The organism is Acidobacteriota bacterium (assembly GCA_016208495.1).
In the GTDB taxonomy this organism is placed as follows: Bacteria; Acidobacteriota; Blastocatellia; order Chloracidobacteriales; family Chloracidobacteriaceae; genus JACQXX01.
Map to the genome: position 1 here is coordinate 1 of JACQXX010000059.1, position 51614 is coordinate 51614.

The 51614-nt window shown below is 51.8% G+C and carries 41 protein-coding genes; 18 read left to right on the top strand and 23 right to left on the bottom strand.

Going from position 1 to position 51614, the window contains the following annotated elements; translation table 11 throughout:
• Positions 1–226 precede the first annotated feature (226 nt).
• From HY774_10725 to HY774_10745, 5 genes are all read right to left on the bottom strand, one after another.
• On the bottom strand, positions 227–724 hold the full coding sequence (locus tag HY774_10725; GenBank protein ID MBI4748953.1) for a dual specificity protein phosphatase family protein: 498 nt from the start codon (positions 722–724) through the stop codon (positions 227–229).
• 53 nt (positions 725–777) lie between these two features.
• Positions 778–1929, bottom strand: coding sequence for a diguanylate cyclase (locus HY774_10730; protein MBI4748954.1), 1152 nt, complete (start codon positions 1927–1929; stop codon positions 778–780).
• Between the two features lie 23 nt (positions 1930–1952).
• Complete coding sequence (locus tag HY774_10735; protein ID MBI4748955.1) at positions 1953–5405, bottom strand: tetratricopeptide repeat protein; 3453 nt, start codon at positions 5403–5405, stop codon at positions 1953–1955.
• 404 nt (positions 5406–5809) lie between these two features.
• Positions 5810–8221, bottom strand: a complete 2412-nt coding sequence (locus tag HY774_10740) for a VWA domain-containing protein (GenBank protein ID MBI4748956.1) — start codon at positions 8219–8221, stop codon at positions 5810–5812.
• 417 nt (positions 8222–8638) lie between these two features.
• Complete coding sequence (locus HY774_10745) at positions 8639–8797, bottom strand: hypothetical protein (GenBank protein MBI4748957.1); 159 nt, start codon at positions 8795–8797, stop codon at positions 8639–8641.
• A gap of 58 nt (positions 8798–8855) precedes the next feature.
• Here HY774_10745 and HY774_10750 point away from each other — a divergent pair, with 58 nt between their 5' ends.
• Positions 8856–9479, top strand: coding sequence for a molybdenum cofactor guanylyltransferase (locus tag HY774_10750; protein MBI4748958.1), 624 nt, complete (start codon positions 8856–8858; stop codon positions 9477–9479).
• On the opposite strand, the gene HY774_10755 is transcribed toward HY774_10750, so the two are convergent.
• The 5 genes from HY774_10755 to smc all read right to left on the bottom strand — a co-directional run bounded on the left by HY774_10755 (position 9470) and on the right by smc (position 16080).
• Complete coding sequence (locus tag HY774_10755) at positions 9470–9910, bottom strand: ACT domain-containing protein (protein MBI4748959.1); 441 nt, start codon at positions 9908–9910, stop codon at positions 9470–9472. The two genes, HY774_10750 and HY774_10755, sit on opposite strands and share 10 nt — an antisense overlap.
• 123 nt (positions 9911–10033) lie before the next feature.
• On the bottom strand, positions 10034–10795 hold the full coding sequence (locus HY774_10760; GenBank protein MBI4748960.1) for a glycosyltransferase family 2 protein: 762 nt from the start codon (positions 10793–10795) through the stop codon (positions 10034–10036).
• 114 nt (positions 10796–10909) lie between these two features.
• Complete coding sequence (hemF, locus tag HY774_10765) at positions 10910–11815, bottom strand: oxygen-dependent coproporphyrinogen oxidase (protein MBI4748961.1); 906 nt, start codon at positions 11813–11815, stop codon at positions 10910–10912.
• 148 nt (positions 11816–11963) lie between these two features.
• Complete coding sequence (locus HY774_10770; protein ID MBI4748962.1) at positions 11964–12374, bottom strand: OsmC family protein; 411 nt, start codon at positions 12372–12374, stop codon at positions 11964–11966.
• Between the two features lie 100 nt (positions 12375–12474).
• Entirely contained in the window at positions 12475–16080 is a 3606-nt protein-coding gene (gene smc / locus HY774_10775) for a chromosome segregation protein SMC (GenBank protein ID MBI4748963.1), read from the bottom strand.
• Positions 16081–16277: 197 nt separating this feature from the next.
• Here smc and HY774_10780 point away from each other — a divergent pair, with 197 nt between their 5' ends.
• The 14 genes from HY774_10780 (at position 16278) to HY774_10845 (ending at position 35399) form a co-directional block, all read left to right on the top strand.
• Entirely contained in the window at positions 16278–16568 is a 291-nt protein-coding gene (locus tag HY774_10780; protein MBI4748964.1) for a hypothetical protein, read from the top strand.
• A 170-nt stretch (positions 16569–16738) separates the two neighbouring features.
• Positions 16739–18133 carry a VWA domain-containing protein gene (locus HY774_10785; protein MBI4748965.1) on the top strand — a complete coding sequence of 465 codons (1395 nt, stop codon included), beginning with the start codon at positions 16739–16741 and terminating at the stop codon, positions 18131–18133.
• The gene (locus tag HY774_10790) at positions 18115–19098 is read left to right on the top strand and encodes a hypothetical protein (GenBank protein MBI4748966.1); all 984 of its coding nucleotides are present in this window, start codon (positions 18115–18117) and stop codon (positions 19096–19098) included. Before HY774_10785 ends, HY774_10790 begins: the two co-directional genes overlap by 19 nt.
• Before the next feature lie 512 nt (positions 19099–19610).
• Complete coding sequence (locus HY774_10795) at positions 19611–19850, top strand: type II toxin-antitoxin system HicB family antitoxin (GenBank protein ID MBI4748967.1); 240 nt, start codon at positions 19611–19613, stop codon at positions 19848–19850.
• A gap of 139 nt (positions 19851–19989) precedes the next feature.
• Positions 19990–20556: a Uma2 family endonuclease gene (locus HY774_10800; protein MBI4748968.1), complete on the top strand. Its 567-nt coding sequence runs from the start codon at positions 19990–19992 to the stop codon at positions 20554–20556.
• 119 nt (positions 20557–20675) lie between these two features.
• Positions 20676–23582: a M36 family metallopeptidase gene (locus tag HY774_10805; protein ID MBI4748969.1), complete on the top strand. Its 2907-nt coding sequence runs from the start codon at positions 20676–20678 to the stop codon at positions 23580–23582.
• Between the two features lie 435 nt (positions 23583–24017).
• Positions 24018–25067: a tRNA preQ1(34) S-adenosylmethionine ribosyltransferase-isomerase QueA gene (queA, locus tag HY774_10810; protein MBI4748970.1), complete on the top strand. Its 1050-nt coding sequence runs from the start codon at positions 24018–24020 to the stop codon at positions 25065–25067.
• Positions 25068–25390: 323 nt separating this feature from the next.
• Complete coding sequence (locus HY774_10815) at positions 25391–26953, top strand: AMP-binding protein (GenBank protein ID MBI4748971.1); 1563 nt, start codon at positions 25391–25393, stop codon at positions 26951–26953.
• 255 nt (positions 26954–27208) lie between these two features.
• A complete protein-coding gene (locus HY774_10820; GenBank protein MBI4748972.1) occupies positions 27209–28261 on the top strand; it encodes an HD domain-containing protein in 1053 nt (350 codons plus the stop codon).
• Positions 28258–29184: a hypothetical protein gene (locus HY774_10825; protein ID MBI4748973.1), complete on the top strand. Its 927-nt coding sequence runs from the start codon at positions 28258–28260 to the stop codon at positions 29182–29184. The genes HY774_10820 and HY774_10825 overlap by 4 nt, the downstream gene beginning before the upstream one ends.
• A 36-nt stretch (positions 29185–29220) precedes the next feature.
• Complete coding sequence (queD, locus tag HY774_10830; protein ID MBI4748974.1) at positions 29221–29601, top strand: 6-carboxytetrahydropterin synthase QueD; 381 nt, start codon at positions 29221–29223, stop codon at positions 29599–29601.
• 61 nt (positions 29602–29662) lie between these two features.
• Complete coding sequence (locus HY774_10835) at positions 29663–29764, top strand: four helix bundle protein (protein MBI4748975.1); 102 nt, start codon at positions 29663–29665, stop codon at positions 29762–29764.
• A gap of 230 nt (positions 29765–29994) precedes the next feature.
• Positions 29995–33753, top strand: a complete 3759-nt coding sequence (locus tag HY774_10840) for an FAD-dependent oxidoreductase (protein MBI4748976.1) — start codon at positions 29995–29997, stop codon at positions 33751–33753.
• A 218-nt stretch (positions 33754–33971) separates the two neighbouring features.
• On the top strand, positions 33972–35399 hold the full coding sequence (locus tag HY774_10845; protein ID MBI4748977.1) for a glycosyltransferase: 1428 nt from the start codon (positions 33972–33974) through the stop codon (positions 35397–35399).
• A 122-nt stretch (positions 35400–35521) separates the two neighbouring features.
• Here the strand turns inward: HY774_10845 and HY774_10850 are convergent, their stop codons facing one another.
• The 8 genes from HY774_10850 to HY774_10885 form a co-directional block, all read right to left on the bottom strand.
• A complete protein-coding gene (locus tag HY774_10850; protein MBI4748978.1) occupies positions 35522–35980 on the bottom strand; it encodes a hypothetical protein in 459 nt (152 codons plus the stop codon).
• Positions 35981–36006: 26 nt separating this feature from the next.
• On the bottom strand, positions 36007–36234 hold the full coding sequence (locus HY774_10855) for a hypothetical protein (protein MBI4748979.1): 228 nt from the start codon (positions 36232–36234) through the stop codon (positions 36007–36009).
• A 33-nt stretch (positions 36235–36267) separates the two neighbouring features.
• A complete protein-coding gene (locus HY774_10860; protein MBI4748980.1) occupies positions 36268–36561 on the bottom strand; it encodes a hypothetical protein in 294 nt (97 codons plus the stop codon).
• Positions 36562–36622: 61 nt separating this feature from the next.
• Positions 36623–36919: an RNA-binding S4 domain-containing protein gene (locus HY774_10865; protein MBI4748981.1), complete on the bottom strand. Its 297-nt coding sequence runs from the start codon at positions 36917–36919 to the stop codon at positions 36623–36625.
• Positions 36920–37005: 86 nt separating this feature from the next.
• A complete protein-coding gene (locus HY774_10870; protein ID MBI4748982.1) occupies positions 37006–38145 on the bottom strand; it encodes a peptidyl-prolyl cis-trans isomerase in 1140 nt (379 codons plus the stop codon).
• A 12-nt stretch (positions 38146–38157) separates the two neighbouring features.
• The gene (gene mfd / locus HY774_10875) at positions 38158–41841 is read right to left on the bottom strand and encodes a transcription-repair coupling factor (protein ID MBI4748983.1); all 3684 of its coding nucleotides are present in this window, start codon (positions 41839–41841) and stop codon (positions 38158–38160) included.
• Positions 41842–41962: 121 nt separating this feature from the next.
• Positions 41963–42481 (bottom strand): D-glycero-beta-D-manno-heptose 1-phosphate adenylyltransferase, encoded by a 519-nt coding sequence (gene rfaE2, locus HY774_10880; protein MBI4748984.1) that lies wholly within the window; start codon positions 42479–42481, stop codon positions 41963–41965.
• A gap of 259 nt (positions 42482–42740) precedes the next feature.
• Positions 42741–43169, bottom strand: coding sequence for a VOC family protein (locus HY774_10885; protein ID MBI4748985.1), 429 nt, complete (start codon positions 43167–43169; stop codon positions 42741–42743).
• A gap of 564 nt (positions 43170–43733) precedes the next feature.
• Between HY774_10885 and HY774_10890 the strand changes: the two genes are divergently transcribed.
• The gene (locus HY774_10890) at positions 43734–45167 is read left to right on the top strand and encodes a circularly permuted type 2 ATP-grasp protein (protein MBI4748986.1); all 1434 of its coding nucleotides are present in this window, start codon (positions 43734–43736) and stop codon (positions 45165–45167) included.
• Positions 45168–45371: 204 nt separating this feature from the next.
• Here HY774_10890 and HY774_10895 read toward each other — a convergent pair whose 3' ends face one another.
• Positions 45372–45659 carry a hypothetical protein gene (locus HY774_10895; protein ID MBI4748987.1) on the bottom strand — a complete coding sequence of 96 codons (288 nt, stop codon included), beginning with the start codon at positions 45657–45659 and terminating at the stop codon, positions 45372–45374.
• 148 nt (positions 45660–45807) lie between these two features.
• Here HY774_10895 and HY774_10900 point away from each other — a divergent pair, with 148 nt between their 5' ends.
• Together HY774_10900 and HY774_10905 are read left to right on the top strand one after the other, a co-directional pair.
• Positions 45808–46776, top strand: coding sequence for an alpha-E domain-containing protein (locus HY774_10900; GenBank protein ID MBI4748988.1), 969 nt, complete (start codon positions 45808–45810; stop codon positions 46774–46776).
• Between the two features lie 13 nt (positions 46777–46789).
• Positions 46790–47527 carry a peptidase gene (locus HY774_10905; GenBank protein MBI4748989.1) on the top strand — a complete coding sequence of 246 codons (738 nt, stop codon included), beginning with the start codon at positions 46790–46792 and terminating at the stop codon, positions 47525–47527.
• Positions 47528–47673: 146 nt separating this feature from the next.
• On the opposite strand, the gene HY774_10910 is transcribed toward HY774_10905, so the two are convergent.
• The 4 genes from HY774_10910 to HY774_10925 all read right to left on the bottom strand — a co-directional run bounded on the left by HY774_10910 (position 47674) and on the right by HY774_10925 (position 51377).
• Complete coding sequence (locus tag HY774_10910) at positions 47674–48381, bottom strand: hypothetical protein (GenBank protein MBI4748990.1); 708 nt, start codon at positions 48379–48381, stop codon at positions 47674–47676.
• Between the two features lie 152 nt (positions 48382–48533).
• A complete protein-coding gene (locus HY774_10915; GenBank protein ID MBI4748991.1) occupies positions 48534–49250 on the bottom strand; it encodes a hypothetical protein in 717 nt (238 codons plus the stop codon).
• Between the two features lie 29 nt (positions 49251–49279).
• On the bottom strand, positions 49280–50188 hold the full coding sequence (locus HY774_10920; GenBank protein ID MBI4748992.1) for a hypothetical protein: 909 nt from the start codon (positions 50186–50188) through the stop codon (positions 49280–49282).
• A 376-nt stretch (positions 50189–50564) separates the two neighbouring features.
• Positions 50565–51377 (bottom strand): DUF4097 family beta strand repeat protein, encoded by an 813-nt coding sequence (locus HY774_10925; GenBank protein ID MBI4748993.1) that lies wholly within the window; start codon positions 51375–51377, stop codon positions 50565–50567.
• Between the last annotated feature and the right edge of the window lie 237 nt (positions 51378–51614).

Consider the following 51614-nt stretch of genomic DNA (forward strand, 5'->3'; position numbering starts at 1 on the left):
GTCAGTAGTCAGTAGTCAGTAGTCAGTAGTCAGTAGTCAGTAGTCAGTAGTCAGTAGTCAGTAGTCAGTAGTCAGTAGTCAGTAGTCAGTAGTCGAGCGTTAGGATTTCGAATCACCTGTCAAATGTATTTTTTCTATTTGAGCCATTTATGAACAATTCTTTTTAAAACTTATGAACCCAACGATCCGGGTTTTATCTACTGACTACTGACTTATCAACTACTGACTAGGAACCAAATGCTTTCAGAAAAGCCTGAAATCGCTCAACCCACTGGACTTGCTCGCGAGTATCGGGAACGGAACAGCCCCGCGCTGATTGAATTAGGGCAAAACTTTCGTCAACCGACTTTCCATCCCGCACCAGAACGCAGGCCGCAATCAACGATGCACGTCCAATCCCGCCACGACAATGGATCACCATCCGCTGCCCGGCGGCCAAACTGGCAGCGAGCTTCTCGACCAGAAGCCGCACCTCACGAACTGAAGCTGGAGTTGAAAAATCAGGAATCGGAAACGAAATGTACTGTATGCCCTTTTGGATACACAAGCGCTCTTCTTCCCGAAGATCAAGTTCCTTCATTTCGGGTTCAGTTAAGAGTGACACCAGAATATTGACACCCTCTCGTTTGAGGGCCTCAATTTCGGATTCAAGCCATTCTCCGCCTCGTGGGCGAGGCATCGTTGCAAGCCGTGGAGACACCTCTCCCAGCCAAAAGAGTCGCATAAATATTTTCATCTGGAGTGCGGCCCACTTGACGCCGCTTTTTTCGAACGGGGTTAGTCCAAGGGAGAAGGCGAAATCATCACCCGGTTTCCACCAGCATCCTGAGCCAGTTCAAGTGCCAGATTCACGGCACTCAGCAAGGAATCAAGCGAAGATTTCAAGGGGAAGGAAGTGACGACGCCAAGGCTGACAGTGAGCCATTCGTCAGATTCATGACCAGGCATTGAAAGCCAGAGGGATTCTGCCTGGGAACGTAGATGTTCAGCAATTTCGGCAACTTCGTCTGAAGCTACGCCAGGCAGCACAATGAAAAATTCAGCCGAACCACAGTAACCAATCAATTTTGGCTCCGTCCGACATTCGGTTTCAATCATTTCAGCCACGGGACTCAGGATAACCCGGCTGAGTTCAGGAGTTACCGGGGTTGCGTGTTTTATAAACGGATCAACCACAAGCTTGATCAACGAGATCTCACGCTGAGCAAAGCGGTTGTTCCAGTGGGCCAGGAGTGTTTTATTCAACTCCTGGGCCGTCATCAGGTCGGCAACCTTACCAGCCAATGTTTCCTGAATCTCCGCCGGGGTTAGCCCTCCGGATTCTGATTCGTCAAACGAGACTGCCCAGACTGGCTGGGGTTCAGGGGTGGGACTGGTTTCCTGCAATGGACTGATTGGATGAGAAGGTTCCCAATTCATGGATGGGAAAGGGGTTGTAGCTTTCATTTCAGATGAAATAGCTGGCCGTAGCGCGCCAATATTCACCTCACTGGTTCTGTCTAATGTTCCCGTTGCAACGGACTCAGACGATGGAGCAATTTCTTCTTCCCATTGTGAAGATTGCGATGCCGTGGTCAGTGGGGCAGTTATTGCCCGAACTGCCTCCGAAATATCTCCTTCTTCAGTCTGAATTCGGTGGACATATTCGCCATACACTCCTTCAGCAGGCACAATTGGTTTGAGTTTGGCAGTTTTACCACGTCGGAGAATTGACTCAATTGCCGATAATCCCTCTTCAAGCGGAGCTTCAACTGGTTGTTGTACCGGCTCGATTTTGAGTGTATGCGAAAACCGAGGAAACTCAGGAATAGGGGATGGAGGCTGGGGGATAGGGGATAGAGGATAGAGGCTGGGGGCTGGTTCGACCGCTTCAAAATCGGGTTCCGGGTTCCGGGTTCCGGGTTCCGGGTTCCGGGTTCCGGGTTCCACAGCCTCACTTTCCAATGTTGGAGTCACTTCCAGCTCTGGCACTGAATCAATATCAAATTCCAGCCGTTCTGGTTCAGGCTCTTTGATTGCCTGGGTTTGGAGTTTTCAACCTCAGGTTCTTCAGGTTCTGATTCGAACTGAGTTTCTTCTTGAGAAAGTTTAGTTTCCGCAACCAGTTCATCTATCAGGGGTTCAAGTGAAGAAACAGACAAATCATCAGGCTCAACCGCTAACTCGATTTCCGTGTCCAGAACTTCTCCAAATTGATTTTCAAGCACAGCCGCAAGTTCGATTTCCCTGGAAATCAGGTTGTCATCTGGTTCGGAAGCTTCTTCTTGAATTAACTCATACTGAAGTGCCTGTGATTCAACATCTTTCAATTCCAATGAATAATCAGTCTCTGGTTCCTGGAGTAGATCTTCATCTATCAGGTCAGCCACCAGGGGTTCGAGCGAAGGCGCCGCCAAATCATCAGCTTCATGAACTGGCTCAATTTCGGTGTCCAACACTTCTCCAAACTGATTTTCGATCAGGCTGCTGGCTTCAAATTCCCTGGAAATCAGATCTTCATTCAATTGGCCAGAATCTTCCTGATGCATCAACTCATACTGAAGCGCCTGTGATTCAACGTCTTCGGATACTGGCTCAATCACATCGGCAGTCACAGGTTCAGCGTCTTCCTCAACTAAAGTTGGAATTTCCAACTCATCCGTCAGTTCTGCAATTCCTGAGCCCTGGATTTCAAAGGTGGTCACTTCCCCAACCACGGCAAAGTCGTACCCGTCGTCTGACACAGACTCACTCACCTCGATTGCTTCTGCAATCGCGGATTCAACTGTCGCCTCACCTAAAGTTGGAGGTTCCGGCTCAATCTCAACTTCCACAGACTCTAAACCCGGAACCCTGAACCCTGAACCCTGACTTTCAAATGTGGTCACTTCCCCAACCACAGCAAAGCCAGCATCTTCCAAAGCAGGCGCTTCTGTTTCAGGGACTTCCTCAAATTGGGCTGACACAATTTCTCCAGTTGGACCTGGAGGTTCCGGCTCAACCTCAGCTTCCACAAACCCGGAACCCGGAACCCGGAACCCGGAACCCGGACTTTCAAATCCTGAAACCGGCGTTTCAAAGCCTAAACCCGGATTTACCAGCGGTCCGGTAAATAATTCTCCGCCGGAAGCAGAAATGGCAAATAACCTGGCGGTTGAGAATTTACGAACTGGTTCTTCATCCAAAGGAGTTTCAGGTTCCGGAAGTGTATCTTCAACAACAGGTTCCGCCACCCCTGAACCCTGAACCCTGAACCCTGAACCCTGGCTTTCAAACCCTGAACCCTGGCTTTCAAACCCTGAACCCTGGTTGGTCTCCCAGGGTGGAGGTTCGGTCACGGCTGCTTCGGAAATCGCGGGAATTTCCGACATTTCTGGAATGGCTGGGGATTCAGCCTGCTGGTACATCTGATAGGCTTGGGCCAGAAAATCCTGGGCGTATCGTTGGGCTTCAAGTGAATCCCACGACTCAAAAGCAGGTTCTGGAATTACCGCTGGCGATTCTGGTAATTCCGCTACCTCTGGGGTCGAAGAAGTCAGTTGTGGCTCTGGAGTGCGCGGAATTTCAAAAACCATGGCATTTGAGGAAGGCTCTGGTTGAATTTTCGCCGTCTGACTGGATGGTTTGGCACTCACAGGCTCCATTGTGCCGGGAACTTCAAAGAACGTCGTGGTAGTTGAATCAACAATTTTGGCGCCGCCCTGTGAAAACTCGACGGGTGACTGCAGAAAATCCGTCACATTGAGTTCGATCACATCATCGTCCGCCGGAGGTGAAACCATCTCCACGGTTTCCTCCATTGCGGAATCAGTTGACAGCATTTCCCCGCTTTCAAGCGACCTGAGGAAGGAAACGTCAAACCGGCCAGTCAACAGTTTGGTTTGGACGACCGGATTGAGATAGGGATTGAGGAAATAGGCTTCCTGACGGATTTCTTCAGCCGCTGCATAATTTTCACGAGTTTCGTACAGTCGGGCAATTTCCAGGCATTCAAGCGCCGCTTTTTCCGCCAAACCACTTTCAACATATCGCTGTTTTAACTGCTGGCGGGCTTCGATGAAATCTGGCTGCTGGGCAACCAGGTCTTCAATCAATTTGATGCGGGCCTGTGCCAGTTCTGGATTTTTCGCCAGCATCTCTTCAAGCAGCTCGGTGCTGTAATCAGCCGATGATTCAACCTTTTCAGTCAGATCAACATCGTCATCAAGCTCAACCGTTTGAAGGGTATCGGAGGAAAGTTCCCCAGTAACGGGCCCGATTTGGGCCAGTTGAATCCGGTAGGTTTTCTTCCCTGGCGTCAGCCCGATGAGCCGTTCAAGTGCCATTCGGGCCTGCTTGTTCAATCCATGTTCCAAGGCAACTTCAACCACGGTATTGAGCGTGGTGGTCAGGTTCCGTTTTTCACCAACCCGCTCGTAAATATCAGCCAATGTCGTGAGCGCCATCAGGTTGCGTGGATCCTGGCTGACAATATTTTTCAAAATCGCCGTGGCGCGTTTTTTGTGGCGCCGGGCAACGATGAGATCCAGGCACTTGCCGATGAGCACCACCGCCCGGTTGTATTCGCCGCTGTTGACATAACCGCGGGCAACTTCAAGCAGGTATTCATACCGTTGCGGGTCCAGATCAAGCAGCCGAAGAAAGGCTTCTTCAGCTTCCGGATACATCCGGGCCTGAAGGCAGGTCCGTCCCAGCAACACGATCAAATCAACGTCATTGGGTGTGTTTTCAAGCAACTCCTGGAGCATGGCAACCGCCCCCTGGCGATCACCGTGTTGCAGGGAAAAATCGGTCAGTGCTCTGAGTGCAGGTTTGGAACCGGGTTTGACGACCAGTGCTTTTTGAAATGCCTGTAACCCTTCGGCCAACTGGGCCTTATGGTAAAACTCACGTCCCACCGTCACATAGATGTCGTGGGCTTCGTCAATCGAATCAATGCCAAAGAGCGCTTCGGCCAGTTCCATTTTTAAATATGGGTTGTCGGGATTGAGTTTGACCGCTTCGCGGAGCACTTTCACCGCGTTGACGTAATGTCCGCCGTGTTTACAGGCGTGAGAGGCGTTGACATAAATCTGGAGTGCATCCGAGGTCAGGCCCTGTTTGTTGAGCAGGTCAGCCAATACCAGAGCGACGCTATAATCAGTCGGATCAAGACGGTTGGCCTTGCGATAGAGCGCGGTGGATTGAGGAAGGTTTCCTTTTTTCCGATAGTAATCAGCCACCTTCAGATATTTGGCTGCCGCATCCTTGTTGCGTTTCACCTGGGCATAAAGACCAGCCAGTGTGACACACACACTCAGGTCAGCGGGATCGGCTTCCAGAATTCGTTCATATTCCTTGATGGCTGCTTCGATTTTTCCCTGCTGGGTGTATTTCTCAGCCGCTTTGAGTGACTTTTCCTTATTGAAAGAAAAGAACAAAGACATAGCTGTGCTCCTCGGATCTGAAGATGACAAGGTGACCTTTTGACAGGATGACAAGGTGACCTTTTGACAAGGTGACTTTTTGACAGGATGACAAGGTGACCTTTTGACAGGATGACAAGGTGACCTTTTGACAAGGTGACAAGGTGACCTTTTGACAGGGTGACTTTTTGACAAAGTGACCTTTTGATAGGTGACTTTTTGACAAGATACTCAGGAAATGGAGGTTTTGTCACCCTGTCACTTTGTCCCCCTGTCACCCTGTCACCTTGTCACCTTGTCACCTTGTCACTTTGTCCCCCTGTCACCTTGTCACCCTGTCACCCTGTCACTTTGTCACCTTGTCACCTTGTCACCTTGTCACCTTGTCACCTTGTCACCCTGTCCCCCTGTCACTTTGTCAGAAATTAGCCGCCAATAACTTCAAGAGTGACCTCAGAGCCAACCACGTTATGGGCAAAGTCTTCAGCGGTCACGATGATGGTATAGAGCCCGGAAGGTACTCCCTCAGGAATGTGAATCACCCCAATGTTGGTCTTGCGTTTTGGATCCCAAATGACTCTGACGGGAAGGGTTCCAGCCAGTCGGGCTGAGATTCGGCGGGTATCCTGATCGGCAGCCACCCGGATTTCGATTGAGTCGCCCGCCTGAGCCAGCGTTTTGGCCAGTTCGGGCTTGAGTTGCGGAGGCCGGCTGTCAATCACAAACCGTTTTTCTTCCTGAAAAACATTCCCTTTGTCATCGGTCAAAATCAACCGACAGGCGTAACTCCCATCCTGCATTTCTTTCGGCGCTAAAAATCGGGTTTCCCAGATATCTTCAGAGGTAAGGTAGGTCAGCGTTTTGGTCAAGCCAAAGGGGAACACTGCCACCACCGACTTGATTGAAGCATCAGTTCGAACCCTGAGTATCGGGTCACCCGGTTTGATGACGCGCGGTCTGAGCAATGACCGTGGAGCAGCCAGAAAGGCGGTGTAGGGAGTGACAAACTTGTATTTTTTGGAAAGGGCGATGATTTCGGCAATCAGGGCTTCGTCTTCGCCATTGAGCGCAATCAACCGGAGCAGGGCGTCTACGCGTTGGCGTGCCCACATTCGTGGCAGGTGACTGTGGGTGTTATCCAGTTCCGGCAAAGCAGCACTGGCGGCGAGCTTGATCGGGCGGCCATGCTGATCGCCAGCCAGTGAAAACGTGATGGATTGCGCCGGACGACGATAGCGTCCGACAAATGAAAACCGTGACCCGTCGTAACTGGTGGTGTCCACATCGGGATAGACCGAATAGACATTGGCCCCGTCACTGGTGGTCAGGGCCAGCGCTTCAATCGGCTTTTGGCCAACCTTGGCAAAAAAGGCCGTCAATCGGAATTCCAGTTCGTCGGTTTCGCGTCCCCAGTCAAAATAGCCACGGCTTGTCCGCGCCAGTTCTTTCAAGAATTGCTGATTGGTGTCAGAACCAATTCCAAAAGCATACACGCGGGCAATCCGTTTGGTGCCGCTTCCGTTGGCCGTGGAGAAATCCTGAACCATCCGACGTGAGACCGTGGTGGTCAGCGTTGGGTTCCCGTCGGTAATCAAAATCAAATCGCGCTCGTCACCGGGCAACTGTTTGGCCAGTTCCAATCCCTTTTTGAGCGCACCAACAAAATCCGTTCCACCTGACAAATAGCTTTGCTTGATAAAAGTGAGCGCCCGCTCGATGTTTTCAGGTGTCGCCGTCAGCGGTGTAGTTGAGAACGCCTGCACGTCGTCATTAAAGAGCAGCACGTTAAAACTATCCTGGGCAGCCAGTGTCCGTAAAAACAGCTCGGTGGCTTGAAACGCCCGGTCCAGTTTCTCCCACTGCATCGAGAGCGACGTGTCAAGCAAGATCACGACTGAGCGTTTTTCAGTGGTGGCTTTGATGAATTCACCCGGTTTGGCGCCACGTTCATTAAACACCGCTGCAATTTCAAAATACCCGTCGTTGTCCGGTTTGGTCCGGTTTGGGTCACGCAATTCCAGCGGCGAGATGATTTCCGGAGCGCGATAAGTCAGCAGGCTCAATTCGGTTTTGGTATTTTGCAGTGTGTAGTCAAAGGCAAAATCCTGACCAAACGAAACATTCGTGCCAGTAAAAGCCCCCACAATGTGGTCAGGTTGCTGAACCGAAAAGGCCAGTGGGTACTGGGTACTTCGCACATTGAGTTGGGACATCGGAATCCGACTCATCACATCTAGCGACAGGCTGAAAATCCCCGCCATTTGCTGGCCATATTCCGAGGGTTTGAGCGGTAGCGAGAAAAATGTCTGACCGCCTTCGACCGGCAGAAGCTGGGTATATTCCATTTCGACTCGTTTGGTTCCATAAGCCGGAATCGGCGTCAGCCGTACGGTAAAGGCGGTGCTGCCGCCTTCTTCGTCTTCCTGTGTGACCAGGCCGGGGTCAATATACTGGGCTTTGAGTTCTTCATAGATCTCAGTTGCCCGTTTGACTTCCAGAATCACGCCAGGAATGCGAATATCTCCGTCCCATACCGCGAAATCCGAAATCGCCCCCGTGGTTGGCAACTGAAAAATGTATTTGGATTCAAGGACTTGACTGGTGTGGTTGGCATAGATCTGGACGATCTTGACCCGCACATACTGATGGTCAATCCGAATATCGGTTGACATCTCAGCCAGTGAAAGCTGTTTTACATCTGGGGTTGAGGAATTTCCTGGGATGACCACTCCGGCCTGGGCGAAAACTGATTGGGAACAGCCGAGTACGCCGATCACAACCAGCACCACCGACCACACCGCTCTTCGAAAAGTCACAGCAAATGAACTACAAAACATAATGTGTCCTGGGTTCCTGACTGTCTTGTGCTGATGAGTTCTGTATTTGAAGGTGAATAAACTGGAAAAAAATTACAAGAAACTGACGTGTTGGCCTGCACAGATTACCACTGATGGGGAAAATAGCGAAGTAGCAATTCAAGTCAGTAGTCAGTAGTCAGTAGTCAGTAGTTGATAAGTCAGTAGTCAGTAGACAAAACCCAGATCGTTGAATTCGTCGAATTCTTGAAAAGAATTGTTCCTAAATGATTCAAATAGAACAAAATACACTTGACACGAATTCCAAAATCCCAAAATCCCAACACTCGACTACTGACTACTGATGCCAGTTAAGAGTTGAAGCCGTTTGGGTTCTCAGCCCACGAAGTGGGCGCCGGCTTGTAGCCCAGGGCGAGTCTTCGAGCCCTGGGAACCTGGTCACTCCCCACCCTTTCCCTGCCCGGCCAGCCGCCGTAGGCGGCGGCTGGCCGGGCGGGGGATTTTGGATTGGAGATGACCCGCATCCGGTGGTGGCGCGTCCAAAGCGACGCTGACCACCGGCTCACCTGACTCCATCCCAACGGGGATGAAAACCAAAAAACACTTCAACCCTTAACTGGCATTACTGACGACTGACTACTGACTACTAACGACTATGCCTTCAACTCTTTTTCCTGATGTAAGTGGATTTATTCTGGCTGGCGGTGAAAGCCGGCGAATGGGCGTTAACAAAGCCCGCCTTCTGGTCGAAGGAGTGCCGATGATTGAGCGCGTGTTGAATATTCTTTCTGCAGTGACAAATGACGTTTCGATTGTGACCAACACGCCGGAAGCATATCTGAGACTTGGGGTTCCGCTGTTGGGTGACTTACGTCGGGATGCCAGTCGTGGCGCTGGGCCACTGGCTGGAATCGAAGCCGCTTTGCACGCGGCAACTCGGTCATTTTCAATCATTGTGGCGTGTGATCTTCCCTTTTTGACGGCTGAGTTTCTATCTTTACTCCTCAACCATCGCCAGGAAGCCCAGATTGTCGTTCCAGAAACGACTGGAACTCAAAATCCACAGCTTCACAGCATGTGCGCTGTGTATCAGGCATCTGTTTTCCCAGTTGTGACCAGGTTACTTGATAATGGGGAGCGGCGAATGGAAACCCTGCTTGAACACACCACAGTCCGTCGTATCCGGGCCTCCGAATATGCGCATCTGCCTCGGTCCAATCGGTTGTTGATGAATGTCAACACACCCGATGAATTCCAGGCAGTTCACCATCACGACTGAGCAGCCGTTTGAGCCAGTTGGTTGAGGATTTCAACAGCCTTCTCACGTCTATCCCATTGAACCAAAAGATGATCGTGAAAAAAAGCTGAAATGACGTTGGTGCTGATTCCGGCAGTGGCCAGTGGTTGTGAAATCGCGGCCAGAAAGCCCACGGCTTCGAGTGAAGAATGAACCGTGAGGGTAACTTTGGCCCATTCGCCACGAAATTGGATTTGATGGGCCAACGCAACTTCTTTTTCCAGAATGAGAGTAACACCTTCAGCTTCACGAAAAAACCCTAAAGTCTGTGGAATCAAAGGAATGGCAGCAGATTCAGGAAGCGTGCAGAAAATAAAACACTGATCAGCCACGCTGGGTTGCATGGATCGAATCAGTTGAGTGAGGTTGGTTTCACCCAAATTGTTTATAGTGTGGTTTGTTGGATAACTCACGAGTCGCTTTTCCATTCATATCATGTTGTAATGAGCACTTCGCACTAAAAACCAGTCAAGTAATTGAATCAAAGGAACTTAGCAAACTACTGACTACTAACTACTGACTACTGACTGGTATCGCTACTCACTCAACCGCTTCCCATTTGGATCAAAAATCCGCCACTTGCCCAGTCCCCATTTTTGAAGCTTGAACGCCATTGAAACGCCTAGCACGCCCAGCCCATATTTACAACTTCGGATGAAATTGATTGATGATGAGTCAGCTTCATAGCGCGTCGGACAGCTAATTTCGCCGATTTGGAAATCAAAATAGACAATCTGAGCCAGCATTTCATTGTCGAAGATGAAATCGTTGTCGTTTTCGCCCAGCGGTAATTTTTCGAGCAACTTCCGTGAAAATGCCCGGTACCCGGTGTGATATTCAGAGAGACGTTCACTCAGCAAAATGTTCTGAAATGCTGTTAAACATCGGTTAAAGAAGTATTTATAAGCTGGCATGTTTCCCAGTAGCGCTCCCTTCCCGATGATGCGTGACCCAAGCACGCAATCATAGTGACCGCACGCAATCAGGTAGGCCATCGCCGGGAGCAACTTAGGCGTGTATTGATAGTCCGGGTGCAACATGATGACAATATCGGCGCCAGCCTTGAGGGCTTCGCGATAACAGGTTTTTTGATTGCCGCCGTATCCAAGATTTGTGGTGTGAACAATGGTTTTAATTCCAAGGCTGCGAGCAACTTCAGCCGTATCATCGTGACTGGCGTCATCAACGAGAATCAGTTCGTCAACTACATTCCGGTCAACTTCATTGTAAGTTCTGAGCAGCGTTTTGGCCGCATTATAGGCTGGTAAGACGACAACGACTTTGAGTCCATTTATCATATCTGGGGTTCAGGGTTGCAGGGTTCAGGGTTGCGGGGTTGCGGGGTTCTTCTTCGAAAGTATTGATTTCTAACCACTAACCACTAGCCACTAACCACTTTCTTCATTCTTCATTCAGTCGAGCCAGTTGTGCGGTTTATAGAATTCGAGGGCAGCGGCTTCAGGGGTTCCAGGTTCAGGCCGGTAATCATACACCCATTTGGCAAGCGGTGGGAGTGACATCAAAATGGATTCGGTACGGCCTTTGGTTTCAAGACCAAACAAGGTGCCGCGATCATAGACCAGATTGAATTCCACATACCGACCGCGACGAATCAACTGATGAGTGCGTTCGCGTTCGGCATAGGGTTCAGGCTGGCGGCGTTCAACAATCGGTAAATAGGCGGGGAGAAACGCTTTACCAGCATCCTGAACAAAAGCGAAGATCGCCTCAAGGCTGCTTTCCTCACCTTTCAGATGATCGAAAAACAAACCGCCGACGCCACGGGTCTCAGTGCGATGCGGCAGGTAAAAATAGTCATCACACCACTTTTTAAAGCGCGGATAATAGTCGGGATGATGCTGGTCGCAGGCGGCCTTCAAAACGGTGTGAAAGTGGACGGCATCTTCGCGGTACGGATAGTACGGCGTTAAATCAGCCCCACCTCCAAACCAGGCCACGCTTCCCTGCTCGAAATAGCGGAAATTGGCATGCACGGTCGGCACCATCGGGTTGCGTGGGTGTAAGACCAGCGACACGCCGGTAGCTGAAAATGACCGGTCTCCGCCGCTGTCTACCTGTCGGGCCAGTTTTTCGGGCATCTCGCCAAACACATAGGAAAAATTCACGCCGCCCTTTTCAAAAACACTGCCTTCCTGAAGCACGCGGGTTCGTCCGCCGCCACCGCCGGGACGATCCCACAAATCCTGTTGAAAGGCGCTGCCGTCAATCGCCTCAAGGGCAGTACAAATTTCATCTTGCAAGGCCGCAAAAAACTCGCGTGCCCGGTCAAGCATTGGCGGCTGAGTCATATCCGACATGGCATCGTCTCCGTCAAAGATGAGGGTTCAGGGATTTCCAATTTTGGTCTGTACGCCGATGTGCAATGAAGTCCTTGTAGGAGAAAACAGTCAGGTACTTCAATCAAATAGATTTAATGAACTACTGACTACTAACTACTAACTGGCATTATTCATAGACAAAAGTGGCGGGCTTTTCGATATCCGGATGGAGGCTGTGATGGACCGGGCAGGTCAGCGCCGCCCGTTCGAGTTTGGCTTTTTGCGCATCTGTCAGTCCTTTGGGCATGGTGATTCGCACAGGCAGTCGTCCAATTCGACGCGGAGGCGTGGTGGACATGTGTTTTTCAATGTGAAAGCCAAGCCCGGTGCAGTCAATGCCATCACGCTCGGCAACCATCGCCACAATCGTCACCATACAGGCTCCGAGCGCTGCCGAAGCCAGATCAGTGGGCGAAAACGAACTGCCATCGCCGTTATTGTCAACCGGCGGCGCCGTGCGAATGACCGTTCCTGACGGTCCATGCGTAAGTTCAAACTTCAAATTGCCAATGTAAGCACCTGTAATTTCAACGGCCATGGGAAAGTCTCCGGGTTCAGGGTTCAGGGTTCAGGGTTCAGGGTTCAGGGTTCAGGGTTCAGGGTTCAGGGTTCAGGGTTCAGGGTTCAGGGTTCAGGGTTCAGGGTTCAGGGTTCAGAATACAGAACGGACTTGGTTTATAACGGAAAATTGCCAGCACCAGTGCCAGTGCGACCATTGCTTTTTCACCACCTGACAGAAGCAACACCGATTGCAGCCGCTTTCCAGGTGGTTGGGCAATCAGGTCAATCCCGCTTTCAAGCACGTCTTCCTGGTCAATTAAAATCATTTCGCCGCGTCCACCACCAAATAGCTCCTGAAACACTCTGGCAAAGTGATCATTGATCTGGTTGAAGGCTTCGAGAAAGCGCTGGCGGGTGCGTTTGCGGATTTCCTTGAGGGCTTCTTCGGTGGTGGCGATGGCGTCAATGACGTCGGCCCGCTGGGCAATCAGAAATTCATGCCGTTTGGTGGCTTCTTCAAGTTCTTCAAGGGCCAGCATGTTGACTGGGCCCAGGGTTTCGATTTTTTCACGCAGGTCATCGAGGTCAGTCGAAAGTTCTTCGAGCGTGCGGGCGTCCGGAACGGTTTCTGCCGCCAACAGTTCTTCGAGGTGTTCGCTCAATTCACTGCGGCAGGTTTTGATCACATGCTCATATTCAGAAATGATCCGGGCCTGCTCGATTTCGTGACTGGAGCGCGCTTCACGAACCGCTTTTTCATTGCCACGCAACTGATTGAGCTTTTCTTCAAGTTCGTCAGCGCGACTGCGCAACGTTTCAAGCCGCATGACAGCTTTGGTCACCTTTTCAGCGGCGGTCAGTTGGCCCTTGGTTGACGTCACAATCTGGGCTTCGCAATCGGTCAATTGCTGCTTGTGAGTTTCAAGCCGGCCCCTGGCTTCGACCTGCTCAAGTTCAAGCTGTCCCTGACGGTGTTCGACATCGCGAATTTCATTTTCCAACCGACGCAGTTCAGACGAAGCCGACCGACGACGTTCCAACCGGGCCGCCACTTCAGCGCGAATGAGCGAGAGTTCTTCTGAAATCAGCTCGACACTGGGCCGGAGAGCCGTCAGTTTCTCCTGGGCCACGGCAAATTCTGATTCCAGGGATTTATGTCGCACTTCAGCCTGTTCGAGTTCGGTTTTGGTCTGGGCCAGTCGTTCCGCAAGCTGGGCCCGTTCTCTGGCAAGCTGTGTTTTTTCAGATTCGACCACATGGCAATGCTGGTCAGCCCGTTCCACATCCCGTTGACGTTGTTTGAGTTCGACGCTGGCAGCGGCAGCACGGTTTTCAAGTTCGCGCAATTCGCCGTCGGTTTCACGTTGCTGGGCTTTGTGTTCGGTCAGGCGGGCCTGGGCTTTTTCCAGGACGAGTGTTTGCTGGTGTACGGCTTCGTCAAGTTCGCCAATTTTGGCGGTCAGTTCCTTGATTTCACGTTTGAGGGCCAGCACGCTGGTCGGAGGCTTTTCCGAACCTCGCGTAACCAGCAGCGAACACCCCAGCACCTGCGCGCCATCCGGCGTCAAAAAGAGCCGGGTCGGATCCTGAGCGGACCAATCCAGGGCTTCATCAAGGGATGAAGCAATGTGGGCTTCGGCCAGTTGCGGCAACGCCCGTGAAAAAACGGTATTGAATTGCGGTGAAAGCCCCAACACGGACAAAAATGAAAGGCCGGTGCCAGTGTCAGGCTCACCTTCGGCAAGACGTTTCTTTCGGCTGGTCGCGGCTGGCGGATCGCCTTCCCCGCCTTGAAATCCGGTCACCAGAAAGGTCGCCCGTCCGCCTTTGTTGGCTTCAAGCCAGGTGGCGGCATTGACAGCCATCTCCATCGTCGGCACCAAAATGGATTGCACCCGGTCACCCAGCACGGTTTCCACCAGGCTTTCATAGGTGCTGGGAACATTCAGAAAATCAGCCAGCGTGCCCACCACGTGCAGACCAGGAATTTTTTTGGCTTCGTGGAGCAGCGTTTTGACCGTGCTTGAATAGTAGGCGTGGTGGTCATCCAGATTTTTGAGCGACCCCAGGCGGTCTTCGACACGGGTGCGCTCGCGCTGGGCCGTTGTCAAAGCAATTTGAGCCTGCTTGACAGCATCGTTGCCGCGATTGACTTCCGCGTTGAGTGTCGCCAGGGTTTCGCGAAACCCCTGAATCTGGGTGGTCAAGGCTTCACGAGTTTCAGTCGCCGATTCCAGTTCCTGAACTGCCTGCAGATGGCGTTCAATCGCCCGTTGTCCTTCAGACTCAAGATTTTGCGCCTGCCGAACCAGTCGGGCTTCCAGGTCATGGTGTTGTTGTTCCTGGTTGCGCAGCCGCTCGATCCGGGTGATGTGGGCAATCAATTGTGATCTGACCTGTTCCTGCTGGCGCTCTGATTCCTGGAGCTTGTGCGATTCGGCTTTATAGCGAGCTTCAATTCCAGAAAGCCGTTTTTCATCGCCGCTCAGCTCAACCCCCAGTTGCTCGTTTTTCAACCGACTTGCTTCCAAATCATGAACCACCAGATGACGGCGCTCAGCCAACCGAGTTGCTTCAGAAGCAAGTTCGCGCTGACGGAGCACCATCTGCTCGATTTGTTCACACAAATGTTTGCGCAAATTGGTGGCCCGGTCGCATTCCAGATTGACTTCCGAAGCGTGCTGGCGGGCAGCAGTCAACTGGTCTTCAGCCACACGGGCAAACTGCCGGGCTTCAGCAGTTTGGGTGGTAAGAAGCTGCGTTTGTGAGGTGAGGTGTTCTAACTGCGACGTGCAGGCATCGAAGGCAGCGGAAACAGCGTGATGTGATTCCTTGAGTTGCTGGGCGGTGCGAATAAAAAACGCCCGCAAGGCAGCCCGCATTTCATCCCGAAGCGCCACATATCGGCGGGCTTTTGACGCCTGGCGTTTGAGACTGTTGACCTGACGTTCGATTTCGGAGGTTAAATCATTTAATCGAGAGAGGTTCTGGCGGGTGCTTTCCAGCTTGACCTCCGCCGCGTGACGTTTGGCTTTAAATTTGGCCACCCCGGCGGCTTCCTCGATGAGTGCCCGGCGGTCGTGCGGCTTGGAAGAGAGCACCTGCCCAATTCGGCCCTGTTCGATAATCGCATAGCGGGCACGACTCAGGCCCGTTCCACTAAAAAAATCGAGAATGTCACGCAGACGGCACGTCCGACCGTTGATCAGATAATCACTTTCACCAGAGCGGTACAGGCGACGGCCAATGGTGATTTTTTCGCCCTGCACCAGCGTTGGAATTCGAAATTTGCGCGGTCCCCGGCGTTGTGTCTTTGCTGGGGAGTTCTCTTCCGAAGAAACTTCACTTGCCGGTTGGTCCGGTTCACCCGTAAACTGTTGCTGGAGCGATTCTTCAATTTCATCAATCGGAATTTCAGGGATCAACAAATCTTCGGTTGAAAGGTCGTCTTCCAGATTTTTGTCAGGTTCGATGTCGGCCACAGCGGTGAATGTCAGCAACACTTCGGCCATTCCAAGCGGTTTTCGGTCGCGCGTCCCATTAAAGATGATGTCTTCCATTTTACCGCCGCGCAGGTTTTTGGCGGATTGTTCACCAAGCACCCAGATGACGGCGTCCATCACGTTTGACTTGCCGCACCCGTTGGGACCAACAATAGCGGTGATTCCTTCGTGAAAAACGACTTCGGTAAAGTCGCAAAAGCTTTTAAAACCACGGATTTCCAGTTTATCGAGTCGTAACATGGCAGTACTTCGCACCAGACCGGAATGAGCTGGACAAGAGACATTTTCCGCCCTGGTGTACTTTCCAAACACAGGCTGTCAGGGGTAAAAAGAACCGTTACACTATTCGGAGATGCGCGGTACTGTCAAATTCTTTCAACTTGAAACCTCCGTTGCGGAAAGGTCAGAATGATTTGACCTCTCCCGTCCGGAGGACGATGGAAAGTAGCCGGTGGTTTGCTGCTTTGGGCATACCACCGGGACTCAGGCCCATTCCGTTCGCGCCCGGATGGGCGCTGGAAAAGAAGTTTGGTCATCAGGCACTTGGTTTCGCCAGACTTGAAGTTGATCCAGCGCCCATCCGGGCGCGAACATTTCTCGACCTGGATTCCGGTGGGTGCGCCTCAAAGCAGGCTGCCCACCGGCTACTTTCCAGCGCCCATCCGGGCGAAAACCGACCTTTCCACAACGGAGAACTTGAAACCTTCGGGCTGAAGACTTTGGGTTGAAGACATTGGGCTGGAAGAAGATGGGTTGAAAACCTTATGAATCAGTTTCTGACAGATCGGATTGAGCATCGTCGCATCCCTTCAGGATGAAACAGGAATGGGAAACCGTGACCGGTGGTAGCGCTCAAAGCAGCGCAACCGACCGGCTATCTGAACTGCAGCCTTTCAGGATGCCCAAACCAATACAACAATACAGCTATCAGCAAATCGCCGCACTCCAAATTATGTTCTCATTCCTCAATCATTTGCGAACCCAAACCACACCGCTGGTGCTTCATCGGAAAAAACCGCTCGTCTGGGATGATGAAGAATTGCACCATTCCATGTTTGACCGTGACCCGGAAGGCTATGCACTCGCAGCGCTGGCCCAGGGAGTGACCGGCTGGCAACAGGCACGGATTCTGCTGGAAATTCTTCGTCGGTCGTGGGTTGGAATACCTGATGATTCCCGGAAAATACTCGAACAAATAGCGGCCCTGCTGACCGCACTGCTGGAACCAGAGCAAACCCTGACCGTGTTTCTGGCTCTGCGGCGGTTGCGAGCCAACCACAACCACACATCGCGGGCAATTGTGCGGTGGGTTGTCAATCACCCAGGACTGGAAGATTTAGCCGTTTGTCGGCGTCCAGCCGTTGCAGATTGTTTGGAGCATGCGCTGGGCAAAGCGACGATTCGTGCGATTGCTCGACAGGCCAATCACGAAGGAACTGGCTGGGCTTCAACGCCAATCAACCGACTTCTTTCCAATCCAGACCGGGTGAAAGCTGTCTTGCCGTTTCTCTTTCATGCCTCCAAAACTCAGCCGACGGCACAAACCCTGTATCCAGTGGCACATACCCTGATTCGTCGAATCTGGCGACCGACTGAATCACTGCCCGAAGTGGTCACTCCAACCAATCGCGGCGATATTGCCGCCACGCTGGTTCACCTGTATCGAGGCGGTGCCACGCCAGAGCTGGTCGAAGCAATCGAGACTTATGTCAACCAGGCCGCCGCCGGATTACCGGTTTTTTCAGGTCGGTTGACAGTTGTGCTCGATGCTTCGGCATCAAGCCGGGGCTATGGCGACCGCGAGTTCTGCTGTATTTCCCAATCGGTGGCGTTCCAACGGGTGCTGGCCACTCTCTGCGCCCAAACCCGAACAATGACGGTTGGCGGTCAGGAAGATCCGCCCGTTCCCTACGGCCCAACCGACCTGGCAACAGCCGTGCTGGACGCCGTAGCCGACAATCCAGACCTGGTGGTGGTGCTTTCAGATGGCTATGAAAACTCCTGTCAGGGAGATTTGGCCGCCGTTGTTGCTGCCCTTCCAGCCGCTGGATGTGACACACCAGTGGTGTTTTGTCACAGTAAGTTCTCACATTCCGACGATTTGCAGTTGCGTCGCCCGGCAAATAATCTGACGGCGCTTGAGTTCTGGCACGAACGGGAATTTCCATCGTTGATTGAACGCCTGTGGTGTCTCGCCCGAGGCAACCATGGCTGGGAAACGCTCAAAGACCACTGGCGAACCGAGCTTTTTCGATGGTACAAGGAGTTGATGGTATGGACACGCTTGGATTGATTCACAACCCGCTGACCCTTTCCCAGTACCGGTTTGGCACGGTCCAAACCTCCGGGCCGTTGTCGGTCATTCCAATTTTCGGACCGGATCGGCAGGGAGAATTCGTCGGTCCACGAAGCGGGTTAAAACTTTCACAGGTCAAGGGTTATGGTAACCTGGAATTAAACAACCCGGCAGCCCGAGGTGTGGCAATCGTGCCGCTGCACATGGGCTACATTCAGGAAAATGCCCAAAATCACTGCCTGTGCCGGTCAGGGTTTATCGCGGCGGGTCAGAAAGTGATGTTTGATGACGCCTGCTGTGTGCAACAGGCCCAGGGCGGCTACCTGACCGAACGTGAACAATGGTTTTTCGTGCTTCCCCTGGCATTGCGGGAGGCGGCATTCCAACGCCGTCGGATCCAAAATTACAGCAAACTCTGGCCTTCGATTCGTGAGTTGTGCCAGCAGTTTCACCTCGAAGACCGTGGCCATTTAGAGCAAATCATCAGCCGGAAGCGAGCCTACCTGAATCAATACCAGAGCCGTTTTGAACTTCTGGATGGGCAGATTGGTGCTGCTTTTTTTCTGAATCACCGGCTGGTCGGGGTTGAAATTGCGCCAACCGCCGACTATTTCTGCGAAGTCTGGATGGGGTTGGTTTGCTTTTGTTATGGCACGTCGGCGATGTATCTGGAGCAGCGCACCGGTTGGGAATTGACGCCCAAACCGCTTGAGGGAACATCAATCATCGCGCTCAAAGAATCACTTTTTGAACGACGAACCCTGTACCGGCAACAGTTGCTCGAAGAATTGCAACCACTTCAAAAAGAAGAATTTCGACTGATGGAAGAAGAGCGGTTTCTTGATCTTGAACTGCATTCGGTTGACGGGAAATCGTTTGCCGGGCAGGTCGTGGTTCAGCAAGGCGAACTGACCTATCTCTCGCTGTTTGGTCGGCAGGCATATCTGAACCACTTGAATTGACGGTTGACCAGTGGGCGGGTTTCAGGTACAAGAAAACCTGGCAGGAACTGAGTTGGGCAATGATGCTTTTCTCCCGATACCAAACCGGTCAGAACGAAATAACGTTCGCTTGAGCATCAACGTGCTGACCACCTCTCCTGCCGCCCCCCTCGAACCATTTTCCCACCGAAAACAAATCCCCAAAATTCTTGAAAGCAATCAATACTCAATTACGATTTTTATTGTATCTTGCTAGAGAGTTAAACTATTTGGGGAAATAAGCTTACCGAATAATTGACTCTGAAATTGTTTTTTCTGAAAACCCTTATGCCCCGCAAAATTCGAGAACTGAAAACCATGCTTCGGAAGGCTGGTTTTTCCAACCGCAGTGGAAAAGGAAGTCACAGTGTTTGGAACCATCCCAGGCTTATCTATAGCCTCACACTTTCAGGAAATGACGGAGATGATGCCCGGAAGTATCAAGAAACAATGGTTCAGCAAGCTATAAAAGATGTGCAAGGAGGTAGTTAGTTATGAACAACAATTACAGCATCGTTATCCAATGGTCAGAGGAAGATCAGACATTTGTGGTGAGCTTGCCTGAATTTGGACCGTTTGCTCACACGCACGGCGACACCTATGAAGCCGCTCTCGAAAACGGGAAGCAGGTTTTGGACCTCCTTATTGAAGAATATCAAACCGCTGCCAAACCGCTGCCAAGACCACTCACCACCACTCACTGGCAGCTCACTTTCCAACAAATCCCGCAGTAATTGATTTTGAGAAAAAACCGCATGATTTTCAGGACGCCCCAAATGACACTTTGACCTTTGTTCACTTGACTGGGAAGATCAGCAAGCGAAGGCTTGGACGCTGAACTTTCTCAAAAATCCTTCCAGACACAGGTGTTTTATGGGTATCACAACTCAACTGGTCACGGCTGATGAATTGTTGCAAATGCCGAAAGGTCATTTTCGATATGAACTCATTCAAGGAGAGCTGAAACAACTGGCACCAGCGGGGCACGAACACGGCAGAATTGCGGTTCGCTTTACCTGGAGATTGGCTCAACACGTTGAAACCAATGGCCTTGGTGCGGTTTATGCGGCAGAAACCGGATTCCGACTGGCTTCAAATCCGGATACGGTTCGGGCACCGGACGTCGCGTTTGTCAATCGTGCTCATCTGGAAGCTGTTGGAACGGTCACAGGCTACTGGCCTCAAGCACCTGATTTAGCGGTTGAAGTCATCTCACCAGGCGATACGTATTCCGAGGTTGAAGAAAAAGCCACCCAATGGCTTGAAGCTGGGACATCACTGGTTTTGATTCTAAATCCACGCAAACAAACGGTTACAGTCTATCGGTCACTGACCAGCATCACCATTCTGAATCAGGAAGCAACACTTGATCTTGGAGACGTCGTTCCTGGGTTTTGTGTCTCAGTGAAAGATATTTTTGCCGAACCAGTGGTTTCCTGACCTTGCGAAGAAGGAAAAGTTCAGAGTTCCGCCTTCAGGCGGTATCTTTACCTTCAACAACAATTTCTGAGATTCTTCCGCCTGAAGGCGGGACTCTGAACAATGTCAGGATGTTCCGAATGACACACGATCAAGCAAGAAAAACGGGGCTGGGAATGATACTGAGCGGATTGCTACTGCTGCCGTGGGGCGTTGCGCTTCACGGACAATCCTCTGCTCAAGGAGGAAAAGATCAGAAAGCACTGCCAGTCGTTCGTCAGCAACTAGATGAACAGGCACAGGCGCAACTCCTTTCCAAACTCGGAGTTTCAGCCTCTGAGCAAACCGAACGAACATCACGCATTCAAAAATTGCGCCAGCGGCTACCTCAGGCTCAGATTGAATGGAGTGCGTTTACGGGAAACCCACATCACGTGTTTTCCTATGCTGGAGCGTTAACCGCGCCAAATTCCACGCAATCGCCTGAAACCATTGCCCGAACCTTTCTGCACCTGACGCCAGAGTTGTATCAAAGCCAAGTGGTTGACCTGCAACCAGAAACACTCCATCTGGTCAGGAGCTATCAAACCCGGCGCACCGGCGTCACACATCTGACCTTTCAGCAATATGCCGGTGGAATCCCTGTGCTTGGCGGTGCCATTCGGGCCAATGTGTTGCCCGATGGGAGGTTGCTTTCCCTTTCCGGCGACCTGTTTCAACTGAATCAACTCAACTCAGAACTTCTCCAAACCCTGAACCCTGAACCCCGAGCCCTGGTTTTTCAAAAGGCGCTCGAAGCCCTCAACCTCACCGACGAAAACCAGCTTCGAGCACCACTGAAAGCCAGCCAGGCACTGTTGCCGATTGGAAAAGACACACTGCGGCTGGTCTGGCAGGTGGAAGTTCAACCGCTTGAGAGTGCTGACCACTGGCTGGTGCTGGTGGATGCCGAACGCCATCAGGTTCTGCGAACTTATAACCTGACGTGGTATGCCGCTCAGACACCAACGCCACAGGGCCGAGTCTTTGCCACGACGCCACAGCCGAATTTACCGCGTGTCGTCGCCCCACCGCCGGGACTGGTTGAGCGCGAAATGCGGTCATTTGTCGGTGACCCGGTCGCTTCGCCAAATGGCTGGATTGATCTGACTCAGCGCACGACGGTTGGCAACAATGTCGAAGCCCAGGAAGACCGCGACGCCAACAACAGCGGCGGCTTTCGACCAGTTCTGTCAGATGAGATGATCTTCGATTTTCCGCTTGTCCTGCAAAATCCCACTCAGGGTCCAGAGCAGTTTCAGGCCGCCGCCGTCACCAATGCCTTTTACTGGGCCAATTTCATGCACGATTACCTGTATGGACTTGGGTTTGACGAAGCTGCCGGGAATTTTCAGCGTGACAACTTTGGACGTGGCGGCGTTGGCAACGACCCGGTGCGGGTTGATGCCCAGGACGGCGCCCGAATCAATAATTCCAGTTTTGCCACCTCACCAGATGGATCTCCGGGACAGATGAGCCTGTATTTTTGGACGCGAGCGGTGCCGTCGCTTGATTCGTCGCTGGATGCCGAAATTATCCTCCACGAATACACCCACGGCTTGACCAACCGACTCGTGGGCGGTCCCCAGGATGTGACCGCACTCAACCCGGTGCAAAGCTCTGGCATGGGCGAAGGCTGGTCCGACTGGTTTGCACTCTCGATTCTGACCAGAGCCGAAGACCCGGTTGATGGGGCGTTTCCTTTTGGAAGCTACGTGGCGCAAAACTTTGAACGCGGATTGCGACGCTTTGCCTACAGCACAAACGTGCAAATCAATCCCCTGACGTTTGCCGATATTGATCCGGCGCAGACCCGTTTCCCAGACGATCCGACCCAGGTTCACAAAGTTGGTGAAGTCTGGTGCTCAGCACTGTGGGAAGTTCGCGCCAATCTCATCGGGCGGTATGGATTTGAAGCCGGTCGCCGTGAAATGGAACAGCTTGTGGTTGAAGGGTTAAAACTGACGCCCACGGCTCCGACGATGCTTGATGCTCGCGACGCCATTTTGCTCGCGGATCGAATTGCGAACCAGGGTCAAAATCAGGACATCATCTGGCGTGGTTTTGCCAAACGCGGAATGGGCTTTACGGCGCGGGCGTTTGGCGGCGGACTGATGACTGTCCGGCAAGCCTTTGATCTTCCGCCGTTTGCAGATCCAACTGGACGCATTGTGCTCAGTGACGTGATTTTTGCTGATGGCGAATCAATGCAGATTTCGGTTGGCAAAGCATCTTTTGCCCAAACCGGGTCGGTCACGGTTGAAGTTCGCAGCACGACTGGGGATGTTGAAAGGCTGGTCCTCGATCAAGCCGATGCCATCCCGGCGCTGTTTGAAGGTGAATTACCCGTCAACGTCGGCCAGCCAGTCACAGTTGATGACGGCATCCTGCAGGCACAAATCGGCAATGATCTGACCGTTGCGCTGGTCAATCCGCCAGACGGTCAACCACTTTCGGCCACGGCGAAGGCCGGCCAGCGAATCGCCATTTTTTCTGACACGCTCGAATCCGGCATTGGTCGCTGGAAACCCAAAAATACCTGGGCCTTGACCACGATTTCAGCCAACAGTGCGACACATGCCTGGACCGATAGTCCGCAAGGAAACTATCCGGCCAAAGCGAATTTGATTTTGACCGCGCCAAAGTTTGACCTGACCCAGGTTCGTGGTGCCAAGCTGACCTTCTGGCATCAATTTGATTTGGAAAGAGGCTTTGATTTCGGCTTTGTCGAGGCGAAAGCTGGGGCCGGAATGCCCTGGCAAATTCTGGCGGTGTTTACCGGAAGCCAGCTTTCATTCCAGCCGGTCACAATTGACCTGAGCCAGTTTGACGGCAAAAAACCAAAGGTTCGGTTTCGACTCACCAGCGACACAATCAACCAGCGAGATGGATGGTACATTGATGATGTGAAAGTGGTGGGCGGTAGTGATGGCACCAAAAAGCCAGAACCCGAAGTTGAACCAGAGCCGGAAATAATTGAAATTCCGGCGGATAACCTGAACAAGTAATAGTTCTTCAGAAAATGGTTCAGAGTATCGTCTTTAGACGAAAGGATTTCATCGTTCGTCCTGCCGGGCAAAACTCACGCCTGAAGGCGTTATACCAGTTTGTAGTCAGTAGTCAGTAGTCAGTAGTTCACTAACTCTAGTTTTTTGAGTTACTTAGCTATTCACTAATACGAGCGTTTCATTCCAAAAAAGAGGACCAGCCCAATTTCACACAGGTAAATTTGGCCTGGGCAGCAAATTTTGGTTGAAATTCTGAGCTTCTTCCCCAACCATGACGACTCCATTACACCTCAGCATCATTCATCAAACCTTTCTTTCCACTCAATGATCAAGCGAATGCTAAAAAGCGAATAGGCTACGGACTGTGGCTTTCTGGTTCACCTGGGACTGGATTCGCGCTTTACGATTCGCTCCCAAAAGAAAGCCCTTATCTGCATGAAACTTTCAGAATTGCATTTCGATCTTCCGCCTGAACAAATCGCTCAAGAACCGTGCCAGCGGCGTGATGCTTCTCGAATGTTAAAGCTTGACCGCCAGACCGGCACTTTTTCCGATCATCAGTTTTTTGAAATCGTCAATTTTTTGCGTCCAGGAGATGTCCTGGTCCTCAACAATACCCGTGTGTTCCCCGCCCGGTTGCTTGGTCATCGAGAAGGGTTTACCGGACGGGTCGAGGTCTTCCTGGTCCGCGAACAGGGCCCCAATCTCTGGCTCTCACTCGTCAAACCAGGTCGGCGGATCCCGGTCGGGACCAAACTCACGTTTGCCGATGGCCGCTTGCGTGGCGAAGTGGTTGAACGCACACCCGATGGCCGCCGCATCATTCAGTTTCAGTCGGATGAACCGTTCCACAGCGTTGTTGATGCAATTGGCCAGACTCCATTGCCGCCCTATATCCACCGGTATGCGTCAAGCGACGCCCGGCTGGACCGCGACACCTATCAAACCGTGTATGCCTGTGAACGCGGTGCGATTGCGGCACCAACCGCCGGGCTGCACTTTACTCCGGAATTGTTGCAACGCCTTCAAGACAAGGGAGTTGAAACTGTTGAATTGACGCTTCACGTCGGGTATGGCACGTTTCAGCCGATTCAAACCGAAACCATCGAAGAACACCACCTTGAAGGGGAATATTTTGCGATTCCTGAGGCAACGGCTGACCGGGTCAACGCGGCCAAACGCGAAGGCCGCCGGGTCATTGCAGTTGGCACCACCTCAACCCGCACCCTGGAAACGGCGGCAACGGTCACCGATGACGGCGTTGAAATCAGTGCCGGCAATGGAATGTCGGAACTCCTGATTTACCCAGGGTATGAATTCAAAATCCTTGACGGCCTGATTACCAATTTTCACTTGCCCGGTTCGTCACTCCTGGCACTGGTGTGTGCCTTCGGTGGCTATGAAACGGTGATGAAAGCCTATCGCCACGCAGTCGAGAATAAGTATCGCTTCTTTAGTTATGGCGACTGTATGTTGCTGGTTTAGGGTTCCGGGTTCCGGGTTCCGGGTTCCGGGTTCCGGGTTCCGGGTTCCGGGTTCCGGGTTCCGGGTTCCGGGTTCCGGGTTCCGGGTTCCGGGTTCCGGGTTCCGGGTTTTCGAAAAGGGCGCAGTTCAGAGCAACAGCGCCCTTACCTCACCCTGTCACCCTGTCACCCTGTCACCCTGTCATCTTGTCACCCTGTCACCTTGTCACCTTGTCACCTTGTCACCTTGTCACCTTGTCATTTGTCACCTTGTCACCTTGTCACCTTGTCATCCTGTCATTTGTCACCTTGTCTCCTTGTCTCCTTGTCACCTTCGGGGGGTTCATGATCATTCGCAGTCCATTTCCTGATTTTTCGATTCCAGAAACATCATTGACTCCATTTGTGCTCCAGCGGGCACGTCAACTTGGGAGCAAACCGGCACTGATTGATGCGTCCAGTGGTCGAACGTTGACCTATGGCCAGCTTGCGGATGCCGTTCCACGTGCGGCAGCGGGACTGGCCCGGCGTGGCTTTCAACCCAAAGAAGTATTTGCCTTCTGTTGTCCCAATTTGCCTGAATTTGCGATTGCCTTTCACGCTGTGGCGCTGCTAGGCGGGGTTACCACCACGCTCAACCCGCTCTACACGGTTCACGAAATCAACTGGCAACTCAATGACTCACACACGAAATTTGTTTTGACGGTTCCCCCGCTCCTGGAAAAAATCCGCGAAGCCTGCGAAGGCACCGAAGTCACTGAAATCTTTGTCCTGGGTGAAGCTCCCGGCGCCACGCCCTTTTCCGACTTGCTCCAGGGTCCAAGCCAGCCACCTGAAGTCCAGATCAACCCGGCTGAAGATGTGGCAGCACTTCTTTATTCAAGTGGGACGTCGGGGCTGCCTAAAGCGGTGATGTTGACGCATCGTAACCTCATTGCGAACATGATTTCACAAAGCATTGCAGCACATGCCTTTACCGAAGAAGACACCGCCATTAGCGTGCTTCCGTTTTTCCATGTCGCCGGGCTGGCTGCCGTGCTGGAACAGGCATTATTTAAAGGAATGACCCTGGTGGTACTTCCGCGATTTGACCTTGAACACTTTCTTCACGCAATTCAGACCCACCGGGTGACGTTTGCCCCGTTGGTACCACCAGCGGTTCTGGCCCTGGCCAAGCATCCAGTGGTGGATCGCTATGATCTTTCGAGCTTGAAATGGATTGTGGCTGGTGCGGCTCCGCTTGGTGAGGACGTTGCCCGTGCCTGTGCTGCCCGGTTGAACTGTCCGATTTCACAGGGCTATGGCATGACCGAAGCCAGCGGATTGACCCATTTTAGTATGGATGCCATGGAAAAAGGGCGACTGGCTTCTGTGGGAACAGCCCTGCCTGGACTCGAAGGCCAGGTTGTGGACCTGGAAAGCGGTCAACCAGTTGGCCCAAATCAAACGGGCGAACTCTGGCTCCGTGGACCGCAAATTATGAAGGGCTATCTGAACCAACCCGATGCCGTGGATGATCAGGGCTGGTATCGCACCGGCGACATTGGACATGCCACCGAAGATGGCTTTGTGTTCATCATGGATCGGGTCAAAGAACTCATTAAATATAAAGCGTTTCAGGTGGCGCCTGCCGAACTCGAAGCCATTCTGAATTCCCATCCAGCCGTCGCTGAAGCCGCCGTTATCCCAAGCCCAGACCTGGAAGCCGGCGAAGTCCCCAAAGCATTTGTCGTCAAACGGTCGGAAATTTCTCCTGAAGAATTGCTTTCTTTTGTCGCCGAGCGTGTCGCGCCGCATAAAAAGGTGCGCCACCTTGAATTCATTGATCAGATTCCAAAAAACGCGGGTGGCAAGATCCTCCGCCGACTGCTGGTCGAACGCGAGCGAGAAGCGAAAACCTCGGGCTGAAAAAACCAGGCTGGGGGCTGAGGGCCATAAGCGCCAGGATAAGAAAGCCCGTGCTCTTTCCGGTGGCATTCAATGATGTTCTTGTCGGGGTTGGGTCTCGTTGCGGGCCGGGTCCGTGGGCTTCGCACCACGGCTATTACACGACGACCCTGCGGGCCTAAAGTTTTCAGCACAGAGCAACTCCTTGTTCTGTAGTGTCTGAAAAACTCCCGTGACCCGGCAAAGTCTTCGTCTCGATAGAAAACAGGAAGGTTCATGTTCGCTAAAGGCAAGTCATCCCCACCCGCCCCTCCACCTCAAAAACCAACATCGGGCTCACTTCGAGTTGAGGCCGAATCCCTGGCTAACAATATTGACGCCATCACTGGCTATACGGCGCCACAGGCGTTCCGCGTCGCGGCTTGTCTTGAACGACTGGCCCGGGCGATGGGCCTCAGCGATGAATTTTGTACTGACCTGAGACTGGCCGCGCTCCTGCGTGATGCCGGGGTGCAGGGATTACAACTTCCATTTCTGCGCCAGGATCGCCCGATTGCCTTTGTTGATCGGCTCGAACTCTGGCGGCACCCAATTGCTGGCGAACAACAGGCCGCCCGGCGTGGGTACTCAACCGCCGTCCAGTTGCTGGTTCGCTGGCATCACGAAGATTGGAACGGCAATGGCTATCCTGACGGGTTGCGCGGGGAACAGATTCCGCTCGGCGCCCGAATGTTGCGACTGGTGGACACCTATTGTGCACTCACGGCACTCCGACCATTCCGCGACCCATATCCGATTCCGGAAGCTCTCGAAGTCATTCGACGCATGGTGGGCATCCAGTTTGATCCGCACATTGCGGCCCTGCTGATTCAGATTGAAGAAGAACAGTACCAGGCGGCACAACTGGCCGCTGAAGAAGCCCGCCAAAAAGCGATTTTTCAGCCGCTTGTTTCAACATCAGAAACTGAGATTCCGGCTTCGGTTGAACAAGTCGAATCAGTTGAACCAACCGAAATTGAATCAGTCGAACACATTCAACCGACTGATGAATCTCCAGATGTGGAACCAATCAGCGACACACATGTGTCAGCGATAACCATCCCCGAACCGCCTCAACCCGAACCAGTTCCGATGGAGCCACCACAAACGGCACCTGACGTTGAAACGGCACCAACGGCGATTCCGGCTGGGCAGCCGGCCATCCAGGATCTGTTCCCATCGGTTCTGGCTGAAACTTCACCATCTACCACCAGGACCTGGGAAGAAGCAGAAATCGCTGTTCCAGTTGACCCCACCGAGACCAAACCCGAAGGAGGGTCAATCGAATGAGCCGGTTACTTGGATTTGAAGTCAGTGTGTTGCGCCAGTTACCCGGAGAAACCGTGGCGATTCCATTTGGTCGCGATGGTCGCCTGGGGTGGTATTTGAAACTTTCCGGGAAACGGGTCTTTTCTAATGATTTGCGCCAGTCGGCAAGTTGGCAGGCAGTCGGGAAGGTCGAAAACAACGGGTATGTTCTGAGCGCGGTTGAGATCCAGCAGTTACTCGACGAAGCCGACGCTTTTGTTCAGCAAACCCAAGGAACACCCGAAAATCAGCGGCTCCTGGGCTGGTTCGCTCCAACCCAGGCGGCCTGGTTGGATGGTTACCGGAAAGCGGCTCTCAATCTGGATGACCGGTCGTTACGCGGACTGGCCCTCACCCTCGGCCAGCGAATCGGTGAATACTGGCGCTCGTTTGACAGCCAGACCCACCACCTGCAGCTTCCGATTGATGATGTCTTGTCTCACTTTTTGGACGAACTCCATCAAGTCGTTGATAACCGGCGCGAAAACCTGGCCACCAACCTGGATGCCCACCAGTTTGTGATTCAAGTTCATGCGGATCTGGTCTATGTCCATCTGCCCTCGCCCGAACCATTTTCGGTTCAGAGTCAGCGGCCTGATGGCTGGACCGAAGTCTGGATTACCGGCAACCCGGATATTTGGGAAACCCTGACCGCCAATCAGCGCAATCGGTTTGGCGGCCAGTTGATGACCCGCACCAAATACCGCGAAGTCGTCAAAGGCTTCTTAAAACGCCTCCGGCACTTTCCCGGCTGGGTCATTTCAATCAATCAACCGGGCCCGCTTTCAACTGAGGAAATGGTGCAATTGATCGAAGAACACCGCCCGGTTGAGAAAATCTATTCCAAAGACGCCACTGAATTTCTCGACGGGTTTACCCAGCATTTGATTGTGAGTCGTCTCTGAGTTGAAACCAACTGAGAAAGGAAAGAAGCATTTACCGTGGAAGTCGAACTCTCAAAAACATTTACCTTTGAAGCCGCCCACCGGCTGCCCCAGGTTCCGCCTGGTCATAAATGCGCCCGCCTGCACGGGCATAGTTTTCGGATCGAAGTCGTGGTCCGAGGGACGGTTGATCCAGAAACCGGCTGGTTGATTGATTACGCAGAGATCAAAGATGCCTTTGAACCGCTTTTTAAGATTCTGGATCACAACTACTTGAATGAAATTGAAGGACTTGAAAACCCAACCAGCGAAAACCTGTCGCGCTGGATTTGGGAACGGCTGAGTACTGGCGAAAATGCTCTAGCAGGGTATCTGTACCGCGTCACCGTTGCCGAAACCTGCACGTCGGTCTGTCACTATTATGGAGAAAGTGGTTAGTGGTTAGTGGTTAGATATAAAGAGTAAGACATTTGTTGAGAAGGGCCTGGAGAGAAGTAAGATGATTCAATCACCAGAAGACCTGATTGTATGGAAAAAAGCGATGGAGTTAATGACTCAGATTTATCTGGTAACCAGATCCTTTCCAAAAGAGGAATTGTGATGAAGTAGGAAGATTGCTCAATGGTCTGATCAACTCACTGAAAAATGAAGAGTCTCCAGCAATTCACTACCCACTACCCACTACCCACTACCCACTTTCTCTATTCCTCAGATTGTCCGGCACGGGGAGAGGCACATTGATTGCATCACCCGTGATGTTCCTGCATCATTTTTCGGAAAAGTCCGCACTTTTTGGAATGCCCTGGTTGACGTTTACTTATGACAAACATCATGGAAGTTTTAGATACCGATCCGATTTCGGCTCGTGCCGGAGAGAGTGAAAATCGCGATTTTTCGCTTGGAATTCAAGGATTTACCTACGGTGACCTGTATCGCCCGGAACGGCTCAAAGAGTTAGCCGACACGTTTTATGCCGTCCTGGCTGAAGACGATCCGGAACTGGCCGCCACGTTTGAGGCTTATCGCCTGAATGCGGGTAAGGAAATTTCCCCAAAAGCTGAATCAGATTTACTCGTTCGGACCGCACCTCACCTGAGCCGGTTTGTCGCCAGGTTGTTTGGGATCGAAGCCGAGCTTGAAACACTTGGCTATGTGATCACTCGCGAAAGTGACGTCTTTGTGATGAAACGCGAGTTCATTCAGCGCCGGGTTGTCAAACGTCCAGCATCTGAATACAGCACCGAGCTGCGTGCTCACCTTGAGCAGTCGGCCCAGACGCTCCTGGAAATCGGATTTGACCTGAGCGACGACCTTGAACTGGCCGTTGCCCATGCGGTGGCTTCCCTGCTGCGATGGGACAAAGCGTTTGAAAAATTTCTGGCCAAAAAAGCCGAACTATCCGAAGACATCCGCCAGAGTATAACCGGGCTGTATCAGGTGCTGTCTGAAAATGAAGCTTCCCGCACCGCCTGGGCCGAAATACTGCCTGGTACCGCAAGCGACCTGACTGACGAAGCCCGCCAAACCTTTCTCAAGCAAGCGCTTGACCGGATGGAACGCTGGCTGCACGCACTATCAACCACGCCGGAAACTCGCCATCAGGTCAAAGATTGGGTTTCCTTCCGTCTTCCCGAGACAATCGAGTATCAGCATCTGGTGCAAATCAACCGTCCACGTCCGGAACTTCCGGAAATGATGGATGGCCCACACGAGCACTTCCGGCATCGCGATGGCTTTCACCTGACTGATCCCCGCTATACCCGCCGCGAAGTCTCAAGCGAAACCGATTACTGCATCATCTGCCACCCACGTGAAAAAGATTCCTGTTCAAAAGGCTTTTTCGAAAAAGACGGTTCCTATCGCAAGAACCCGCTTGGGATTCCACTGACCGGCTGCCCGCTGGATGAAAAAATTTCCGAAGCGCATGTGCTCCAACAGCAAGGTGATTCACTCGCGGCACTGGCCACGATTTTGATTGATAACCCAATGGCACCAGGCACCGGTCATCGCATTTGCAACGACTGTATGAAAGCCTGCATTTTTCAAAAACAGTCGCCGGTCAATATCCCGCAGGCTGAAACTGGAATCCTGACCGATGTGCTGGGACTGCCGTTTGGATTTGAAATCTATGCGCTGCTGACACGATGGAATCCACTCAACGTCAAGCGACCTTATGCCTTGCCCTACAATGGGAAAAATGTGCTGGTGGTTGGAATGGGACCAGCCGGGTACACACTGGCTCACTTCCTTTTAAATGAAGGATTTGGCGTGGTTGGCGTGGATGGGTTGAAAATCGAACCGCTGCCGGTAGATCTGACTGGCGATGCCACAACGCTTCCACGTGCGATCCGCGATATTTCGGAAATTTCGACTGATCTCGAAACCCGGACCCTTTCCGGTTTTGGCGGTGTCTCGGAATATGGCATCACGGTTCGGTGGGATAAAAACTTTCTGACGATGATTCAACTGGCGCTTGTCCGTCGGGATACCCTGCGCACGTTTGGCGGTGTCCGCTTTGGCGGTACATTGACGATTGACGACGCCTGGGAACTTGGGTTTGACCACATTGCCCTTGCCACTGGCGCCGGGAAACCAACCCTGGTCAAAATCAAGAACAATCTGATTCGAGGCATTCGCATGGCCAGCGATTTCCTGATGGCCCTGCAATTGACTGGCGCGTTTAAACGCAACTCGATGGCCAACCTCCAGATTCGATTGCCAGCGGTGGTCATTGGCGGTGGATTGACGGCGATTGATACGGCAACCGAGTTGATGGCCTATTATCCAGTGCAGGTTGAAAAGACCCTCAACCGCTATGAAATTCTGGTGGCTGAAGAGGGCGAAGCAGCGGTTCTGGCCCGATTTGACACCGAAGAACGCCAGATTCTGGATGAATTTCTCACGCATGGTCGTGCCATTCGTGCCGAGCGTGAACAGGCCAAAGATGAAGGCCGCGAGCCAAATTTCCTGGCGCTGGTTCGAAGTTGGGGCGGGGTCACGATTGCCTACCGCAAACGGATGCAGGATTCTCCGGCTTACCGCCTCAACCACGAAGAAATCATCAAGGCTCTCGAAGAAGGTATTTACTTTACTGAAAACCTGTCCCCAACCGAAGCCGTGCCCGATGAGTTTGGCGCCTGTCAGGCCATGGTTTTCGAACGCCAGCAAGTGACCGAAGATGGCAAATGGCTCAATACCGGAGAACTGATCACGCTTCCAGCCCGTGCGGTGCTGGTGGCAGCCGGAACGTCGCCCAACATCATTTATGAAAAGGAATATCCAGGCACGTTTAAACTCGACAAGTGGAATCAATTCTTTGCCGGGTACACGGCGGAAAGGGACGAAGAAGGCCGCTTCTACCCGGTTCCAACCTTGAAACCGACGGACAGCGCGATGTTTACGTCCTATGAAAAAGATGGTCGCCTCATCAGCTATTATGGCGACAACCATCCGAAATATGCCGGAAACGTTGTCAAAGCCATGGCCTCAGCGAAAGACGGCTACCGGCAGGTCGTTCAGTTGTTTGAAGATGAACTCGCCCAGCTTTCCCCGGAAGATCAACCCAAACGCAATCAAGCCTGGAAAGACCTGATTGAAAATCTTGACCAGCAATTGCGAGCCAGCGTGGTCAGGGTTGATCGTCTGACGCCAACGATTGTCGAAGTAATTGTGCACGCTCCGCTGGCGGCCAAACACTTTGAACCAGGACAATTTTATCGCCTGCAAAACTACGAAGCCCTCGCCCGCAGCGTCAAGGGAACCAAACTCCTCATGGAAGGTCTGGCGTTAACCGGCGCCTGGGTTGATAAAGAAGCCGGATTGCTGTCAATGATTGTGCTTGAAATGGGTGGCAGTTCGCGGCTGTGTGCCCACCTTCAACCCGGTGAATCAGTGGTGGTCATGGGGCCGACCGGAACGCCAACCGAGATTCCAGAAAACGAAAATGTGTTGCTGGCCGGTGGTGGACTTGGAAACGCGGTACTGTTTTCAATTGCGAAAGCCTTGAAACAGAAAAACAACCGGGTGCTCTATTTTGCCGGGTACAAAAATGGCGCCGATTTGTTTAAACAGGAAGAAATCGAAGCCGCGACCGATCAGGTTATCTGGGCCACGGACATGGGAATTGAAATCCAGCCTCGCCGCCCGCAAGACGCTCATTTCCGGGGCAATATTGTCCAGGCTATCCAGGCATATGAAACTGGTCAGCTTGCCGAACGCCAGTTCTCGTTGTGCTCAATTCATCGGGTCATTGCCATTGGGAGCGACCGGATGATGAATGCCGTTCGGATTGCCCGCAAACAGGTCCTCAAAGACGTGATGAACCCCAATCACGTCGCAATTGGTTCGATCAACTCGCCGATGCAGTGCATGATGAAGGAAATCTGCGCGCAATGCCTGCAAAAGCATGTTGACCCGGAAACCGGAAAAGAAACCGCGCCGGTGTTTTCCTGCTTCAACCAGGATCAAAAACTCGACGAAGTTGATTTCCAGAACCTGTTTGCCCGGTTGCGAGCCAACACGGTTCAGGAAAAGCTGGCTGATTTGTGGCTCCATCATTTATTGAAGAATGAGTCCGTACCACCCGCGTAAGCGGGTGGGCCACCGTCTATAACTTTTCAGGTAAATGGTCCTCTGCCACCTCCCTTGACAACATCTCAGAAACCATTGAATCATCTGGGTTTATTTTTCGTGTATTTTGTGTATTTCGTGGTTTCTGTTATCTGAGATTCCATTCTTCCTGAAACGCCATCCGTTTACGCAGATCACCCTCCCCACCCGCTTACGCAGGTGGTACTGACTCTTTACTTATGCCATCTGTTGCCCCTACGGTAAGTGTGCTCACCGTTGTCCAGAATGCGGCTCATTCACTTGAGCCATTTCTCAAAAACTTTCTCTCCCTTTCAGACAAATCTTTCCAAATCATAGAACTCATTGTTGTTGACAACGCCAGCACTGATCACACCAGCCAGTTGCTTGCGGCGCTTTCAAAGGTGGATTCACGGCTCAAGGGCATCCGTACCAGCCAGGTTGAAGGAACAGGAGTGGCGCTACGAAAAGCTATTGCTGAAGCAAGTGGCGACATCACGGCGGTCTTTCCAGCTACGTTTGAGTATGTACCTGATGACCTGTCGGCATTGCTCAGGCCAGTCGTGGTCGAAGGTGCCGATGCCGTCCTGGGATCACGGTTTCTGCCGGGGTCATATCGAGCCGTCACCAATTTTCATCAGGCACGCTTTCACCAGGCGCTGACTTCGTTGAGCAACTGGCTGACAAACACTTTTCTCTCGGATGTCCAAACCCCAGTCAAAGCCATCCACACCCGACTCTTGAAATCAATTCCGATTGAAAGCGCGGATGAGTTTGTCCATCTGGAGTTGACCTTGAAATTGTTGAAACGCCGGGCGCGAGTGTTTGAAGCACCAATCCGGTATTTACCCCATATTCACAAACAAATACCGCCTCCAGGATGGGGAGACTGGCTGAGTGGGGTCAGAGCACTCTTTCGACTCAAATCAAGTGCGCGGCTCTTTGCTGCCGATGCCTATGGCAGCCACATTTTGATGAATTTGGAAGGTGCCCCACGCTTTAACAAGTGGATGGGTGACATTCTGCGCCCGCACCTGGGTCAACGAGTTCTGGAAATTGGGTCAGGCACCGGTACCCTGACCGATCAGTTTGTTCCTCGGGATCTGTACTTTGCCTCAGACATCAACCCAAATTACCTGCACTTTCTCAAATCATTTTCAGCCGGTCGGCCCTACATGCAGATCAAGGAAATTGATGCCAGCAACCCGGTGTTTTTTGAAGGTCTGGAAGGAAAGTTTGACACCACCGTCATGGTCAATGTGCTGGAACACGTTCCAGATGACCTGGCGGCTCTGCGCAATCTTTGGAGCTCGTTGCAGCCTGGGGGAAAAGCGGTGATTTTGGTGCCACAACACCCGGCAATTTACGGCACGTTGGATGAAGTGCTCGAACATCGGGAACGATATACAGTTGAGGGTCTTCGCCGGGTTATGACTGAAGCCGGATTTGCCGTCGAACAGATTTTTGATTTTAATCGAGTCTCAGTGCCCGGATGGTGGCTCAATGGTCGAGTTCTTCGCAAAACCACGTTTTCACCCGTTCAACTGTTGATTTTGCAATTACTTATGCCGGTATTTCGACGTATTGACCGCTTCTTTCCGTGGGGAGGTCTGAGCATTATTGGGATAGGGGTGAAAAAGGCGGGCTGAGAAAATCAGGGCTGAAGAAACCGGACTGAGGGCTTGGGGCTGAAAAGACCAGGGCTGAGGGCTTGGGGCTGAGGGCTGAAGACATCGGGCTGGAGAATTGGTTTTATTTCATCCCTCATCCTTCATCCCTCATCCCTTTGATTGCCCCGAGCTTGCGAGTCTTCAGCCCCAAGCCCGTTGTCTTCAGCCCCAAGCCCTGGTCTTTTCAGCCCACTCACGGCATGACTCATTGCTCCACCAATGAAGAGCACCGCCCCCAAAAGTGTTGTCGGCATCTCCCAGCCTTGCCGCCAGGGTTCAGTAAAAAAGGCAGTCACCACCAGGACTGCGGCAACCGTCATCAAGGTTGATCCCAGCCATTGGAGCCGTTTGCGCCAGACAAGAGGGTGTTCGAGGAAGTAGCTTCCCAAGGCAAGGTGGACGAGGGCGGAATAGAGAATGTAGATGTGGCGGCTACGCATCAGCAGACGCGGCTTGTCTGCCATTTCAGCCAGGTGATGATGGACAATGTCCATATATTGGCCCGTTAGGAGAAACACAACCAGAAGTGCCAGGCCAAAGAATAAGTGAAATCGTTTCATACACTTGCCAGTAGTGATGAATTGTTTTAGCTCAGTGTTCGGTCTAAATCGTCATCATCGGGCATTGGCTCAATAAAAACCCGAACATAGCGCAACCGGGCAGCAGCGGTGTTGAGGGTGTCGCACATATCATCAAAGTCTTCGTAGGCAACGTTGTCTGGATCCGAAAGCAGGTTCGCCAGTTTGGCTTCCGTTTCGCGCAGCAAATTGTGCGCATCCCGCAACACATCGAGGTGTTTTTCTAGTAACGACATCACAAACCCTCTCTCAAACTTGTGCGAAATCGCTTATTTTTCTTTGTTTCCGGTCTGTTCTTTATAGTCTTTCAACCAGCTTACATCAATTTCCTCGGCTTGACGTCGCTCTTTTTCAGCAACCAAAAATTTCCCCCGCTCATTGAGACCTTTGGAAGTCGGCATCAGGTGACAGTACTGGCAGTTTTTAACGGTATAGCCCAGATCACGTGCTTCCTGCAGAAATTCAGGTCGTGCCAGTGCCACGCTTGTGGTCAAATGGATGACCACTCCCGCACTAATCAGACTGCCATACACGACACATACCAGGAATCGAAGCTTGCGCATGAGAGGCTCCTTTCGTGGGGAAAAGCATTTTTTTAACCATGGAAAACACGGAAAAGGTCAATCATTCGGCCAAACCCGAGAAAAGCTCTTCGGACACTGATTTGCGCTCTTCGGATAGAACTTCGTACAGGTCGGAAGCCGCCATGCCTTTCAAGGTTTTGCTCTGGGGAACGTGCAGGACTTTGACTTTGAGTTTTCGGCCTCGCAGCCGGAGTGAAATCACATCGCCAACCCGAATTTCCCGCGAAGGCTTGGCAACCTGATCATTGATTTCAACCGCTCCGGCGGCACACACCTCCTGGGCCACCGTTCGGCGGACAATCAACCGACTGACTTTTAAAAAGAGATCAAGGCGCATAATTCGGGTTCAGGGTTCAGGGTTCAGGGTTCAGGGTTCAGGGTTTGGGGTTTGGGGTTTGGGGTTTGGGGTTCAGGGTTCAGGGTTCAGGGTTTGGGGTTTGGGGTTTGGGGTTTGGGGTTCAGAGTTCGGGGTTCCGGTGAGGAAAAGGACATAAAGGACATAAAGGACGAAAAAGAAATAAGTTCGAAAACCCGGAACCCGGAACCCGGAACCCGGAACCCGGAACCCGGAACCCGGAACCCGGAACCCGGAACCCGGAACCCGGAACCCGGAACCCGAACCCCGAACCCCGAACCCCGAACCCCGACCAACCGGCTTGAAATTTCATTGGCAACTTCTTCAAATGGTTTTGGCTTGGATTCAACCCGTGATTCGAGTTTGAGAATTTGGAAACCCGTCGGCATTTTGAGAATCGAGGTAAACTGGCCTGGTTTGAGTTTATCCACTTCGCGCTTCAAATCGTCAGCCAGGTCGCCGTCTTTAAATGATGGAAGATTGCCGCACTTGGGTTTGGAAGCACGCTTGTCATCAGAATATTTTTTGACTACGGCGCAAAATTCTTTTCCAGCCCGCAGTTCGGCGATGGCTTCACGCACACGCGCTTCAGCATCCTTCATTGTCTCAGCCGTGTAACTGACATAAATCTCACTCAACACAACTTCCCCAACCATGGCGAACTGATCTTTGTGCTTTGTGTAATAGTCTTTCTTTTCGGCTTCGGTCAGTTTTTCAAAAATCGGTCCATAGACTTCCTGGGACATCAATGCTCGCTTGCGCAACTGATTGCGAAAGTTGCCTTTGATTTCCTCCATCGAAAGGCCCTGCTTTTCCATCGCTTCCTGACAGGCCGCCAGTTCTAAATTGTTCTGTTTACACAACTCGATCACCGCCTGATTGACTTCAGGTTCGACATTGATGCCAAGTTCATCAGCCCGCTGGGCGATCAGTTTGTCATCAATGAGCGATGCCAGAATCCGCTTCTGCAATTTTCCGAGCAGTTCCTCCTGTTTTTTTGGATCCGGGGTAATCTGGAGGAGTTCTTCCTTCAAGTGGCTTTCGGCTTTCTTGTACATCGAGCGGGTAATGATGTCGCGGTTGACGCGAGCTATCGTCTGGTCAACGACCTCAGGCTCCTGGCCACGGACCGTTGAAGTGACCAAAAATGTCAGCGCCAGCACACAAGCGGTCAATGTTCGAGGGGATGGAATAAGTGCGTATTTCATAATGTGCACAATTTAAACCTTTCTGACGGTTGGAGATTCAGCTTCTGGCGTCGGTTTGAGCCTGGCCAGTACGGTGTGAATCTGGGCAAAAAATTCAGCATTGTTCCCAGATTTCACAGGATATTTGAAAAGACCGGAAGGTGAAAAGCTGACTTGTGGATTGGTGGTGACCCAGGCCAATAATTGTTCGTGATTGATGCGGGCCCGGTCGCTAAATTTGAGCATGAGCATGCCCTGTTCATAGTCAACGGAAAGAATTCCCATCGGCGAGGCTTCGCGCCGCAACCGCGCATATTCAAAGAGGTTGTCAACCTGCACCGGGCGCGGGCCATAGCGATCATCCAGCTCCTGACCCAGGAGTTCAAGCGCTCGATCATCAAAGGCTGACGAAATCCGTTTATAGGTGCGCAATCGCTGGCTGATGTCGCCAATATAGTCTTCAGGCAGCCGAATATCGAGGTTGAGATTGATTGAGGTGTTGACATCATCTTCAATCACCGTACCGCGCAATTCCTTCACGGTCTGCTCCAGCATCTGGCAATACAGATCAAACCCGATGGAATCAAGGTGACCGGATTGCTCGCCGCCGAGCATGTTTCCTGCCCCGCGAAGCTCCAGATCAAGGGCGGCAATGCGAAAACCAGCGCCCAAATCCGAGAACTCACGAATCGCCGCCAGTCGCTGCCGGGCAATGCTCGTCAACTGGCCTTCAGGTGGAATCAGCAAATAGGCATACGCCCGGCGGCTCGAACGTCCAACCCGTCCGCGAAGCTGGTACAACTGAGCTAACCCGTAGTTTTCAGCGTGGTTAATGATGATGGTATTGGCCAATGGGATATCAATGCCGTTTTCGATGATCGTGGTACAGACCAGGATGTCCAGATCGTGCTGGACGAACTTCATCATGACTTCTTCAAGTTCTTTATCCCCCATCTGGCCGTGACCAACACCGATTCGGGCACCCGGCACCAACCGCTGGAGCAAATCAGCCATTGTGAAGATGCTCTCAACCCGGTTGTGGACAAAAAACACCTGTCCACCGCGCGCCATTTCCAGTTCAATCGCGCCTTTGACCACGGGTTCGGCAAACTGGGCGACTACGGTGTGGATGGCCAGTCGGTCACGCGGTGGCGTTTCAATCACCGACATATCACGCACCCCGGCCAGCGACAGGTTGAGGGTTCGCGGAATCGGGGTGGCTGAAAGCGTCAGGACATCCACTTTGCGGCGCAATTGCTTGAGTTTTTCCTTGTGCGTGACGCCAAACCGCTGCTCTTCATCAATAATGACCAGTCCCAGATCTCTAAATGTAACGTCTTTAGAGAGCAACCGATGCGTCCCTACCAGAATGTCCACTTCACCGCGTTCGAGTTTGGCGAGAGTCTCTTTTTGTTCTTTGGGCGTGCGAAACCGCGACACCATTTCAATCGTGACCGGAAACGACGCAAACCGCTCGCGAAACGTCTTCCAGTGCTGAAAGGCCAGCACCGTGGTCGGCGTCAGAACCGCCACCTGTTTTGACTCCATCACCGATTTAAACGCCGCCCGCATCGCCACTTCGGTTTTGCCAAATCCGACATCACCGCACAACAGACGGTCCATCGGCAGGGTTGATTCCATATCGGCTTTGATATCAGCGACACTGTTAGTCTGATCAATCGTCAGTTCGTAGGGGAAGGCTTCTTCAAATTCTTTTTGCCAGGGTCCGTCCAGTGAAAATGAGTAGCCTTGAACCAGTCGGCGTTCGGCATAGAGTTTGAGTAACTCTTCGGCCATGTTGCGCATGGCCCGTTTGACTCGGGCTTTGGTCTTGGCCCAGCCAATGCCACCCAGTTTGTCGAGCGTTGGGGTGTGGCCATCCGCACTGGAATATTTCTGAACCAAGTCCAGTCGCTCAACCGGTACAAACAGTTTGGCTTCATCCGAATAGACCAGGAGCACAAACTCGCGGGCGGGCATCCGAGGGTCAACCTGGATTTGTTGCAGGCCGTGGAAACGCCCAATCCCATGGTCAACATGCACCACATAATCGCCGATTTTCAAATCACGAAAGTCTGAAAGAAAACTGTTGATCGAGCTTTTCCGGCGGGTTTTGGTTGGCGGCAACAGGCGGACTTCTTCGGGCGATGCGGCCTGGTCAAATAATTCGCGCTCAACAATGAACTGCAACTGAGAGCAAGGGAAGGCAAAGCCACCGCTCATCGTGCCAACGGTCACGACACAGGCCGCCCGCGCAAAGATCTCAGACGACGTCATCATCTTCTGCGGGTCAGGCAACAAGACCGACGGGTATTCATATTCGGTCAGCATATCCTGGATGCGTTCTGCCACCCCAAGCGACGGCATGACGAGCAATGCCGTTTCGCCTTTCTGACGCATTTCGCGCAAAGCGGTGACCAGTTGTGGAATCCGACCGTGAAATTTGCGGGCTGGCTGGGTCGTCAACCGGATATCCGGCTGGCGGCGGTCAAGCGGAAACAAAAAGATTGGCGTTTCTTCAGCGGTTTTGACTTCAACACCATCGAGCGCACCGACAAATTCACTATCCACAGTTGCGGCTTCCACGCCAAGGACGCGAAACTCAACCCGCCGCAGTTGCTCGACCCATCCCCGCAGCCGCTCCGGTGAATGAATGAAGTACTCGGGCGAGAGCACCAGTTCCCCTGCATCATCAGCCCCACGAAATTTTTGCCAGAGCTTTTTCTGATAGGAGGTGAGGGTTTGTTCAATCGCCACCGGCTCGTCAATCACCAGCAAGACATCCTTGAGGTAATCGAAAATCGAGCCTTCCAGCGGACGCGCCAGCGGCATGAGGTATTCCCAATCGGCAAACTGGTCACCACGTTCAGCGGCTTCAAGTCGCGGCGTGAGTTGATATTGATAGCGGTCGTCTTGCCAATGCTGGCGCGCAGCTTTGCTCCAGGCGACAAAATCACTTTTGACGGTTGGTAACTCGTTCATCGGCACGATTTGACACTGGCTGCACTTCTTAATGGAGCGTTGGGTTTCAATGTCAAATTCGCGAATTGATTCCAGCGTGTCGCCAAAGAACTCCAGCCGGTACGGATTGGGATTGGCCGGTGAAAAAATGTCGAGGATGCCGCCCCGCAAACTGAACTCACCCACCTGAACCACCGGTTCGCGGCGGTAATAGCCAACTTCGCCGAGCATCGAAACAATGTCGTCAAGCGGGTACTCTTCATTGACATCGAGGGTCAGGCTGACCAGATCGAGCTTGCTTTGCTCCAAAATCCGTTCGATCAGGGCCCGGGCAGGCAGCAGGTACACCCGGCCTTTTCCTTCAGCCATATGCGTCAGCGTCAGAGCGCGGGCTTCGAGGACCTCCGGGTGCGGCGGCATGCTTTGATAGGGGCCACCTTCAATGACGGGAAACACCGCCACGCCGTCATCTTCCTCAGATTGAGGCGACAACCCGTTGACGAGTTGGGTGAAATAGCGAATGTCGACTTCAATCGCTTCAATGTCTTCTGAAGTCGGCAGCACATACGCGACTCGTTTTTTGGAGATATATTGAATGAGAGCAATCGCCAGGGCACGGGCACTCCCGATCAAACCGGAAAGCACAATAACACGCCGTTGCTCACGGAGCTGAGAGAGAAAAGCCTGACCAGCCGGATCGGTTGCCAGATCGTTGAAAAGCGCGGGAAGATGATGAGTGGTGGATGAAATAGGCACAACCTTGAGGCTTGGGGTTCAGGGTTCAGGGTTCAGGGTTCAGGGTTGGAAAATTTGAAAGAACTCAGATTGAAATGATTGATTTTCCACAGGTTTTTCTCATTCTGAGAAAAACAACCCATTACTCTGAATAACCTGATCCTTTCAAAATTCTTGAAACAATATCCGTCGTTGAGACGCCGGGGACAAACGGGAGTGAGCGGACCAGACCGCCGGCGGCTTCGACTTCTTCACGGCCAATAATCTGGCTGAGATCCCAGTCGCCGCCTTTGACCAGCACATCTGGCAACAGTGCCACAATCGTGGCGCGTGGATCCAGATCATCAAACACAACGACGAAATCAATGGCTTCAAGTGCGGCAAGCACTTCAGCACGTTCGTCCTGATTGAGAATTGGACGGCTGGGGCCTTTGAGTTCGCGCACCGCCCGGTCGCTGTTGATCGCCACAATGAGCGCATCCCCAAGTGTACGGGCTTCAGCCAGATAGCGAACGTGCCCTGGATGAATCAGATCAAAGCAACCATTGGTAAACACCACACGCTTCCCTGCTGCTCTGAGTCGGGTCCGATGTTCAACCAGTTCGGCAAGTGAACAGACCTTGGCACTGGCTGCAAAGTGTTGAGGGCCTGCAGTCGTCATGTCGAAATCTCCTGAAAATGATGCGAAACAGCGAATGTAGAAGGGTTTACGCCGCACTGTCAAGCGCAACCCACACCTTTGGGGTTCAGGGTTCAGGGTTCAGGGTTCAGGGTTTTTGAAAGGACAAAAAGGATAACCAGTGATTGAGGAACTGAGGAAGAGACAATCCCAACGAAATCAGGTTTCAAAGTTCAGTCATTTTCTTTCGTCCTTTTTGTCTTTTCTGTCCCTTTGGTCTTTTCCCCCTGAACCCTGTTCGTTACTGGTCGCCAATCTGGGAAAACTCAGCAGCGCCAAAGACGGCTTCCGCATGGCGATAGAATTTGAACTCCAGCAAATTGTTGAATGGATCCTGGAGAAAGAACGTCCGATGTTCGAGCGGCATACCTGGAAAGCGCACCTTTGGTTCTTGATAGAACTTCAAGTGATGCGTTTGGGCTCGTTCAAGCATGGCTTCCCAGTCGGCTTCGGCATCGAAGATCAGCCCGAAATGGCGTGGATAAATACCACGTTGTTCAGGGAGTTCGTCACTGGTTTTGTGGGCAACGATTTGATTGCCGCCCAGATTGAGGATGAGCGAAACCGGGCTTTCGCGTCCGATCTGGCAACCCAAACCGTCACGATAGAATACTTTAGCCTGTTCGATGTCCTGAATTGGAAAGGCAAGATGAAAGCGAATGTGTGTCATATCACTCCTTCGGAAAAGTTCAGAGTTCAAGCTTCAGCTTGCAAGAAGGCACCTGAAAAATCCTTTCACTTGATGATGTGACTTATGTTGGTTCAGCCATTATTTGTTTGGCAAGCTAAAGCGTGAACTCTGAACTCCTCATTACATTGTAGGAGTAAAACCGCAGGATTTTTCGCCGAGGTGAAATCACGAGTTCTTTTTCAGTTTCCGCCATGGGGTTCCCTTTCTTAAAAGCAGGCATATCAAGCAGTAACAAAAGTTACGATATTCCTTGTTCTAACCTCAGACTGCCCAAAAACATCACAACCAGTTTGAAATACCTGGGGTGCAGGCATCTGGGTTTGACTGTAACAAACCATCCAGGAAAAATTTGGAGTTTCATTTTTTCGGCTGAACCGCTAGCATACATCATCTTTTTTCCCCCTCCACAATTACAGCACATTCCGAAAACAAATTAAGAATTGTGAATGAAAAATCATGAGATGGCTAACTGCATATTTTGCAGCAAGATAGCTACTTCATACTTCATCCCTCATAATTCATAATTGGTCTTAACGAGGTCGTATGAAATTCGACTCCTACGACGTAGGCGGGTTCTATGACGAGATGTTTGGACCCGAAGGTGAGCCGCGTCCGGGGACGCGACTGCTGGCGCAACGACTCGAATCCATCCCGGAAACCGAGATTTTACAGCGCCAGCGAGCCGCTGAAGCCGCCCTGCTCAAACTCGGGATTACCTTCAATGTCTATGGCAACTCAGACGGAATCGAGAAGATTTTCCCGTTTGACATCATCCCCCGCATCGTCGAAGCCCACGAATGGGCGCCAATCGAAACGGGTCTCAAACAGCGAATTCAGGCATTGAATCTGTTTATTGACGACGTGTACCACGACCAGAAAATCATTCGTGACGGCGTTGTTCCAGAACACATCATCACGTCGAGCAAGTGCTTTTTGCGACCCTGCATGGGGCTGAACCCGCCTCATGGCGTGTGGTGCCATATCACCGGAACCGACCTGGTTCGCGATGATGAGGGTCAGTTTTTCGTGCTCGAAGACAATCTCCGCTGTCCATCAGGCGTGTCGTACGTGCTCGAAAACCGGGTTGTCATGAAACGCACGTTTCCGCACGTGTTTGAAGATTCGCGGGTGCGCCCGGTCAACCAGTACCCGAGCAAACTGCTTGAGACGCTGGAGCGGCTGGCACCACATCACGTGTCTGACCCGACCGTGGTGCTGCTCACGCCTGGGGTTTACAACTCAGCCTACTTTGAACATTCCTTCCTCGCCCAGCAAATGGGCGTTCAACTGGTCGAAGGCCGTGACCTTGTGGTCGAAGATAAATATGTCTATATGCGGACCACCAAAGGCTTTCGGCGGGTGGATGTCATTTATCGCCGAATTGACGATGATTTTCTGGATCCACAGAAGTTTCGGGCTGATTCCATGCTGGGTGTTCCTGGGTTGATGGACGTTTACCGTTCCGGGCGGGTCGCACTGGCCAACGCTCCGGGCACGGGCGTGGCGGATGACAAGGTCATCTATGCCTACGTTCCCGCCATCATCAAGTACTACCTCGACGAAGACCCGATTTTACCCAACGTTCCAACCTATCTGTGCAGCGATGAAAAACAATTGCAGCACGTGCTGGCCAATCTTGACAAGCTGGTGGTGAAAACGGCCAACGGGTCAGGAGGCTACGGCATGCTGGTCGGCCCCTGTGCCAGTGCCGCGGAACGCGCCACATTTGCCGACGCCGTGCGTGCCAATCCGCGCGAATACATTGCCCAACCGACGCTCCAGCTTTCGCGTGTGCCAACCTTGATTGGCAATCACCTCGAAGGCCGCCACGTTGATTTGCGCCCCTATGTACTTTATGGAGAAGAGATTTACGTGCTTCCAGGTGGGTTGACGCGAGTCGCCCTAACCAAAGGTTCGCTGGTGGTCAATTCGTCACAGGGCGGCGGGAGTAAGGATACGTGGGTGCTTTCGGAATAATCGGGTTCAGGGTTCAGGGTTCGGGGTTCGGGGTTCAGGGTTCAGGGTTCAGGGTTCAGGGTTCAGGGTTCAGGGTTCAGGGTTCAGGGTTCAGGGTTCAGGGTTCAGGGTTCAGGGTTCAGGGTTCAGGGTTCAGGGTTTTCGAATTATGAGGAGATAGATAGGACTGAGAATCTGCAACAACCGCCTCAGTCAACCTCGACATCAAGCGGCATCATCTTCCAGGGCATCAAGCCTGGTAGCATTATCAGCCAGCATCAGGGTCATGGAGTTTAAGCGTCGGTCAATCTTTCGAAAACCAGCTTTTGTCTCTGCTTCCAACCGCTCAAGTCGGCCTTTGACGTCAGCCAATTCTGATTCCAGGTGTTCAAACCGTGGAATTACTTCCTGTACCAAGGCTTCACGAACAACTTCAGCCAGCATTTGCCTTAGATCATTTCGAGTTTGATAGCTTTCTGGCGGCGGATAGTTTTTGGTTGGGTCTTCGCTCATATTGTCTTCCTTTCGAACATGAGTGTTGTTGGATGCTCATCTGATTGTGCCATAACAGGAGTGTAAAACAATTGAATTTTACCTCGACCACGTAGGTAAAAGCTCATTGCTCATCATACTCACTGTCACTCAAAAAGGATTTACCACTATGCTCAGTCGCGTTGCTGATTCGATCTACTGGATGAGCCGCTCTATTGAACGGGCGGAGAATGTCGCCCGCTTTGTGGATGTCACCTTAAACCTGATGCTCGATTTGCCGGAAGCAACGGTGGATCAGTGGCGACCAATTGTGGACACCAGTGGCGATTTTCAGCTTTTTCGCCAGCTTGGCTACGACGCCACGGAAGACAACGTCGTCCGCTTCCTGACCTTTGACGAACGCAACCCCAATTCGATCCTGTCGTGTTTACAGGCGGCGCGGGAAAATGCCCGGTCCGTCAGGTCGGTGATCTCGTCGGAAATGTGGGAGCAACTCAATACCTTTTACCTGATGGTCAAGGAAGCCGCCGCCGCACCAGGTCATCTGGATCACCATTCGTTTTTCTCGCGAGTCAAACTGGCCAGCCATTTGTTTGTCGGCGTCACCGATGCCACCATGTCGCACGGCGAAGCCTGGCACTTCAACCGGCTAGGTCGCTTGCAGGAACGGGCCGACAAAACGTCGCGGATTCTGGATGTGAAGTATTTTCTGTTGCTGCCAAGTCCAAACTACGTGGGAACGGCGCTGGATGACGTGCAGTGGTCAGCGTTGTTAAAGTCGGCCAGCGCACTCGAAATGTACCGCAAACGCTATGGCCGGATTGCTCCGGGCGACATTGCCGAGTTTTTGATTCTGGATCGCGAATTTCCACGTGCGATTCGATTTTGCCTGTTTCGCTGTGAAGAATCCCTGCGCGGGATTTCGGGCTCGCTCCCTGGAACCTACAGCAACACACCGGAAAGAAAACTGGGGCGCTTGCGTTCCGAACTCGATTGCACCACGATAGAGGAAATCATCGGCGCCGGGCTACACGAGTTTCTGGACCGATTTCAAGCCGACCTGAATGCCGTGGGAGACAGCATCTTTGAAGCCTTCTTCGCCATGCGCCCGATGAGCCAAACCGCCATTCAACAATAAGGATCATTCACCAATGACATTTTGCCTGGGCATTGCCGTCCAAGACGGATTGATTGGAATTGCAGACACGCGGATCACAGCCGGAATGGAAATGAGTTCATCACGCAAACTCATCACCCGCCAGTTTGAAAACAACGCCTTGTTTTTGATGACGTCCGGCTTGCGCTCCACTCGTGATAAAGCGGTGATGTATTTTGACGAATATCTCAATGACGAAGGCCGAACCTTCGACAAATTGCACAAAGCCGTGAATGCCTACTGTGGATTTGTCCGGCAGGTGGCCGATGAAGACCAGTCTTCGCTCTCACGCAGCGGCCTGTTTTTCGACCTGCACACGTTGATTGGCGGCCAGTTTGAAAAAGATGAGACCCACAAATTGTATCTGGTGTATCCGCAGGGCAACTGGGTTGAAATCCTGACCGATACACCGTTTTGCATCATTGGCCGCTCAGCCTATGGGAAACCGCTCCTGGATCGGATGCTGACGTATCCGACCAGCCTGGAACATGCGCTCAACATTGGGTTTCTGGCGTTTGATTCGACATGCACCAGCGTGACCGAAGTTGATTTTCCGATTGATATTGCCCTCTATCGCACCGGCTCGTTTGCGATTTCCGAACACCGGTTCGCCCAAAATGAACTGCAGGAAGCCTCAGAATGGTGGCATACCCGACTCAGTGAACTGGTCAAAGACGCACCTTCAAACTGGGCGAAGAAGTTCTTTTCAAAAACCGAAGCCGCGCATTCCTAAATCAATCAGGATTGGAAAACCAAGAACTGGGATCAGGGGTCAGGGAATTGTTTTTCTCAACGGTTGTGTTTTGAGCGAATGCAACGAGAAACCTGGCTTTAAAATTTTGAACCCTGACCCCTGATTGAACCCTGACCCCTACAATGTCAGCACCCAAAAGCCACCAGAATCTCCACGGTATGAACGACCTGCCACGTATCCCCTTCTTTGGCTTTTATCCGGAATCGAATCGTACTGACACCCGGACTATAAGGCATATTCCCGCCTTCTGGTTTCTGTTTTGCGACGTTTAACCATCTTTCCTCATTTTGGGAATAGAGCCCTTCATACAAAGTAGCATTTATCTTCTCTTGTTCGACGATTGCTTGATAAAGCTCCTCTTTGGTGTAATCCGGGAATCGGTCCTCATCCTTGAAGGTGATGGGATTTCCGCTAAAAACATGTCGTTGGGGTGAAGTCAGCTCAACCCAGGTTGACCGCCCGTGTTTCCAGTCTAAAAGATACAAGGGAAGACCTTCATCATTAATCATCAGGCTGGTTTCGATTTGTTGTTCAATTTTAAATTCCCGGGTATCTTCTGGTTTGGGAGTGAGCCGGATTCTTACATTCTCATACAGGTTGTCCAACCCCATTTCAAACTTCACAAGATCAGATGGATTCTTTTGAAACAATCGCCACCTTCCTTCATCCGATAAATCTTTCCCAGTGATTTTAATCCCCTGAAGCCGAGCATTCGAAATATCAGATTGTGAAAGGTTGAACATTCCTTTTGTTCTAAATCCACCAACTCCGATCAATGTCACGCATACCAAACTCAGTATCATTAATAATTTCAGACTTTTGCTTAATATCATACCTTACTCCGATTAACAGTTTGTGCTATTTCTCCATTAACTAAAAAGCAATCAAGCGTTAACTTAATACCACGTGTAAACAATTACTATCTGTGGCTTTTTTCTCATGTGAGGATTCCACTTCAAAATAGTATAACTTCCAAAAACTGGGGTTAGCATCCCAGTGCCGTTGCAATGTCTACAATGTGGATGACCTGCCAGGTATCGCCTTCTTTTGCCTGGATTCGAAGTCGAATAGTACTTACGCCAGGGCTATAAATAACCCACCCCTCTTGCGGTTTTTGCTTCACCAGCTTCAGCCATTTATCGTCATTTGGGTCATAGGTGTAATTGCCACTCCTGGCATCCCGTTTCCCTTGTTTGATAACCGCCTGATAGAGTTCCTTTTTGGTAAAGGCTGGGAATCGGCGGCTATCCTTTTCCGTGATTGCTTTTCCACGAAAAATATTTGGCTGGATTGCAGTTAATTCAATCCAGCGTGATAACCCGTGTTTCCAGTTCGAAAGATCAAGATGTGGTCCCTCATCATTGATGGTCATGCTGGTTTCGATTTGTTGCTCAATTTTAAATTCCCTGGTGTCTCCTGGTTTAGGCTTTACTCGAATCTGCACCTTTTCATATTCACTGGTATAGTCCATCTCCAACTTAACCTGTGTGGATGGTTTCTTTTTCGTGAGTTTCCATTTTTTCTTATCCCAGGAGTTGATTCCTGAAATTTCAATCAGGTCAAGTTTTTGAGCCAGGATGGGTGATTCAACTTCAGGTTGCTGAGCCCAAATTGGTGAGTGAAAAGACAGATTTCCAAAAATCCCGACTCCAAACTGAAGCAATACAATTAAACAACATTTTAATTTCAACTGGTTTTTCATATCAGGTCCTATCTTCTTTTTTGTGTGAGTTACACCAATACCACATGTAAGTGGTCATTATGCTTGGCTTTGTATTTCACAATCCCTTTGAAACCAGGAGCGTTGTAAATAACTTCATCATTAAAAAATATCTCTCTCACTGGAAATAATCTCAAAATTAATTGAATCAGTTCTTTAGTCAGAGCCCGATCATAGGTAGAATCGCTATAGGATACATTTGCTCCTGGCCCCCACTTTGAGTCTTTTCGAATGGGCCTCATGTCAATAGTTTTGCCATCTCGATGTGAGCCATGTGGCGGGAAGGAGATTCCACCAGGCCGACTGATATCACCAATCTGAATCGGACGAGAGGAATGCCGCTGATACCACTCCCGACCAAGCGTCCGCAGGCGATCAATCGTTTCCCGAGTCCCGATTTGATCAGGCATGTCTTCGATATTCCCTTTGACACCTGGATGAAACCGGTTGTAAGTTACAAAACCCAGGCCATGTTCCGGTAACTCCCATCGAATCTCACGGTTGCCATTTTTTGGTATTTCGGCACTGGTTAACTCACGCGGTGATGGTCCTTCAGAGGTCCAGGGACCAACCACTCTCACGCCTACGACAAATTCTGACTGCTGAACCCGTTGCCTGATCGAATCAGCCGATTCACGCAGGTTTGGTGGCCGGTTTGTGGTTGAATCAGCGTTAAACAACAGCGCGGCAAACGTTTCATCGCCCGGTTTTACGCGACCTAAAGACCGTTGCGAGATTCCCCGGACTTTGGCCCGCTGAAAGGCAATGAGTGCCTGTTGTGTGTGCCACCCCCAATTTCTATCTTCAACGATGGACTGCATTCCAGGAACATTCTTGACATTTAAATTCAGCAGTTTCTGGATTTCCAGCACGTCTCCCTTGTCGTTGCGTTCACCTTGTCCGACATTTCCCTTTAGCATTTTATTTGAAGCTCCTTCTTCAATTTCAATTTCGTTTGGCCAGTGGAATTTAATTTTCACGGCCAGTTGACTGAGTAAGTGCAAATGCCAGGCCAAAAATAATTAGGCCGGGAAGTTCAAAATGAACTTCCCGGCCCTTTGTTTTTCACGGTCGTCTTTCTGGAAGGAATAAATGCCATTTCCTCGCTGGCTCAGAGAACTCACTCCTCTTCCGGTTCGAAAGGCAGGGAGGAAATGGCAAACTTGAAAACGGGGCTGGGGGCTTGGGGCGACTGAAGGGATGAGGGATGAAGGATGAGGGATGAAATAAAACCAGTTCTTCAGCCCGACTTCTTCAGCCCGATGTCTTCAGCCCTGTTTTTTTCAGCCCTTAGTCCTAATTGGCTCGCCCGCCTGACTTGCGTAGCGAAACATCGCCCGAGGCTGATTTGATTGAAATCCGCATTCCGCCATTGCCGATGCTGCCGCGAGCCGATGCGCCGGGGCCGTATTCGTGCTTTTCAACGTTCAGTGGGAAATCTGAATTCACATCACCGCTCACTGTCGCCATATCTACCTGAGCGCCCAGGTTTGCCGGAACGCGGACGTCAACATCGCCGCTGGCTGAGGCAAATTCCATTTTTCCGCTCGCATTGGACAGGTTTGTAATGTTGACTTTAACGTCGCCGCTGGCAGTTTTGGCGCTCACCAGTCCTTCGGCATCATCCACCAGCACATCGCCGCTGGCGGTGGCAACGTCAATATCACCTGAAGAATTCACCACTCGCACATCACCGCTGGCCGACTTGGCGTCAATATCGCCCGTGACTTCTTCAAGGGAAATATCACCGCTGGCGGTGGCAATTTTGTCAAACTGGAATTTAGTTGATTTGGGAACCTGGACTTCGAAATTGACGCTGGCGTCACAGTTGCAATTTTGGGGATATTTGACCCGGAGTTCGACCCGGTTGCCGCTGCTCAGATCTTCGATTTCAACGCGGTCAGCGTCGCGACCTTCTTTGATGGCTGTCACCTGGACGGTCTCACCGCCATAACCGTGAATTTTGATGTCACCTGAAACATTTTTGACGCTGATGCTGCCACCGGCTGACAGCGGGTAGGATTTTTGGAAGTTTTGAGCCATCGCAACGCCAGAAGCGGCGATCATCAGAACAAGTGCGAATGCGAAATGGGAAAAGTGTTTTTTCATATTGTCTCCTCGGGGGATTCCTTTCAAATGTGTTTTGATTCTCTTGACCTGTTGCCCGAGTGTGTGTGAGACAATTAGAAAAAGTTGCAGAAAAAATTTTAGGGATGCGAGTCAGTAGTCAGTAGTCAGTAGTCAGTAGTCAGTAAAGGGCTCCCCATTGTCTAGACAAAAAAACCAGGTTTTGAAGTTAATCCCTGAGGACGCGATGTGAAAGTGAATCGGTCAACTCGCCTGAGT

Bases quoted from the DNA above. Each gene is read 5' to 3' on its own strand.
- HY774_10725 (MBI4748953.1), bottom strand. From the start codon at position 724: ATGCGACTCTTTTGGCTGGGAGAGGTGTCTCCACGGCTTGCAACGATG.
- HY774_10735 (MBI4748955.1), bottom strand. From the start codon at position 5,405: ATGTCTTTGTTCTTTTCTTTCAATAAGGAAAAGTCACTCAAAGCGGCT.
- HY774_10740 (MBI4748956.1), bottom strand. From the start codon at position 8,221: ATGTTTTGTAGTTCATTTGCTGTGACTTTTCGAAGAGCGGTGTGGTCG.
- HY774_10750 (MBI4748958.1), top strand. From the start codon at position 8,856: ATGCCTTCAACTCTTTTTCCTGATGTAAGTGGATTTATTCTGGCTGGC.
- HY774_10760 (MBI4748960.1), bottom strand. From the start codon at position 10,795: ATGATAAATGGACTCAAAGTCGTTGTCGTCTTACCAGCCTATAATGCG.
- hemF (MBI4748961.1), bottom strand. From the start codon at position 11,815: ATGTCGGATATGACTCAGCCGCCAATGCTTGACCGGGCACGCGAGTTT.
- HY774_10770 (MBI4748962.1), bottom strand. From the start codon at position 12,374: ATGGCCGTTGAAATTACAGGTGCTTACATTGGCAATTTGAAGTTTGAA.
- smc (MBI4748963.1), bottom strand. From the start codon at position 16,080: ATGTTACGACTCGATAAACTGGAAATCCGTGGTTTTAAAAGCTTTTGC.
- HY774_10780 (MBI4748964.1), top strand. From the start codon at position 16,278: ATGGAAAGTAGCCGGTGGTTTGCTGCTTTGGGCATACCACCGGGACTC.
- HY774_10785 (MBI4748965.1), top strand. From the start codon at position 16,739: ATGCCCAAACCAATACAACAATACAGCTATCAGCAAATCGCCGCACTC.
- HY774_10790 (MBI4748966.1), top strand. From the start codon at position 18,115: ATGGACACGCTTGGATTGATTCACAACCCGCTGACCCTTTCCCAGTAC.
- HY774_10795 (MBI4748967.1), top strand. From the start codon at position 19,611: ATGAACAACAATTACAGCATCGTTATCCAATGGTCAGAGGAAGATCAG.
- HY774_10800 (MBI4748968.1), top strand. From the start codon at position 19,990: ATGGGTATCACAACTCAACTGGTCACGGCTGATGAATTGTTGCAAATG.
- HY774_10805 (MBI4748969.1), top strand. From the start codon at position 20,676: ATGACACACGATCAAGCAAGAAAAACGGGGCTGGGAATGATACTGAGC.
- queA (MBI4748970.1), top strand. From the start codon at position 24,018: ATGAAACTTTCAGAATTGCATTTCGATCTTCCGCCTGAACAAATCGCT.
- HY774_10815 (MBI4748971.1), top strand. From the start codon at position 25,391: ATGATCATTCGCAGTCCATTTCCTGATTTTTCGATTCCAGAAACATCA.
- HY774_10820 (MBI4748972.1), top strand. From the start codon at position 27,209: ATGTTCGCTAAAGGCAAGTCATCCCCACCCGCCCCTCCACCTCAAAAA.
- HY774_10825 (MBI4748973.1), top strand. From the start codon at position 28,258: ATGAGCCGGTTACTTGGATTTGAAGTCAGTGTGTTGCGCCAGTTACCC.
- HY774_10835 (MBI4748975.1), top strand. From the start codon at position 29,663: ATGATTCAATCACCAGAAGACCTGATTGTATGGAAAAAAGCGATGGAG.
- HY774_10840 (MBI4748976.1), top strand. From the start codon at position 29,995: ATGGAAGTTTTAGATACCGATCCGATTTCGGCTCGTGCCGGAGAGAGT.
- HY774_10845 (MBI4748977.1), top strand. From the start codon at position 33,972: ATGCCATCTGTTGCCCCTACGGTAAGTGTGCTCACCGTTGTCCAGAAT.
- HY774_10850 (MBI4748978.1), bottom strand. From the start codon at position 35,980: ATGAAACGATTTCACTTATTCTTTGGCCTGGCACTTCTGGTTGTGTTT.
- HY774_10855 (MBI4748979.1), bottom strand. From the start codon at position 36,234: ATGTCGTTACTAGAAAAACACCTCGATGTGTTGCGGGATGCGCACAAT.
- HY774_10860 (MBI4748980.1), bottom strand. From the start codon at position 36,561: ATGCGCAAGCTTCGATTCCTGGTATGTGTCGTGTATGGCAGTCTGATT.
- HY774_10865 (MBI4748981.1), bottom strand. From the start codon at position 36,919: ATGCGCCTTGATCTCTTTTTAAAAGTCAGTCGGTTGATTGTCCGCCGA.
- HY774_10870 (MBI4748982.1), bottom strand. From the start codon at position 38,145: ATGAAATACGCACTTATTCCATCCCCTCGAACATTGACCGCTTGTGTG.
- rfaE2 (MBI4748984.1), bottom strand. From the start codon at position 42,481: ATGACGACTGCAGGCCCTCAACACTTTGCAGCCAGTGCCAAGGTCTGT.
- HY774_10885 (MBI4748985.1), bottom strand. From the start codon at position 43,169: ATGACACACATTCGCTTTCATCTTGCCTTTCCAATTCAGGACATCGAA.
- HY774_10890 (MBI4748986.1), top strand. From the start codon at position 43,734: ATGAAATTCGACTCCTACGACGTAGGCGGGTTCTATGACGAGATGTTT.
- HY774_10895 (MBI4748987.1), bottom strand. From the start codon at position 45,659: ATGAGCGAAGACCCAACCAAAAACTATCCGCCGCCAGAAAGCTATCAA.
- HY774_10900 (MBI4748988.1), top strand. From the start codon at position 45,808: ATGCTCAGTCGCGTTGCTGATTCGATCTACTGGATGAGCCGCTCTATT.
- HY774_10905 (MBI4748989.1), top strand. From the start codon at position 46,790: ATGACATTTTGCCTGGGCATTGCCGTCCAAGACGGATTGATTGGAATT.
- HY774_10910 (MBI4748990.1), bottom strand. From the start codon at position 48,381: ATGATATTAAGCAAAAGTCTGAAATTATTAATGATACTGAGTTTGGTA.
- HY774_10915 (MBI4748991.1), bottom strand. From the start codon at position 49,250: ATGAAAAACCAGTTGAAATTAAAATGTTGTTTAATTGTATTGCTTCAG.
- HY774_10920 (MBI4748992.1), bottom strand. From the start codon at position 50,188: ATGCTAAAGGGAAATGTCGGACAAGGTGAACGCAACGACAAGGGAGAC.
- HY774_10925 (MBI4748993.1), bottom strand. From the start codon at position 51,377: ATGAAAAAACACTTTTCCCATTTCGCATTCGCACTTGTTCTGATGATC.